The 56,890-nt window shown below is 74.3% G+C and carries 48 protein-coding genes and 2 pseudogenes (2 of these 50 cut by a window edge); 25 read left to right on the forward strand and 25 right to left on the reverse strand.

All coding sequences use genetic code 11. From position 1 onward, the window contains the following. Together E0F75_RS19110 and E0F75_RS19115 are read right to left on the reverse strand one after the other, a co-directional pair. Positions 1–499, reverse strand: the 5' end (the start) of a protein-coding gene (locus E0F75_RS19110) for a PaaX family transcriptional regulator C-terminal domain-containing protein (RefSeq protein ID WP_187623725.1). 500 nt of this gene lie to the left of the window's left edge; 499 of the gene's 999 nt are visible here — the first part of the coding sequence; its start codon is at positions 497–499; its stop codon lies beyond the left edge, outside the window. After that, the gene (locus E0F75_RS19115; RefSeq protein ID WP_187623726.1) at positions 496–1,134 is read right to left on the reverse strand and encodes a GNAT family N-acetyltransferase; all 639 of its coding nucleotides are present in this window, start codon (positions 1,132–1,134) and stop codon (positions 496–498) included. The genes E0F75_RS19110 and E0F75_RS19115 overlap by 4 nt, the downstream gene beginning before the upstream one ends. Before the next feature lie 103 nt (positions 1,135–1,237). Between E0F75_RS19115 and E0F75_RS19120 the strand changes: the two genes are divergently transcribed. From E0F75_RS19120 to E0F75_RS19140, 5 genes are all read left to right on the forward strand, one after another. Beyond that, a complete protein-coding gene (locus E0F75_RS19120; RefSeq protein ID WP_187623727.1) occupies positions 1,238–2,494 on the forward strand; it encodes a DUF418 domain-containing protein in 1,257 nt (418 codons plus the stop codon). Positions 2,495–2,596: 102 nt separating this feature from the next. Next, the gene (locus E0F75_RS19125; protein WP_187623728.1) at positions 2,597–3,022 is read left to right on the forward strand and encodes a nuclear transport factor 2 family protein; all 426 of its coding nucleotides are present in this window, start codon (positions 2,597–2,599) and stop codon (positions 3,020–3,022) included. Beyond that, on the forward strand, positions 3,019–4,509 hold the full coding sequence (locus E0F75_RS19130; protein WP_187623729.1) for an NAD(P)/FAD-dependent oxidoreductase: 1,491 nt from the start codon (positions 3,019–3,021) through the stop codon (positions 4,507–4,509). Before E0F75_RS19125 ends, E0F75_RS19130 begins: the two co-directional genes overlap by 4 nt. A 19-nt stretch (positions 4,510–4,528) precedes the next feature. Next, a complete protein-coding gene (locus tag E0F75_RS19135; protein WP_187623730.1) occupies positions 4,529–5,671 on the forward strand; it encodes an FAD-binding oxidoreductase in 1,143 nt (380 codons plus the stop codon). 175 nt (positions 5,672–5,846) lie between these two features. Further along, the gene (locus E0F75_RS19140; RefSeq protein ID WP_229312732.1) at positions 5,847–6,362 is read left to right on the forward strand and encodes an STAS domain-containing protein; all 516 of its coding nucleotides are present in this window, start codon (positions 5,847–5,849) and stop codon (positions 6,360–6,362) included. Here E0F75_RS19140 and E0F75_RS19145 read toward each other — a convergent pair. Together E0F75_RS19145 and E0F75_RS19150 are read right to left on the reverse strand one after the other, a co-directional pair. Next, positions 6,302–7,039 carry a response regulator transcription factor gene (locus tag E0F75_RS19145; protein WP_229312733.1) on the reverse strand — a complete coding sequence of 246 codons (738 nt, stop codon included), beginning with the start codon at positions 7,037–7,039 and terminating at the stop codon, positions 6,302–6,304. The two genes, E0F75_RS19140 and E0F75_RS19145, sit on opposite strands and share 61 nt — an antisense overlap. Then, positions 7,036–8,457, reverse strand: coding sequence for a histidine kinase (locus E0F75_RS19150; RefSeq protein ID WP_229312734.1), 1,422 nt, complete (start codon positions 8,455–8,457; stop codon positions 7,036–7,038). The genes E0F75_RS19145 and E0F75_RS19150 overlap by 4 nt, the downstream gene beginning before the upstream one ends. A gap of 277 nt (positions 8,458–8,734) precedes the next feature. On the opposite strand from E0F75_RS19150, the gene E0F75_RS19155 reads away from it, so the two are divergent. The 5 genes from E0F75_RS19155 to E0F75_RS19175 all read left to right on the forward strand — a co-directional run bounded on the left by E0F75_RS19155 (position 8,735) and on the right by E0F75_RS19175 (position 14,854). Continuing rightward, on the forward strand, positions 8,735–9,430 hold the full coding sequence (locus E0F75_RS19155) for an ABC transporter ATP-binding protein (protein WP_187623733.1): 696 nt from the start codon (positions 8,735–8,737) through the stop codon (positions 9,428–9,430). After that, positions 9,427–11,874 carry an ABC transporter permease gene (locus tag E0F75_RS19160; RefSeq protein ID WP_187623734.1) on the forward strand — a complete coding sequence of 816 codons (2,448 nt, stop codon included), beginning with the start codon at positions 9,427–9,429 and terminating at the stop codon, positions 11,872–11,874. The genes E0F75_RS19155 and E0F75_RS19160 overlap by 4 nt, the downstream gene beginning before the upstream one ends. A 49-nt stretch (positions 11,875–11,923) precedes the next feature. Further along, positions 11,924–12,439 (forward strand): PadR family transcriptional regulator, encoded by a 516-nt coding sequence (locus E0F75_RS19165; protein ID WP_187623735.1) that lies wholly within the window; start codon positions 11,924–11,926, stop codon positions 12,437–12,439. 241 nt (positions 12,440–12,680) lie between these two features. Next, the gene (locus E0F75_RS19170; protein ID WP_229312735.1) at positions 12,681–13,874 is read left to right on the forward strand and encodes a DUF2306 domain-containing protein; all 1,194 of its coding nucleotides are present in this window, start codon (positions 12,681–12,683) and stop codon (positions 13,872–13,874) included. Next, on the forward strand, positions 13,874–14,854 hold the full coding sequence (locus tag E0F75_RS19175) for a hypothetical protein (RefSeq protein ID WP_187623736.1): 981 nt from the start codon (positions 13,874–13,876) through the stop codon (positions 14,852–14,854). The genes E0F75_RS19170 and E0F75_RS19175 overlap by 1 nt, the downstream gene beginning before the upstream one ends. Here E0F75_RS19175 and E0F75_RS19180 read toward each other — a convergent pair. Both E0F75_RS19180 and E0F75_RS19185 read right to left on the reverse strand, forming a co-directional pair. Then, the gene (locus tag E0F75_RS19180; RefSeq protein ID WP_187623737.1) at positions 14,851–15,960 is read right to left on the reverse strand and encodes a HAMP domain-containing sensor histidine kinase; all 1,110 of its coding nucleotides are present in this window, start codon (positions 15,958–15,960) and stop codon (positions 14,851–14,853) included. The genes E0F75_RS19175 and E0F75_RS19180 overlap by 4 nt on opposite strands. After that, a complete protein-coding gene (locus tag E0F75_RS19185) occupies positions 15,953–16,648 on the reverse strand; it encodes a response regulator transcription factor (protein WP_187623738.1) in 696 nt (231 codons plus the stop codon). Before E0F75_RS19185 ends, E0F75_RS19180 begins: the two co-directional genes overlap by 8 nt. 122 nt (positions 16,649–16,770) lie before the next feature. Between E0F75_RS19185 and E0F75_RS19190 the strand changes: the two genes are divergently transcribed. Further along, positions 16,771–17,154, forward strand: coding sequence for a histidine phosphatase family protein (locus E0F75_RS19190; RefSeq protein WP_187623856.1), 384 nt, complete (start codon positions 16,771–16,773; stop codon positions 17,152–17,154). Here E0F75_RS19190 and E0F75_RS19195 read toward each other — a convergent pair. Then, on the reverse strand, positions 17,129–17,866 hold the full coding sequence (locus tag E0F75_RS19195) for a VanZ family protein (protein ID WP_187623739.1): 738 nt from the start codon (positions 17,864–17,866) through the stop codon (positions 17,129–17,131). The two genes, E0F75_RS19190 and E0F75_RS19195, sit on opposite strands and share 26 nt — an antisense overlap. 188 nt (positions 17,867–18,054) lie before the next feature. On the opposite strand from E0F75_RS19195, the gene E0F75_RS19200 reads away from it, so the two are divergent. Beyond that, a complete protein-coding gene (locus E0F75_RS19200; protein WP_187623740.1) occupies positions 18,055–18,669 on the forward strand; it encodes an isochorismatase family protein in 615 nt (204 codons plus the stop codon). A gap of 17 nt (positions 18,670–18,686) precedes the next feature. Here the strand turns inward: E0F75_RS19200 and E0F75_RS19205 are convergent, their stop codons facing one another. Together E0F75_RS19205 and E0F75_RS19210 are read right to left on the reverse strand one after the other, a co-directional pair. Continuing rightward, a complete protein-coding gene (locus E0F75_RS19205; RefSeq protein WP_187623741.1) occupies positions 18,687–19,283 on the reverse strand; it encodes a TetR/AcrR family transcriptional regulator in 597 nt (198 codons plus the stop codon). 185 nt (positions 19,284–19,468) lie between these two features. After that, positions 19,469–20,155, reverse strand: a pseudogene (locus tag E0F75_RS19210) (NADPH-dependent F420 reductase); the annotation flags it as partial. Positions 20,156–20,381: 226 nt separating this feature from the next. On the opposite strand from E0F75_RS19210, the gene E0F75_RS19215 reads away from it, so the two are divergent. From E0F75_RS19215 to E0F75_RS19225, 3 genes are all read left to right on the forward strand, one after another. After that, a complete protein-coding gene (locus E0F75_RS19215) occupies positions 20,382–20,723 on the forward strand; it encodes a helix-turn-helix transcriptional regulator (RefSeq protein WP_187623743.1) in 342 nt (113 codons plus the stop codon). A gap of 28 nt (positions 20,724–20,751) precedes the next feature. Next, positions 20,752–21,138, forward strand: coding sequence for an anti-sigma factor antagonist (locus tag E0F75_RS19220; protein WP_187623744.1), 387 nt, complete (start codon positions 20,752–20,754; stop codon positions 21,136–21,138). A 194-nt stretch (positions 21,139–21,332) separates the two neighbouring features. Further along, positions 21,333–21,680, forward strand: coding sequence for a metalloregulator ArsR/SmtB family transcription factor (locus tag E0F75_RS19225; protein ID WP_187623745.1), 348 nt, complete (start codon positions 21,333–21,335; stop codon positions 21,678–21,680). A gap of 168 nt (positions 21,681–21,848) precedes the next feature. On the opposite strand, the pseudogene E0F75_RS40735 reads toward E0F75_RS19225, so the two are convergent. Next, positions 21,849–21,893: pseudogene (locus tag E0F75_RS40735) on the reverse strand (hypothetical protein); the annotation flags it as partial. 152 nt (positions 21,894–22,045) lie between these two features. Here E0F75_RS40735 and E0F75_RS19235 point away from each other — a divergent pair. Next, entirely contained in the window at positions 22,046–22,429 is a 384-nt protein-coding gene (locus E0F75_RS19235; protein ID WP_187623746.1) for a VOC family protein, read from the forward strand. Positions 22,430–22,559: 130 nt separating this feature from the next. On the opposite strand, the gene E0F75_RS19240 is transcribed toward E0F75_RS19235, so the two are convergent. The 7 genes from E0F75_RS19240 to E0F75_RS19270 form a co-directional block, all read right to left on the reverse strand. Further along, entirely contained in the window at positions 22,560–23,090 is a 531-nt protein-coding gene (locus tag E0F75_RS19240; protein ID WP_187623747.1) for a carboxymuconolactone decarboxylase family protein, read from the reverse strand. A gap of 99 nt (positions 23,091–23,189) precedes the next feature. Further along, positions 23,190–24,449 carry a cytochrome P450 gene (locus E0F75_RS19245; protein WP_187623748.1) on the reverse strand — a complete coding sequence of 420 codons (1,260 nt, stop codon included), beginning with the start codon at positions 24,447–24,449 and terminating at the stop codon, positions 23,190–23,192. Beyond that, positions 24,446–26,143: an FAD-dependent monooxygenase gene (locus tag E0F75_RS19250; RefSeq protein WP_187623749.1), complete on the reverse strand. Its 1,698-nt coding sequence runs from the start codon at positions 26,141–26,143 to the stop codon at positions 24,446–24,448. Before E0F75_RS19250 ends, E0F75_RS19245 begins: the two co-directional genes overlap by 4 nt. A 3-nt stretch (positions 26,144–26,146) precedes the next feature. Then, positions 26,147–29,452 (reverse strand): ferritin-like domain-containing protein, encoded by a 3,306-nt coding sequence (locus E0F75_RS19255; RefSeq protein WP_187623750.1) that lies wholly within the window; start codon positions 29,450–29,452, stop codon positions 26,147–26,149. After that, a complete protein-coding gene (locus E0F75_RS19260) occupies positions 29,449–30,969 on the reverse strand; it encodes an NAD(P)/FAD-dependent oxidoreductase (protein WP_187623751.1) in 1,521 nt (506 codons plus the stop codon). Before E0F75_RS19260 ends, E0F75_RS19255 begins: the two co-directional genes overlap by 4 nt. Positions 30,970–30,991: 22 nt before the next feature. Next, positions 30,992–32,719, reverse strand: coding sequence for an FAD-dependent monooxygenase (locus E0F75_RS19265; protein ID WP_187623752.1), 1,728 nt, complete (start codon positions 32,717–32,719; stop codon positions 30,992–30,994). A 305-nt stretch (positions 32,720–33,024) separates the two neighbouring features. Next, on the reverse strand, positions 33,025–33,840 hold the full coding sequence (locus E0F75_RS19270) for an AraC family transcriptional regulator (protein WP_187623753.1): 816 nt from the start codon (positions 33,838–33,840) through the stop codon (positions 33,025–33,027). A gap of 49 nt (positions 33,841–33,889) precedes the next feature. Between E0F75_RS19270 and E0F75_RS19275 the strand changes: the two genes are divergently transcribed. Further along, a complete protein-coding gene (locus E0F75_RS19275; RefSeq protein ID WP_187623754.1) occupies positions 33,890–34,324 on the forward strand; it encodes a DUF2000 domain-containing protein in 435 nt (144 codons plus the stop codon). A 29-nt stretch (positions 34,325–34,353) separates the two neighbouring features. Here the strand turns inward: E0F75_RS19275 and E0F75_RS19280 are convergent, their stop codons facing one another. Next, complete coding sequence (locus tag E0F75_RS19280; RefSeq protein ID WP_187623755.1) at positions 34,354–35,805, reverse strand: PLP-dependent aminotransferase family protein; 1,452 nt, start codon at positions 35,803–35,805, stop codon at positions 34,354–34,356. A gap of 169 nt (positions 35,806–35,974) precedes the next feature. On the opposite strand from E0F75_RS19280, the gene E0F75_RS19285 reads away from it, so the two are divergent. The 3 genes from E0F75_RS19285 to E0F75_RS40060 all read left to right on the forward strand — a co-directional run bounded on the left by E0F75_RS19285 (position 35,975) and on the right by E0F75_RS40060 (position 41,242). Next, a complete protein-coding gene (locus E0F75_RS19285; RefSeq protein WP_187623756.1) occupies positions 35,975–37,225 on the forward strand; it encodes a Tm-1-like ATP-binding domain-containing protein in 1,251 nt (416 codons plus the stop codon). A gap of 36 nt (positions 37,226–37,261) precedes the next feature. Then, positions 37,262–38,095 carry a phosphoenolpyruvate hydrolase family protein gene (locus tag E0F75_RS19290; protein WP_229312736.1) on the forward strand — a complete coding sequence of 278 codons (834 nt, stop codon included), beginning with the start codon at positions 37,262–37,264 and terminating at the stop codon, positions 38,093–38,095. A gap of 69 nt (positions 38,096–38,164) precedes the next feature. Beyond that, positions 38,165–41,242, forward strand: coding sequence for an AAA family ATPase (locus tag E0F75_RS40060; RefSeq protein ID WP_187623757.1), 3,078 nt, complete (start codon positions 38,165–38,167; stop codon positions 41,240–41,242). Here the strand turns inward: E0F75_RS40060 and E0F75_RS19305 are convergent. Beyond that, the gene (locus E0F75_RS19305) at positions 41,224–43,080 is read right to left on the reverse strand and encodes a serine/threonine-protein kinase (RefSeq protein ID WP_187623758.1); all 1,857 of its coding nucleotides are present in this window, start codon (positions 43,078–43,080) and stop codon (positions 41,224–41,226) included. The two genes, E0F75_RS40060 and E0F75_RS19305, sit on opposite strands and share 19 nt — an antisense overlap. Further along, positions 43,077–44,657 (reverse strand): hypothetical protein, encoded by a 1,581-nt coding sequence (locus E0F75_RS19310; RefSeq protein WP_187623759.1) that lies wholly within the window; start codon positions 44,655–44,657, stop codon positions 43,077–43,079. Before E0F75_RS19310 ends, E0F75_RS19305 begins: the two co-directional genes overlap by 4 nt. Positions 44,658–44,985: 328 nt before the next feature. On the opposite strand from E0F75_RS19310, the gene E0F75_RS19315 reads away from it, so the two are divergent. After that, a complete protein-coding gene (locus tag E0F75_RS19315; protein WP_187623760.1) occupies positions 44,986–47,046 on the forward strand; it encodes a SpoIIE family protein phosphatase in 2,061 nt (686 codons plus the stop codon). A gap of 84 nt (positions 47,047–47,130) precedes the next feature. Here the strand turns inward: E0F75_RS19315 and E0F75_RS19320 are convergent, their stop codons facing one another. The 3 genes from E0F75_RS19320 to E0F75_RS19330 form a co-directional block, all read right to left on the reverse strand. Continuing rightward, positions 47,131–47,763 carry a DinB family protein gene (locus E0F75_RS19320; protein WP_187623761.1) on the reverse strand — a complete coding sequence of 211 codons (633 nt, stop codon included), beginning with the start codon at positions 47,761–47,763 and terminating at the stop codon, positions 47,131–47,133. 161 nt (positions 47,764–47,924) lie between these two features. Next, the gene (locus E0F75_RS19325) at positions 47,925–48,320 is read right to left on the reverse strand and encodes a molybdopterin-binding protein (protein ID WP_187623762.1); all 396 of its coding nucleotides are present in this window, start codon (positions 48,318–48,320) and stop codon (positions 47,925–47,927) included. A gap of 79 nt (positions 48,321–48,399) precedes the next feature. Continuing rightward, complete coding sequence (locus E0F75_RS19330) at positions 48,400–48,879, reverse strand: Lrp/AsnC family transcriptional regulator (protein ID WP_187623763.1); 480 nt, start codon at positions 48,877–48,879, stop codon at positions 48,400–48,402. A 226-nt stretch (positions 48,880–49,105) separates the two neighbouring features. On the opposite strand from E0F75_RS19330, the gene E0F75_RS19335 reads away from it, so the two are divergent. From E0F75_RS19335 to E0F75_RS19350, 4 genes are all read left to right on the forward strand, one after another. Further along, positions 49,106–50,518, forward strand: a complete 1,413-nt coding sequence (locus E0F75_RS19335; RefSeq protein WP_187623764.1) for an FAD-dependent oxidoreductase — start codon at positions 49,106–49,108, stop codon at positions 50,516–50,518. A 213-nt stretch (positions 50,519–50,731) separates the two neighbouring features. Continuing rightward, complete coding sequence (locus tag E0F75_RS19340) at positions 50,732–51,712, forward strand: hypothetical protein (protein WP_187623765.1); 981 nt, start codon at positions 50,732–50,734, stop codon at positions 51,710–51,712. A gap of 382 nt (positions 51,713–52,094) precedes the next feature. Then, entirely contained in the window at positions 52,095–53,597 is a 1,503-nt protein-coding gene (locus E0F75_RS19345) for an FUSC family protein (RefSeq protein WP_187623858.1), read from the forward strand. Positions 53,598–53,885: 288 nt separating this feature from the next. After that, positions 53,886–54,941, forward strand: coding sequence for a lactonase family protein (locus E0F75_RS19350; RefSeq protein ID WP_187623766.1), 1,056 nt, complete (start codon positions 53,886–53,888; stop codon positions 54,939–54,941). Between the two features lie 116 nt (positions 54,942–55,057). Here the strand turns inward: E0F75_RS19350 and E0F75_RS19355 are convergent, their stop codons facing one another. Next, positions 55,058–55,981, reverse strand: a complete 924-nt coding sequence (locus E0F75_RS19355; protein ID WP_187623767.1) for a sirohydrochlorin chelatase — start codon at positions 55,979–55,981, stop codon at positions 55,058–55,060. Positions 55,982–56,061: 80 nt separating this feature from the next. After that, positions 56,062–56,890: the 3' portion of a BadF/BadG/BcrA/BcrD ATPase family protein gene (locus E0F75_RS19360; protein ID WP_229312741.1), read on the reverse strand. 245 nt of this gene lie beyond the right edge of the window; the window shows 829 of its 1,074 coding nt (coding positions 246–1,074); the start codon falls outside the window, past its right edge — the gene reads right to left on this strand; it ends in the stop codon at positions 56,062–56,064.

Here is a 56,890-nt window from a genome sequence, read left to right on the forward strand (position 1 = left end):
GCGCGGCGCCGAGGTGGAGCAGGGTGTCGCGGAGCGCGTCGCGGGCGGCCCGCGCCGACTCCGGCACGGCGAAGGCGAAGAGGTGCCACCTGCCGTCCCAGGGGGCGAGGCCGTGGTCCTGGCGGTAGGCGTGACCGACATGGGCGGCGTCGGGAGCGATCGCGCCGGTGGCGTCGGCGACCGCGCGGAGGACGGCCTTGCGCCCCCGTCCCTCGTGGGTGAAACGGCCCTCCGCGACAAGGCGCTTGACGCAGAGCCGGACCTGCTGGTCGGTCATGGAGAGGAGCCCGGCGACGGCGTAGAGCTCCCCGGCGTCGACGGTGCCGTCGGTGCGGACGAGGGCGTGGACGAGCGTGCGGGTGGGGACGGGGTTCCACGCGGAGTCCTCCGCAGGGGAGGCGGGTTCGGCGGATTCGGTGCGTCCGGCATGTTCGGCGCGTCCGGATTCCTCGGCGGCTTCCGCCGTCCCTGCCCCCGTCGGGGTGATGCGGCGCTTCATCGGGCCTCCTGGCCGTGCGGGAAGTCGGCGGCCGTGACCGGCCGGTGCATGGTCGTGGCGGAGCCGAAGCCCATCAGATCGCGCAGATAGGGGGTCTTCTCCGTGTGGACGGAGACGAAGCCGTGCCGCTCGTACAGCGCGCGGGCGCGGGGATTGACGTCGATGACGTCCAACCGGATGCGGCGGCAGCCTGCTTCGGCGGCCACGGCCGCGATCTCGCGCAGGAGGAGGCCGCCGATGCCCGTGCCCCGGTGCTCCGGGGCGACCGCGATGCCGTCCATCACCAGCTCACGGTCGGCGGGCCGGCGTTCGAAGAGCGCGAGGAGGGCGAGGCGGGGCAGCCCGCGCAGTAGCCCGTACGCCGCGAGGACGTCCGCCGCGCCGCCACCGGTGAGCCCGCGCCCGTCGAGCTGGTAGCCCGCCACGCCCGCCACCTCGCCGTCGACGAGCGCGGTGACGCCCCGGTCGAGGTGGAGGTGGGCCGCGAGGAAGGCGCGGGCCTTGTCGGGGGGATTCAGGGCGGCGCCGAGCTTGCGCCCGAACGCCTCCCAGTACAACGCGGCGACCCTGGCCTCGCTGCCCTCGGGCACGCCACGGTGCACCACCGGCCCCGTGTCCGCCGGCCCTGTGTCCATCGGTCCTCCTCCGTCGGGCTCTGCCTTCGAGCTTGCGCTATCGATAGTAATACGTTCATTCTCGATACGAACGTTTTTGAATCGATAGATACGGGGGAAGGGCATGACACTGCAAGCGACGGCGGCAGAGCGAGGCGCCGGGGATCCGGGACCCGGGGGCGGTGCGCGGCTCGCGCACGTCGACGCCCTGCGCGGGTTCGCCCTGTTCGGCATCCTCGTCGTCAACATCGGCTACCTGGCATCGGCCTACCACGGTGTGGGTCTGGCGGACCCCGGCTTCGACTCGCCGCTCGACAGCGCGGTCCGGTGGTTCGGCACGGTGTTCTTCGAGGCCAAGTTCTTCCTGCTGTTCTCGTTCCTCTTCGGGTACAGCTTCACCCTGCAGCTCGACTCGGCCGAGCGCGGCGGCGTCCGCTTCGCCCCGCGCTTCCTGCGGCGCCTCGCGGGCCTGTTCGTCCTCGGCGCGCTGCACGCGGTCCTGCTGTACCCCGGTGACATCCTCACCACGTACGCCGTCCTCGGTCTGATCCTGCTCGCCGCCCGCCGTGTGCGGCCCCGCGCCGCAGTGCGTACCGCCGTGATCCTGCTCGCCGTCACCGCCGCCCTGTACCTCCTGCTCGCGTGGGGCGTGCATCTGGCCGGCGACGCGGGGGCCGATCCGGGTGCCGCCGCCGAGGCCGAGCGGGCCATGCGGGAGCTGCGGGGCGGCCCCGGCGCGGTGATCGGGGAGCATCTGGGGCAGCTGTCCGAGTTCGTGTTCGTGCTGATCCTCTTCCAGGCTCCGGCCGCACTGGCCGCCTTCTTCCTCGGATTCGCCGCCGGGCGGGCCCGGGCACTCGGGGACCTCGCCCGTCATCGCGGGACCCTGATCCGGCTCCAGTGGGCGGGTTTCACGGTCGGGCTGCTCGGCGCGGTGATCTACGCGCACGCGAACCTGGTGGCGTCGGACAGTGCCTACCAGGCCCTCGCCGTCGCGGTCGACGTCCTGACCGCGCCGCTGCTCGCCGCCGCGTACGCCGCCACCGTGCTCCGGCTCGCCCAGGGGCGGTTCGGGAAGCGGACGGTGGCCGTGCTCGGGCCGGTGGGCAGCATGACGCTGACCTGCTATCTCGCTCAATCGCTGGTCTGTGCACTGCTGTTCACCGGGTACGGGGCGGGCCTGGTGGGGCGGGTGCCGCCGTCCGGGGTCCTCGCGATCGCGGTCGCGCTCTTCGCCGCACAGGCCGTCGCGAGTCGGTGGTGGCTGCGGCGCCACCGGTACGGCCCGGTCGAATGGCTGCTGCGGGCCTGGACCGCGCTGACGTGGCCGCCCCTGCGGCGCGCGGGGGCGTCGCAGGCCTCGGAGGCGGCGCAGGGGTGAGGGGGCGGGGGTAGGGGCGGGGCCGGCCGACCCCTGGACGTCTCCCGGGCGATGCGGTTAGCTGCACTTGCACCTAATCAATAAGTTGCATAAGGAGCTGTCATGCATCCGTTCCGTACCGCCGTCGAGAACCGGGACCACGCCGCCATCGAGGCCCTGCTCGCCGAGGACGTGGTCTTCACCAGCCCGGTGGCCTTCCGTCCGTACCCCGGCAAGGCCATCACCGCCGCGATCCTGCGCGGAGTGATGCGCGTCTTCACCGACTTCACGTACGTCCGGGAGATCGGGAGCGACGACGGCCGGGACCACGCCCTCGTCTTCACCGCGAAGGTCGGCGACATGGAGATCAACGGCTGCGACTTCCTCCACTTCGACGAGGAGGGAAGGATCGACGACTTCATGGTCATGGTCCGGCCGCTCTCCGCCGCGCAGGCGCTCTCCGCCGCCATGGGCGCCCAGTTCGACCGCATCAAGGAGGAGGCCTTCGCCGCGTCCGCCGCGGGTACGGCCCCCGAGGGCGAGCGGTGAGCGGCGCGGACTTCGACGCCGTCGTCATCGGCGCGGGCAACGCCGGGCTCACCGCAGCCGCCACCCTCCAGCGGGCCGGCGCCCGCACGCTGCTCGTCGAGCGCCACAGCGTGCCCGGCGGCTGCGCGACCTCCTTCCGCCGGGGCCGGTTCGAGTTCGAGGTGGCGCTGCACCAGCTCTCCGGCATCGGCGCCGAGGGCCAGGCGTTCACGCTGCGGCCCCTCTTCGACGAACTGGGCATCGGCGACCGGCTGACCTGGGTCGGGGAACCCGACCTCTACCGCACGGTCGTGCCCGGCTCCTTCGACGTGACCCTGCCGGCGGACTGGGAGGGCGCGACCGCGACCCTGGAGGCGCACTTCCCCGGCAACCGCGCCCGCATCGAACGGTTCTTCGCCCTCGTGCGGGACCTCACCTTCTGGCAGATCGCCGCGATGCGCGGCACCCCCGCCGACCAGGTGGACGAGCTCCTCTTCCGGCACGGCCTGCGGCCCGCGCGGGACGTCCTCGACGAGCACTTCGAGGACGAGCGCCTCAAGGCGGTCCTCGCCTCCTACTGGGGCTACCTCGGCCAGCCGCCGTCCCGGCTGCCCTTCCAGGACCTGGCCCTTGTCCTCTTCGCGTACCTGGAGTTCAAGCCCTGGCACCTCCGCGGCGGATCGCAGGCGATGTCCAGCGCGATCCTCGACGCGTTCCTGGAGGCCGGCGGCGACGTGCGGTTCCACACCGCGGTCGACGCGATCCTGACGCGGGGCGGGAAGGTCGCCGGCGTCCGCCTCGACGACGGCCAGGAGGTGAGCGCGACCGATGTCGTCTCCAACGCCTCCCTGCCCCTCACGTACGGCATGCTCGACGGCCTCGACATCCCCGGCGCCGTCCGCGCCGACCTCGCCTCCCGTCGGATCGGGGTCTCCGGCTTCGTCCTGCACATGGGCCTCGACGCCGGCCCGGCGGAACTCGGCTTCACCACGAGCACCACCTTCGTCAACACCGACCTGGACGCCGACCGCACGTCCGCCTCCTGGCGTACCCGCGAACCGGCCCGGGGCATCTGCGTCACCTCGTACGACGTGGAGCCGATCGGCTTCGCGCCCCGCGGGGCCACCCACGTCAGCCTCATGACCCTCCAGTACGGCTCCGCCTGGGACGGCGTCGAACCCGCCGCGTACGCCCGGGAGAAGTTCGCCTACGCCGAGACACTGCTCGACCTCGTCGAGACCGTCACCCCCGGCATCCGGGGCGTCATCGAGGAGGTCGACGTCGCCACCCCGCTCACCATGAGCCGCTACCTGGGCCACCCGGGCGGGGCGATCTACGGCTACGACCAGGACGCCACCGAGAGCTGGCAGTTCCGCGACAGCGAACTCCGCCCGCACGTGCCGGGCCTCCACCTCGCCGGATCCTGGTCCGGCATGGGCGGCTTCCAGCCCACCCTCGAAGCGGGCGCGCGCGTGGCCCGGCGCCTGCTGCGGTCCAAGGCCGCCTGAAGTGACCCGGGAGACACCTGTGACGCCTCATCACCTCACCGCGCGCTTCGCCGGCGCGGACCGCATCCGGGACGAGATCGCGGCCCGCCCGGCCGACGCCGCCGACCACGCCGCGCGGACCCGCCGCACCATCGACGCCTACCACCCGCGCCGGCTCGACCTGCGGGTCGACCGCGTCGTCGACGAGACGCCGAGCACCCGCACCTTCCGGCTCCGCCGCCCCGACGGCACCGACCTGCCGCCCTTCCTCGCCGGGCAGTACGTCGGAGTGTTCGCGGACGGGACGAACCGGCCGTACGCGATCTCCTCCAGCCCGGCCGACCTGAGCCACTACGACCTGACCGTGCGCCGCGTGCCCGGCGGGCGGATCAGCAACCACCTGCTCGACACCCTCGCCACCGGTCACACCCTGACGACCACCGGTCCCCAGGGCACCTTCCACCACAACCCGCTCTTCCACGGCGAGGACGTCGTCTTTCTCGCGGGCGGCTCCGGTGTCGCACCCGCGATGAGCATGGCCAGGGAGATCGCCGACCGGGGCCTCGACCGGCGCTTCCATCTCCTCTACGGCTCCCGGTCCCTCGACGACGTCCTGTTCCGCACGGAGCTCGACGCGCTCGCCGCCGACCGTCCCGGCATCCGCGTCCACCACGTCCTCCAGGAACGGGACCCGCGTTGGCAGGGCCCCACCGGACTGCTGACCGCCGCACTCGTCACGGAGCTCGCCGGGCCCCTCGACGGGCGGATGGTGTACGTGTGCGGGCCCCAGGCCCTCTACCCGTACGCCCTCGGTCAGCTCACCGAGCGGCTCGGACACCCGCGCCGCCGGATCCGCTTCGAGGCCAACGGCGCCCCCGCCGATCCCACCCGGCAGCCGCACTGGCCGGCCGGTGCCGACCCTGCGGAGCAGGTCACGGTCGCCGCCCGCGGCACGGCCTTCCGCACCCCGAGGGGCCGCCCCCTCCTGGACGCCCTGGAGGACGCCGGCGTCCGCCCCGAGTCCGCCTGCCGCTCGGGCGAGTGCGGCCTGTGCCGGGTCCGCGTCCTCAAGGGCGAGGTCCACCACGCGGACGAGGCCCGACTCCGGCTCTCCGACCCGGACTCGGGGTACGCGCACGCGTGCGTCGCGTATCCCCTGACGGACGTGGAGCTGGACGTGTGAGGCGGAGAGGAATCCGGCGGGCGTGGCCGTACGTACGCACATCGGTCGTCCGTACGAGGGGAAGTGGCTCGAACATTCACCGATTCAGGTGACAGCGGCCGAGGCGAAACGTCCCTCCCGGAAGGCGGACGTCCACGCTCGAAGCGACACATGGAGCCACCCTGTGGAGCGCCCGATGCAGCTGATCCCCCGTCATGACCCCTACATGGCCGTCCGCTCGACCGGCGGCGCCACCGTCGCCGCCCTCCGGGGTGAACTCGACCTCGTCCTCGTACGGCACCTGCGGCCCGAGCTCGACGCCCTCGTGCGGGAGTCCGACGCCCTGACCGTAGACATCCGGCGCCTCACCTTCTGCGATGCCACCGGGCTCGGCCTCCTCGCCCACTGCGCCGTGCGCACCCGGCAGCGGGGGGCGCGCTGGCGGCTCGTCTGCGACCAGCCGTGGATCCTCCGGCTCATCCGCCTGACGGAGCTCGACGACGTCCTGAGCCCGGAAGGGCCGTCGGAAAGGGATCCGGAAAGGGATCCGGAGGGGGAGCCGGAGGGCGAGACGCCGTGGGTGTTCCCGGAAGGGTGGGACGTGGGGGCGTCGGGCGGGCTGCCGGGCGGGCTGCCGGAGATGGCGGCCCCTCACTGGGATCCGGCGGGCCCCCTGCTGTCCGAACCCGGTGTGACGAGACCCGTCTCGTAGGCCGCGATCACGGCCTGTGCCCGGTCGCGCAGCCGGAGCTTCGACAGGATGCGGGCGACATGCGTCTTCACCGTCGCCTCGCTCAGCCGGAACCGCTCGGCCAGTTCGGCGTTGCTGTGACCGCGCGCAAGGGCCTCGAAGACCTCCAGCTCGCGCGGGGTCAGCGTGGCGAGTTCGCGGTGCGGGGCGGCCGATCGTCCGTCGGACGTGGCGAAGCGCTCCACCAGACGACGGGTGATCGCCGGGGCGAGGAGCGCGTCGCCGGACCGGACGAGCCGCACCGCCGCCGTCAGATGCTCGGGAGTCACGTCCTTGAGCAGGAAGCCGCTCGCGCCCGCGCCGAGCGCCGCGTACACGTACCGGTCGAGGTCGTAGGTGGTGAGGACGACGATCCTGGGCGCCTCCGGCTCGTCCGCCCCGCCCGCCTGCCCGGCCCTGTCCGCGAGGATGCGGCGCGTGGCCTCCAGGCCGTCCGTTCCGGGCATCCGGATGTCCATCAGGACCACGTCCGGCCGGGTCCGCCGCACCGCGGCCACCGCCGCGTCACCGTCGGCGGCCTCCGCGACCACGTCGATGCCGTCGGCGGCGAGGATCATCCGGAAACCGGTCCGGACCAGGGCCTGGTCGTCGACGATCACCACCCGCGGAGCGTCGGTCCTGCGCGGAGCGTCGGTCACGGAGCCTCCCACGGAATCACCGCCCGGACCTCGAACCCACCGTCCGGGCCCCTGCCCGCCCGCAGCGTACCGCCGTAGACCGCGAGCCGTTCCCGCAGTCCGAGCAGGCCGTGACCACCGCCCGGGAGCGGGGCCCGCCGCTCGGGACCCCGTTCCCGGGAGGTGCCGGGGCCGGGAGCGCCCGTGTCGGAGACCTCCACGCGGAGCAGCTTCGGCTCGTACGCCACGGTGACCGAGACCCGCGCGCCCGGCGCGTGCTTCACCACGTTCGTCAGCGCCTCCTGCACCACCCGGTAGGCGGCGAGGTCCACCCCGGCCGTCAGCGCGACCGGTTCGCCCTCCACCGTCACCTCCACCGGCACCCCGGAGGCCCGCACCCGGTCCGTCAGCTCCGTCAGCCGGTCCAGGCCCGGCTGCGGGGCGAGGTCCACATCGGCGGCCGGGTCGGGGCCGTCCGCGGCCATCGTGAGCAGCCCCATCACGTGCCGCAGCTCCGACATCGCCGTCCGCCCCGCCGCCTCCACCGCGAGCATCGCCTCGCGGGCCAGGTCGGGGGAGGCGGCGAGGACCGTGCGCGCGGCGCCGGCCTGGATCGTCATCATGCTCACGTTGTGGGTGACCACGTCGTGCAGCTCCCGAGCGATCCGGGACCGCTCCGCCTCCACCGCCCGCCGCAGCTCGGCCTCCCGCTCGGCACGCAGCGCCCGCTCCCGCTGGCGCCACAGGTGGACGCCGTGCGAGGCGAGGGCGATGGGCAGCAGGACGAGCAGGGGTACGAAGCCTTCGTCCACGTCCGGTACCAGGGGAAAGACCGCGTACAGCACCACGCCCGCGACGAGGGAGACCATCACCGCCGTGCGGTGCGGGCTGTACATCGCCGCGCTGTACGCCGCGACCAGACCCGACGCGAAGGTGACCGTGGTCGCGTCGGCGGCGACCTGGCCCTGGTGCAGGAGCACCGTCGCGCCCATCACCACCCAGTAGACGGTCAGCGGGAAGCGGCGGCGCAGCACCAGTGGCAGCGCCGTCAGCGCGGCCGCGAGCAACTCCCAGGCCTCGGCCGGGGGAAGCAGATACTCCACGGCCCCGGGGCGGGGAACCGCCGGGATCTCCGGGGGGAGGGGCGGCACGGGCGCCGGGATCGACGGCGGCACCGGGATCGTCGACGGGATCTCCGGCGGTGACGGGACCACCGGCGGTACCGGCATCACCGGAGGCACCGGGAGGAGGAGCGGAGTGTCGCTCGGATCCGGATGGACGTCCACGTACGAGCGGTTCAGATCACCCACGATCGTCGTGATCGCGAGCGCCAGGGCGAGCAGCCCGTCGGTCACCCACGTCCAGCGGGACAGCGGGGGCGGCGCACCGGAGGTCCGGGGGCCGCGCACCCGGTCGACGAGTTCCTCGTACCAGCTCACCGGGGCAGTCTGCCAAGGCGGGGGAGCGGGCGGATCAGCCCGGGGGACCAGGGCGCCGCTCCCGGGGAGTACATCGCACGGATGACGTGACCGCGCCTCCACCGCGGACGGTACGGAGCTTCGGCACCGCGACCGACGCGCCCGTGACGGGGCCGCTCCTAGCGTCGGTACGGCGTGGGCACGGCCGACGGGATCCCCGCCGGGAGCCGGCCGGCCGCGCTCCCTTCGTCGCCGTTTCCCGCACCCCGCACCCCGCACCCCGAGCCCTGGAGGGCCCATGACCGGACCCGAGCCCCTGATCGAGCTGATGGACGTCGGGAGGACGTACGACGACGACCGGGCCGCACTGTCCGGGCTGACCCTGCGTGTCGCACGGGGCGAGGCGCTCGCCGTCCTCGGTCCCTCCGGCAGCGGCAAGTCGACCCTGCTCAACCTCCTCGCCGGCCTCGACCGGCCCACCACCGGGCAGGTGACGGTGGACGGACTGCGCGTCGACCGGCTGAACGAGACCGCCTCCGCCACCTACCGGCGCAGCCGGATCGGGATGGTGTTCCAGTTCTTCAACCTCCTCGACGACCTCACCGTGACCGACAACGTGCTGCTCCCGGCCCAGCTCGCCGGGATGCCACGGGCCCGGGCGGCGGCGCGGGCCGCCGAACTCCTGGAGCGGCTCGGCGTCGCCCGGCACGCGCGCGTGCACCCCGGCCGTCTCTCCGGGGGCGAACGGCAACGCGTCGCCGTCGCGCGGGCCCTGATGAACCGGCCGCCGCTGCTCCTCGCCGACGAGCCGACCGGAGCGCTGGACACCGCGTCCGGCGCGGACGTCCGCGATCTCCTCCGGGAGCTGAACTCCGAGGGGCAGACCATCGTCCTGGTCACCCACGACCTGGCGCTCGCCGAGGCCTGCGCGACCCGCACGATCGAACTCGTCGACGGCCGCGTCGCCCGGGACGTCGTGGCGGTGACCCGATGAGCGGCGGCGGCCCGGGAGAGCGCGCGCCGCGCGGCGGCGCGCGGGGCCGGTCGTCCGGTGGCGCGCTCGGCCGGGTCGTGCGCGCGGGCGTCGGGCGGCGGCGTACCCAGACCGTGGTGATGGTGTTGACCACGCTGCTGTCCGTCGCCTCCGCCGTCCTCGCGGTCGGCCTCCTCGTCGCCTCGGGCGCCCCGTTCGACCGGGCCTTCTCCCAGCAGCGCGGGGCGCATCTGACCGTGCGGTACGCCGGTTCGGCCGGGAGCACCGAGGACTGGCCGGCCGCGACGGCGCGCGCGCCCGGAGTCGCCGCGGCCGCCGGCCCGTTCGCCCTCGTCTCCGTACGCCTCCGTACGGAGGGTGTGGAGGCGCCGCCCGGTTTCGAACCGCCGCCCCTGACGGTGGTCGGCCGGGCGTCCGCCGACGGGCCCGTGGACGCGGTGGCCCTGGTGGAGGGCCGGTGGGCGGCGGCTCCCGGTGAGGTCGTCCTGGAGCGGGGGTCCCGCCCGCCGGGCGCCGGCGTGGGGACGCGCCTGACCGCCGGGGGTGCGGTCCTCACCGTGGTCGGCATCGCCGGGTCCGCCGGGGAGAGCGCCGACGCCTGGGTCGTACCGGCGCAGCTCACGATGCTCGTGGGGGAGCGGCCGCCCGCGTTCCAGATGCTCTACCGGCTCACCGCCGCCGGCACGCGCGCGGAGGTCGCGGCGGGCCGCGACGCGATCGTCGCCGCCGCCCCGGCGGGTGCGGTCGTCGGAGCCCGGTCGTATCTCGACGTCCGTGAGACCGCCCAGGAGAACACGGCGGCCTTCGTGCCCTTCGTGACCGCCTTCGCCCTCCTCGGACTCGCGATGTCGGTCCTGGTGATCGGCATCGTCGTGAGCGGCGCCGTGGGCGCCGCGACCCGCCGGATCGGCGTCCTCAAGGCACTCGGCTTCACCCCCCTCCAGGTCGGACGGGCGTACGTGGCGCAGGCCCTGATCCCGGGTTCCGTGGGGGCCCTGCTCGGCGTCGCCCTCGGCAATGTGCTCGCCGTTCCCCTCATGGCCGAGGTGGCGGAGACGTACGGGACGACGGCGGTCCTCATCCCGCTCTGGGTGGACGTCGTGGTCCCCGCGGGCGCCCTCGCGGTGGTGGCCGCGGCCGCCTTCGGCCCCGCGCTGCGTGCCGCCCGGATGCCGACCGCGGCGGTGCTCCGCCTCGGCGCGTCCGCCGCGGGCGGGCGTGGGCTGCGGATCCGCGGCCTGTTCGGGCGGTTGCCGCTGCCGCGCCCCGTGACCCTCGGCCTCGCCGCGCCCTTCGCGCGCCCGGCGCGCGCGGCGAGTACGGCCGCAGCGGTGGCCTTCGGGGCCCTCGCGGTGACGTTCGCGATGGGACTCGGGAGCACGCTGGTCGCGGTGAAGACCGACGGGGATCCGGACAAGGGCGGCGACGTCACCGTCCGCACCGTGGCACGGCCGGACGACACCGCGCCGGATCAGCCGGGTGCCGGGGACGGCGGACCGGGAGGGCCTCTGCCGGGAAAGCCGGCCGACCCGGCCGCGGTGGCTGCGGCGATCGCCGCGCTCCCGGGGACCGACTCCGTGTACCGGACCGCGCAGACCCAGGTGGAGGTGGCGGGGCTCAAGGGCGGCGCGCCGCTCGTCGCGTACGAGGGGAACACCGCCGGCAGCCCGCACACGATGGTCTCCGGACGATGGTTCGGAGCCGCGGGCGAGGCGGTGGCCCCGACACGGTTCCTCCGGGCGACGGGGGTCCGCGTGGGGGACACGGTCACCCTGTCCGAGCAGGGGCGCACCGCCCGGGTGCGGATCGTGGGCGAGGTCTTCGACCTGGGCGGCGACGGCATGACCCTGCGCAGCGGCACCACGTCCATCGCCGCGCTGCAACCTCCCTACATGCCGCCGGACTTCGCCGTCACCCTCGCCCCCGGCACGGACCCCGCCGACTACGCCGAGCGGCTTGACGCCGCCGTCTCCCCGCTCGGCGCGGAGGCCGCGGTCACGGAGGCGGGGAAGTCGAGCGTCATCCGGGCGATGCAGGCCCTGATCGCCATGCTCACGCTGATGCTGGTCGTCGTCGCCTGCCTCGGGGTGCTCAACACGGTGGTCCTCGACACCCGCGACCGCGTCCGGGACCTGGGCGTGTACAAGGCGCTCGGGATGACCCCGCGGCAGACCGTCGCGCAGGTCCTCACCTCCGTCGGAGCCATCGGCCTGGTGGCGGGCGCGGTCGGGGTGCCGCTCGGCGTGGCACTCCACCGCCAGGTCATGCCGGCCATGGGCCGCGCGGTCGGCACCACGATTCCGTCCGCCGACATCGACGTCTACGGCGCGCCCCTGCTGGCGCTTCTCGCGACCGCCGGCGTGCTGATCGCGACGGCCGGCGCCCTGCTCCCGGCCGGCTGGGCGGCCAGGGCCGCGACGGCGCGGGCCCTGCGGGCGGAGTAGCGGAGCAGCGGAGGGGGTGGGGCCGGGCCCTCGCGGTACCGTCGGACGCATGTCTGACGTCCGGTTGACCACGCCCTCCTTCCTCGTGCTGGGCATCATCGACAAGCTGGGTGAGGCCAGCCCGTACGACGTGAAGGTCGAGGCCGCGCGGACCGTGGCGCCGTTCTGGTCCATGCCGCACGCCCAGGTCTACGCCCAGTGCGACCGGCTCCTGGAGGCGGGGCTGCTCTCGGAGGTCAGGCAGTCCGGCGGCCGGAACCGGCGCCTGATGAAGCTCACCGACGAGGGCACGGAGGCACTCCGCGGCTGGTTGGCCGATCCCGCCTTCGTCCCGGTCGAGGCGCGCGAACGCGGCATCCTCAAGCTGTGGTTCGGGGCGAGCCCGCGCGTCCACTCCCCAGTGCAGATCGAGGAGCACCGGCGGACCCTGGACGAGTACGAGGAACTCGCGGGCGAGGTGGGTGAGTTGCTGACGCGCGGGCAGCGCGAGGCCTTGGAGTTCGGTATCCGGTACGAGCGGATGATGGTCGATTTCTGGCACTGGGTCGAGAGCCGCGAATCCTGATTCCGTCCGCGAGTCCCGATTCTTGTTACTGACCGGTTGACCCCGGCGGTGCCCCGCCCTACCTTCCTCCATAGTCCAGAAAGGACTATCGCGGCGGTCCGGCGCCGTGGACGGTGGAGGGGGATGCGCCGTGGGACGTTCGACGAGCACGGATACGAGCACGGATACGAGCACGGATACGGGCGGGGGTACGGGCGGGGGTACGGACACCGGCACCGGTACGGGCATCAGGTGGGGGCAGGTGTCCGCCGTCGCCGTGACGGTGGTCTGCCTCGTGTACGCGCCGATCGCCATGACCGAACTCTGGCCGTACGCCACACCCGGAGCGCCCGCCATCGGCGAGTGGCTCCTCGGCCGGTCCGTGTCCGCGGAGTTCGTGGCCGACGCCGTCCGCGACCGGATGGGGCCGTACACCCGCAGCCTGGTCCCGCTGATCGTCCACTCGGTCCTCGGCGGCCTCCTGATGCTGCTCGGCCCGGTGCAGCTGCTCTCGGCGGTACGCCGCCGCATCCGGCTGCACCGCGTCCTCGGAACCGTCTTCGCCGGCACGGTGTACGTGTCGATGGCCGGCGCGGCGCTCTACCTCCTGCGCACCCCGCCGGCGGAGGCCTTCAGCGGCGCCGCGTTCTGGATCGTCCTCGCGACGATCCTGGTGGGCACGGTGGGCAGCGTGACCTCCGGAGTCCTCGCCGCGGTGCGCGGCTTCCCGGACCTGCACCAGCGCTGGTTGCTGCTCTGCTACGGCTTCCTGATGACCGCTCCGCTGCTGCGGCTCGAATGGGGCGCGCTGCCCGCGCTGTACCCCGGCCTCTCCCTCCAGGACGTCAACCGCGTCGCGATCATGCACCTCGGCGCCCTCGTCGCGTTCGGCGCGCTCCTGGCCTCCCGGGCCCTCGACCGACGGGCCGAGGTGCCCGGCCTGGCCGGCACATGGGCCCCCGGCCCGGTCCTCGTCGCCGCCCACGTCCTCGGCGCCGCGGGCCTGGGCTGGATCACGTACGCCCTGCTCGACCAGGGGACGCAGGGGCGACGGCTGTTCGTCGCGTACCTCGTCCCGTACGTGCTGACGTACGCCGTCATCGCGGTCCGCGCGACGCGCGCCCGCGGGCGGGGAGCGGTCTGGGCGCGCGAGGAGTGGCGGCTGCACCTGGCGGCCCAGTGCCTGGCGCCCGCCTTCTCGGCGGTCACCGTGCCCGTACTGGAGCGGACGATGGGCCTGGACCGGCTCACGTCCTTGATCGCGGGAGTCGGCATCGGCGCGGGAATGCTGTCGTACGCGGCGGTCACGGTGGTGAGTCTGCGGATCCTGCACGGCCGCGAAGTTCTCAGAAGACAGGGGGAGTTCACAGGTGATCCGCTGGTCCCACCCGGTCCGGCGACCGCGAATCCGGTCGGTGCCGGTGCCGGCGGTGTCGGAGCGGAGGGGAGTAACTGATGGCCGTCCAGAAGGAACTGTCGCCCGGCATCGTCGTCCTGAGCGCCGTCGTGGGCGGCATCAGCGTCACCAGCGGCGCCCTGCTCACCGTGACGAGCCTGTTCGGGTACGCGGCGGGCGCCTGGGTGTCCCCGGAGGCGCTGAGCCCCGGGCTCATCGGAGCCGCGATGGCCGGAGTGGCCCCCGCGCTGTTCACGATCGGGCGGGCGCGCCTCTGGGAGGACGTGCGGAGCCTGGTGCTGCCGCTGGTGATCGTGCTGGCAGGCCTGTTCACGGTGAGCCTGCTGAACGGCGGCTCGCTCCAGGCGGCCGAGGGCGGGCCGCTGTTCCTCGCCCTCTTCAGCCTCGGCTGGGTCGCCGTTCTCGGACTGCTCGCCCTCGGAGCGGTGGGCTGCCTGGTCGCGCAGTACCGGAGACCCGCGGGGCCCGCGGGCGCGGCGCCGCGGCAGCCGGTCGTACCGCTGCCCGCCTGGTCGAAGCCGCCGCTCGCCGTCGTCGGCTCGGGATGGTTCGGCATCGGCGGGGGGCTGCTCGCCTTCCCCGACTTCTGGGGCGCGCTCGTGCCCTGGACGGTGAACCGTGCGGACGCGCAGGGCCTCGGTGTGTGGGCGCTCGCGCTGGGCGTCGGTGTCCTCGGCGCGCTGGCCGAGGACGACCTGACCCGCATCCGACCGGCGCTGCGGGCCGTCCCGCTGGTCGCGCTCGCCACGGCGGTCGTCCTCGCGGTCCACTTCCGGTCCGTCGACTGGACCTCGGGTCCGGGCGTCTCACTTCTCGCGCTCGTCACCGGGCTCTTCACGACGGGAGTCTCGGGCCGGTGGCTGCTCTCGCGAGCCGACCGCCGAAGCGCTGCCCTGCCCGACACCCCGCTCGCTGCGGTGCCCGACTCCGCGCGCGCTGCCGTGCCCGACTCCGTGCCCGAACCCCCGCTCGCTGCCGCGCCCGACGCCCGGCCCTCGCGGGCGGACGACGACGCCTAGGGCACGCCGGGAAGCCGGACCGTGACGAGGAGGCCGCCGGTGGGGCGGGGGTCGAGGTCGAGGGAGCCGTCGTGGGCGCGGACGACGCTGTGCACGATGGCCAGGCCGAGGCCGACGCCGGCGTGTTCGTCGGTGCGCACGCGGTCCGCGCCCCGCCGGAACGGTTCGGTGAGGGTCGGTACCAGGTCCGGTGGGAGCGCAGGGCCCGTGTTCTCGACCCGCAGCACGCTCGTGGCGCCGTCCGTCCCGCCGCCGTCCGTCCCGGTGTGGACCGTCTCGGTGTGGACCGTCACGGTGCCGCCGGCGGGGACGTTGTGGACGACGGCGTTCTGGACGAGGTTCGTCACCATCCGCAGCAGGAGCTCAGAGGAGCCGCTGGTCCGGGCCGCGCCGCCGGTGACGCCGAGCGTGATCCGGCGCTGCTCGGCGAGGGGGAGCAGCGTTTCGGCGGCCTCCTCGGCGAGGAGGGAGAGGTCGACGTTCTCCCGGGTGAAGGCGCCGGTGTCGCCGCGGCTGAGCAGCAGGAGGGCCTCGGTGAGGTCGATCGCCCGCGTGTTGACCGCCTGCAGGCGTGCGACGAGCTCCTCCCGGTCGCGGGTGGGGTCCTTGCGGGCGACGTCGAGGAGTGTCCGCGAGATCGCCAGCGGGGTGCGCAGTTCGTGGGAGGCGTTCGCGGCGAACCTGCGCTGTTCGTCGACGTGCGACTCCAGTTTCTGGAGCATCGAGTCGAACGCGTCGGAGAGTTCACGGAACTCGTCCTGGCGGCCCTTCATCCGGATCCGGTGCGACAGCGACCCGTCCCCGGCCCTCCGTGCCGCGTCCCTGATCTGGCTGAGCGGTGCGAGCATCCGGCCGGCGAGGAACCACCCCCCGACGAGGCCGAACACGAGGAGGCAGGCCATCGCCACGGCGGCAGCGGGGAAGAAGGTGCGCACCAGGAGCCAGCGGTTGGGCGAGACCCCGAGCAGGCCCTGCGGGTTGTCCGGCACGTAGCGCAGCAGGAATCCCCACACCACGGCCAGTAGCAGCGCGCCGGCGACGGCGAGGAATCCGGCGTAGCTGAGGGTGAGTCTCAGTCGGGCGCTGAGTCCCCGGCGTCTATCCATGCGCAGTGCCGGGGCGGATGGTGTCGGGGCCGGTCCCGATGCGGTAGCCGACACCCGGCACGGTGGCGATGATCCATGGTTCGCCGAGCCGTTTGCGCAGCGCGGAGACGGTGATGCGTACGGCGTTGGTGAGGGGGTCGACGTTCTCGTCCCAGGCCCGTTCGAGCAGTTCCTCGGCACTGACGACCCCGCCCTCGGCTGCGACGAGGACTTCGAGGACGGCGAACTGTTTGCGGGTGAGCGCGACGTACCGCCCGTCCCGGAAGACCTCCCGGCGGAAGGGGTCGACCCGCAGGCCCGCGAGCTCGCGGACCGGGGGCCGGGCGTACGCGCGTCTGCGGTCGAGCGCCCTCAGCCGCAGGACGAGCTCCCGCAGTTCGAACGGTTTGGTGAGGTAGTCGTCGGCGCCGAGCCCGAAACCGGAGGCCTTGTCGTCGATCCGGTCGGCTGCCGTGAGCATGAGGATCGGGATGCCGCTCCCGGAGGCGACGATGCGCCGGGCGACCTCGTCGCCGGAGGGGCCGGGGATGTCGCGGTCGAGGACCGCGAGGTCGTAGGAGTGGACGCTGAGCAGTTCCAGGGCGGAGTCGCCGTCGCCGGCGATGTCGGCGGCGATCGCCTCGAGCCGTAGCCCGTCACGGACGGCTTCGGCCAGGTAGGGCTCGTCCTCCACGATCAGTACGCGCATGGCTGAAGCCTAAGAGGTCGTCTCATTCGGTGAGTCGACAGCGGATGGTGGGGGGCAGGTGACGGTGGAGAAGGCGAGGAGACCGTCTCGGCATGCCACAAGATCAGATGGCGTGCGCGGCCATGGGTGAGCTGATAGTGATCCGGCACGGTCAGACCGAGTGGAGCCTGTCGGGACAGCACGCGGGCCGGACCGACCGCGAGTCAAGGCCGGATGGGGACCTGTGGCGCGACGGTGTCGTTCCCGGCGACGCCGACCACCCGGGTGAGCACCTCGCGCAGGTGGCCGCGCGCACGGACGCGGTGTTGGACCGCATCCGTCCGCTGCTGAACGACGGCGACGTCGCCGTCGTCGCGCACGGCCACCTGGCCCGCGTGCTCACCGCGCGGTGGCTCGGCCTGGACGCGTCCGCGAGCCGACTGCTCGGCCGCCCGCATCCAGGCACTCTCAGCTTCCTGGCCGCTGAGGACGGGCAGCCCTTCATCTCCGCCTGGAACGTCCCGTAGCCGGAACCCGCAGAGTCACATCCGACACGAGGCGGGGCGGGTCCGACGGCGCGCCGGCCGTGGTGCGCCACCAGCGCCGCGAGGCCAGTGCGGCCAGTGCGGCGCCGGTGGCGTTGACCAGGACGTCGTCCACGGAGGACACCCGGTCGAGCCGGAAGACGTATTGGGCGCTCTCGACCAGGATCGAACAGCCCGCGCCGAGCGCCAGGATCCGGGGCACGGACGCCAGCGCCGCGAACCGCATCGGGGCGAAGAATCCCAGCGAGGCGAAGACCAGGAGATTGCCGACGATCCCGAGCGTCCCCATCGTGGCCAGGTCCCTCAGCGGTACCAGGCTGACCCGGGCGGGAGCGATGCCCGGCGCGGCGCCCGGCATCAAGGTCAGCCACAGGAACGGCACCGTCCCGTGGACCGTGCCCACCTCGGCCAGCGACATCCGCCACGCCGACGTGACACCGGCGGCGCGCCGCCGGAGCGCCAGCGCCCCCACCACGAGCAGGGACAACGGCACCGCGACCAGCGTCATGAGCACCACACCGTTGAACGTGTCGAAGCAGCCGTGCCAGCGCCCGGCCATGCACCGCGGAGCGGACATCATGAGCGGCCCCCGCACGACGTACAGCGCGCCCGCCAGACCGAGGACCGCCAGGCCGATGAACACGGTCCTTCGGGTGCGGCGGGGCGGGGTGGGCAGGGGTGCGCTGTGTGTCATGCCCCCATTGAAGAGGGAGGGCGGTTGCGGGGGCGTATGCGCTTTTCGATACACCCGCGATACAAGGACTCACGCCGGCACGAAGGGGAGTGCGTGAAGGGGAGTGCGTGAACCAGAGGGCGTGAACCGGCGGCGAGACGGTCCGAAATCCCCTGGCAGCGGGGTCGCGTGGGCGGGATCATGGTCGGATGAGCCAGCACGCCGAGACCGCCCCGCCCGCCGCGAACACCCCGAACCTCCCGCCCGTGGACGCGCTGATCGTCGTGGACGTGCAGTCGGCCTTCGTCACCGGTGACGGCGCCGTGCCCGCGGCCGTGCGGCTCGTCGACCGTACGACGGATCTCCTCGCGCGGGCCCGGCGGGACGGTGCGCTCGTCGTGCACCTCCAGAACGACGGACCGCCCGGGGCGGAGGACGAACCCCACACGCCGGGCTGGGAGCTCCACCACCCCGTCGAGCACGGGCCGCGGGAGCTCGTCATCCGCAAGCCGCACGACGACGGTTTCGAGGAGACCCGGCTCGGCGGCGTGCTCACCGACGCGGGTGTGCAGGCGGTCGCCGTCTGCGGCGTGATGTCCGAGATGTGCGTGCAGGCGACGGCTCGTACGGCCCTGGCGCGCGGCTATCGCGTCGTCGTACCGCACGACGCCCACGCCACCCAGGACGTTCCGGCGGCGCCCGGAATCAGCGAGGCCGTTCCGGCCGCGACGGTCTCCCGGGTCGCGGCGTACGCCCTGGGGAGCGACGCGGAGGTCACCGTACGAGCCTCCGAGGTCACGTTCACGGGCCCGGCCGCCGGCTGAGGCCCCGGGTCGCGCCGTCACTCCGGCCGGAGGGAACGCCAGATGCGGTCCGGCAGGATCCGGGCCGCCTGCCCGAGGTCCACGTCGTACGCGCCGGAGAGCCAGCGGCGCGCGGTCTCGGCGGTCGGTCCGATGACCAGCGCCTCGATCAGCGGCTCGGGAGTCGGCGCGATCTCGCCCGCCTCGACGAACGGCCGCAGCCACGCACCGATCGCGGAGAGCAGCGGCTCCTCGGCCGCCCGGATCCGCTCGGCGTGGGCGACGAGACGGCCCGAGTACGCCGAGGCGTGGATGAACAGCGCGGCGTCCGGGTGCTCCTCGGTGAACCGGAGGTACGCGGTCACCGCCGCCCGCACCCCCGTCCGGGCGGTCCTGGCACGGCCCAGGGCGGCGACGACCTCGCCGCACAACCGCTCCGTGCACCGGATGTACAGAGCGGCGGCGAGGCCGTCGAAACTGCCGAAGTGGTGGTACAGGCTGCCGAGGCTGACACCGCCGGCCGCCGTCACCGCGTTCACGGTGAACCCCTCCTGGCCGGAGTCCACGTACACCTTCAGTGCCGTGGTCAGCAGGCGCTCGACGGTGGCCTCGCCACGCTGCTGCTTAGGAGACATGGCGCACACCCTAGGGGGTATCTTGCCGATCAGGCCGGGCTCGCGACGGCCTGATCGACAAGACACCCCCTAGGGCAGCCGCAACGAGAACTTTGTTCTAGTGGCGCGGCTGCGGAGCGCCCGGGTCCGGCAGGGTCCGAAGCGGGTCGGGGGAGGGTGCGACCGGGTGCCGGAAGGGTGCGCGGTCAGCCCCGGAAGCCCTCGGGACGCTCGGGGGAGGCCGCGCCCAGCGCGTTGGTCACGGCCTCCACGCCCTCCCGGAGGCCGTAGACCGGGGTGTCCGGCTGCTGGCGCCAGGACTCGTCGATCCCGCCCGCGTCCACGGAGTCGAAGCCCAGCTCGTCGATGAGGAGCCGCACCTTCTTCTTCGCCACCGTGTCGTCGCCCGCCACGGGCAGGGCGAGCCGCTCCGGGTCGCCCGCCGGGAGCGGCCGATCCAGGATGTCCTGTGCGTAGGTGCCGTTGAAGGCCTTGATCACCGGGTGGCCGATCCGGAGCTCGGTCCAGCGGCTCTCCGTCAGGCCCTCGTCCTCGATGGCGGCGATCCGGCCGTCGCGCTCGCGGGGGTAGTAGTTGCCGGTGTCGATGACGGCGAAACCGTCCGCCGCGCCGTCGAGGAACCCGGCCGGAAGGTCGGGGACGTTCTTCAGTGGAACCGTCACGACGACGATCTCCGCGCCCCGCGCGGCCTCCGAGGCGGTGACGGCGGTGGCGCCGGTCTCCTCCACGAGCGCGGTGAGGGTCTCCGGGCCGCGGGAGTTGGCCACGGACACGTCGTGACCGAGGGCGGTGAGGCGGCGGGTCAGATTGCCGCCGATGTTGCCGGCGCCGATGATGCCGATCTTCATGGTGCTTCCTTCTGTCCGTTCCGGCTGTCTCTTCGAGCTGTCTGTTCCAGCCGCCGGAACCCGGAGTCTGTTCCCGCCGTCCGGAACCGGTCTCGAAACCCACCCCCGTGTCGCGCGCGAGCCGTCTCAGAACGTGAAAGGCAAATTGCAAATTTCTGCAATTCGATACATCCTGGTCGGGCCGTGCCCGTGGGTATCCGCCGGGCTGCGGCGACCCGCCCCGCGCACCCGCGCCCCCGGAGGACAGACCGTGCCGGTCCCGCTGTACCAGGCCAAGGCCGAGTTCTTCCGCATGCTGGGCCATCCCGTACGCGTCCGGGTCCTGGAGCTCCTCCAGGACGGGCCGATGCCGGTACGGGAACTGCTCGCGCGGATCGAGATCGAGCCGGCGGCGCTCTCGCAGCAGCTCGCCGTGCTCCGCCGCTCCGGGATCGTGACCGCGGCCCGCGAGGGATCCACCGTCGTGTACACGCTCGCCGGCGGAGACGTGACCCAGCTGATGCAGTCCGCCCGGCGGATCCTCACCGAGATCGCCCCCGGCCCGCAGACCTGCCTCCCACCCGCGCTTCCGCAGCCCGCGCTTCCGCAGTGATCGCCGTACGAGAAGGATGACGACGCACATGACGATCGAATGGCGTTACACCGTCCAGCAGGACCTGGGCGTACTGTCCCTGGCCGGGTTCCTCGGAGCCGACGCCGTGGGGCGGTTCACCGGGGCCGTGGGGTGGGCGGTGGCGCGGGGCACGGGGCCGGTCGTCCTGGACCTGACCCGGCTGCGGGGCTGGTCGGTCGGCGGGCAGCTCGCCGTCGCGGAGGCGGCGCTCCGGCTGCGGGCGGCGGGCCGCGCCCTCGAACTGGCCGCGATCCCCGCCGACGGCTCCCTCGTCCCGGCGGGCGAGGGCCCTCCGGTCCCGGTCCACCGCGACCTGGCCGCGGCGCTCGCCGCACACTGCGACGCGGGCGCGGAACAGCGGGCCTGGCGCAGCGACGCCTGGCCGACCACCTGATCGCCCGCCGGCGCCAGTACCGCTCACATACCGCCCACGTACGGTCCGTGCACCGCCCAAGTGCCGGATCGTCCTGGCAGGTTCCGGCCATGATCGGCCGCTGACCCGTCCCCGGTGCGATTCCGTCCCGGCAGGCGCGAGGATGGGGGCATGCTGCAGAGTGCCGGGTCGATGCGACGCGCGGGGTGGGTGCGATGAGTACGCCGCTCTACCAATTGAAGGCCGAGTTCTTCAAGACACTGGGACACCCCGTCCGCATCCGCGTCCTGGAGCTGCTGAGCGAGCGCGAGCACGGGGTCGCCGAGATGCTCCGCGACACCGGAGTCGAACCGGCGTACCTCTCCCAGCAGTTGGCGGTCCTGCGCCGGGCGAACATGGTCGTCGCCCGGCGCGAAGGCACGGCCGTGTACTACGCGCTGACGAGTCCTCAGGTGGCTGACCTGCTGATGACCGCCCGCACGATCCTCTCCGGCGTCCTCGCGGGCCAGGCGGAACTGCTGGCCGACCTCCGGGCGCCGGTACCCCGGGAGAAGACCCCCTGAGGTGTGCCCCCTTGTGCCGCGGCCTCCCATTACTGGTGCGAGGGGTGGACGCGCTGAGCACGGTGAGCGCGAGATGGTCGCCGCCCGGGCCGTCGGGATCCTCGGCCTCCCCCTGTACGCCGGCCTGGTGGAGGTGACGTCGTAGCCGAGGGCTGTCAGGAGCGCGGCGAAGGCGCCGTTGAGGTGGAAGCAGTAGCCGCCGCGCCCACGCATGATCCGGGCCACGGATTCCTCGGCGCCGATGCCCGTCGACGTCGATCATGTTCCCCTCGCTGCCCGGGCGAACGGTCAGCACGGGTCGGGCCCCGCCTCGTCGCCGCGATTCTTGGTGGCGGGCCGCCCGCATCTCAGGCAGGCTGAGCAGCATGTATTCGGTGGTGCAGAACGTGGCGATCGACTGTGCGGATGCCTATGGGATGGCGCGGTTCTGGAGCGGGGTGACCGGTTGCCCGGTGGACCCGGAGAGCGGACCGGGCGACCCGGAGACCCAGGTGATGCTCAAGGACGGCCCGGTGCTGTACTTCAACCAGGTACCGGAACCGAAGACCCTCAAGAACCGCCTCCACCTGTGCCTGCGTCCGACGACCTCGCGCGAGGAGGAGGTCGAGCGCCTCCTGGCCCTCGGAGCCGCCCTGGCCGGCGACCACCGAAACCCCGACGGCTCGGGCTGGGCGGTCCTCACCGACCCCGAGGGCAACGAATTCTGCGTCCTGCGAAGCGACTCCGACCGCGCGAAGACGCCCTGCTGAAACGGGGACGCGTTCCTGAAACGGGGACGCCTTCCAGGAACGGGGACGCGTTCCTGAAACGGGGATGCCTTCCAGGAACGGAGACACCCGGACGCCCGGTGCGGCGATGTCGCTCCGTCTGGGCGCCCCCTCAAGCCTTGCGGTCCGGCTGGATGCCCGCCAGGAGGTTGAACGCGCCCGTCAGCAGGTTGAGGGTGACCACGCCGACCACCTCCGCGATCACCCGGTCGCTCCAGCCGTGTGCCCGTACCTCGGCGACGTCCCCGTCCGACAGGGACCCCGGTTCGGCCAGGACCCGTAGCGCCAGGCCGATCAGGGCGGCCTCGCGCGGGTCGGTGGACGTGCCCTGGCGGGCCAGTTCGATGTCCGTCTCGCTCAGGCCCGCCGCGCGACCGGCCGCGCGGTGCGCCTCGGCGCAGGTGCCGCAGCCGATCCACTCCTGGACGGCGAGGGACAGCTTCTCGCTCAGGGCGCGGGGGATCTTCACCCGCTTCATCGCCCGGGAGAGGTTCAGATAGCCGTCGAGCAGGGCCGGTGAGTGCGCCATCGTCGACACCATCTCACCGACGGACCCATGTCGTTGCGCGATGTCGGCCAGCAGCTCGCCCGCCCGGCCCGGTGCCTGCTCGGGGGTGAGCGCGGTCAGTCTTCTCGTGGTCATCAAGCCTCCTCGTTATACCCGTGGGGGGTATAACGAGGAGTGGAGTCGAGACGTTCCCGTCAGCCCGTCAGCCCGTCAGCCCGTCAGCCCGTCAGCCCGTCAGCCCGTCAGCGCCAGGCGCGACGGGCCGTGGAACACCCAGTCCGGCGCGTACTCCACCTCCACCCGCGGACGCGCGCCGGGACGCAGGGCGGGCAGCCGGTCGAGCAGCATCCCGAGTCCGATCTCCGCCTCCGCGCGCGCGAGCGCCGCGCCCACGCAGTAGTGGATGCCCAGGCCGAACGCGACGTGCCGGCCGCTGTCCCGGTGGATGTCCAGCCTCTCGGGGTCGGGGAAACGCGCCGGATCCCGAAGGGCCGAGCCGAGGACCAGCTGGACGCGGTCGCCCCGCCGGACCGACCGTCCGGCAAGCGCGGCGTCCCGGTGCGCCCATCGCGTGATCATCTGGACGGGTGGGTCGTGGCGCAGGAACTCGTCCACCGCCTTCGGCAACAGGCCCGGGTCCGCGCGCAGTTCCTCCGCGACCTCCGGACGCGCGAGCAGCGCGAGCACCGCCTTTCCTATCAGCCCGGTCGTCGTCTCGTGCCCGGCCGTCAGCAGATGTACGCAGGTCGACGTCAGCGCCGTCGTCTCCAGGGGCGGATCCTCGACCGCGGCCGCCGCGAGCGCGGACAGCAGGTCGCCCCGGTCCTCCGTGCACCGCGCCGCCAGCTCCTCGCGGAAGTACGCGTCCAGCTCCGCCGCCGCACGGTCGGCCCGTGCGAGCGCGGCCGGTGAACGGTCACCCCTGGTCCCGCCCGCCTGCTGGAGCGCGAGCGCCTCCGCCCGGAACCACGGCCACCGCCCCGCCTCCACCCCGAGCAGTCCCGCCACGACGAGCAGCGGGAACGGCGCCGCGAAGCCCTCGACCAGCTCCACCTCGGTCCGCCGCGCCAGGGGCCGTACGAGCTCCTCCGCTATGTCCCGTACGCGCGGCCGCAGAGCCCGTACGGCGGGGGCGGCGAGCGGCGGGGCCACGTGGGCGCGGAGCCGTGTGTGCCGTGGCGGGTCCAGGAAGACCAGCCAGTTCTCCACGATCCGGCGGAGCGTCACGTACCCCTCGGGGATCGGTACCGCACCACCCGTCGACGGGGACGCCCGCCCGAAACCCCGGTCGGTGAGGACCCGCGCCACCTCTGCGTGGCCGAACAGGTACCAGGTCGTCGGCCCCGTCCGGCCCTCGGCGCGTGACGGGCGTACGGCGTGCACCGGGTCCGTCTCGCGGTAGTGGCGGTAGACGGGGTAGGGGTCGGCCAGATCGAGCCGCGCCGGGTCGAACGGCTCCGCGCGGCCGCCCCTCGACGCCCGGGGCGCGTTCATCCGCCCGCCCCGCCGACTCCGCCTGCCCCGCCGACTCCGCCCGCTCCGTCCGCCCCGAGGCCGGAGCCGGCGCGGGCCGTCCCCGCTCCTCGTACCAGATCCGCCAGCCGCCCCGGGTCCGCCGGTGGGGCGGTCCCTCGCCAGGCCACATGACCGTCCGGCCGTACGAGCACGAGCGGCCGCCCGTACCGCCTCGCCACCTCCTCGTCCTCGCGGCGCACCACCCGCAGCGGGACCCGGCGGTCGGCGAAGGCGCGGACCAGGCCCTCCGGGTCGCCCGGGCCGAGCGAGAGGAGGACGAACCCCGGGCCGAAGAGGTCGAGCGTCGACCGGCCGGGCCCCAGCCACACGTGCGGAGCCCGGGCCCCGGGCACGGCCGTCCGGTTCCACCAGGGATCGATGCCCGATGCGGAGGTGCCCATCGCCTCCGCCTCCGCCTCCGACTTCTCGTCCGGCACCAGCTTCTCCTCCGCGACCACCGGCGACGCGTAGCGGTGCGCGAAGTGGGCGTCGGGTGCGTCGAATTCACGTATCGGATCGGACGCCGCGATCTCCCGGCCGAGCGCGGCCCGTGCCCGCTCCCCGTCGGCCGTCGCGTCGCACAGCGCGGCGGAGAGACGCCGGTCGAGGGTCCGCCGCAGGTTGCGGTGGCTCTCCTCCAGGCTGCGCAGTGCCACCGGCCGCCGCTCGCTCTCGTACGAGTCGAGCAGACCGGGCCCGGCCCAACCCGCGAGCTCCGCCGTCAGCTTCCAGCCCAGGTCCGCCGCGTCACCCACGCCCGTGGCGAGCCCGAACCCGCCCGAGGGCGACAGCGTGTGCGCCGCGTCCCCCGCGAGCAGGACCCGCCCGGCGCGGTACCGCGACGCCACCCGGTGGGTCAGGTGCCAGGTGCAGTCCGACACCACCTCGACCGGCACGTCCGGGGCGACGGCCCGCCGGACGGCCTTCACCGCGTCGGCGGGACCGGCCGGACAGGTCAGCCGGTACAGGTCCCGCCCGTCGACCGCCCTCAACGGGTAGCGCATACCGCCCGGTTCGGTCACGAAGTAGACCAGGGCCGTGCGCCTGCCGAGGAGGGCGCCGAGCCCGGGGGCCCGGAAGAGGATGTTGCGCAGGACGCGGGTCCGGTGCCGCTCGGGCGCGTCGATCCCGCACGCCTTCCGCACCAGGGACGAGGCCCCGTCGCAGCCCACCAGGAACCGGGCGTGCACCGTCGTCCGTACCCCCGCCCCGTCCACGAGCCCGGCGCTCACCCGGTCCGGGAGCCGGGTGAACCCAAGGAGTCGGGTACCGAGCCGCACCGGCCCCGCCGGGTGGACGCCGAGCCGGGCGGTGAGCAGCGGCGCGAGCCAGTGCTGCGGGCAGATCGCCTCGGGTTCCGGGGTGTACGGGGGCGGCGGCCGCTCCCCGGCCGTGCCGAGGCTCAGCCGGTGCAGCTCATGGCCTCCGACGGCGGTCACCCAGGCGATGTCCAGGGTGTGGTCGGCCGGCCAGCCCGCACCCCGGATCGCGTCGGCGACGCCCCAGCGGCGGAACGCCTCCATCGCCCGGGGCCCGACGGTCGAGACCTTGGGGTGGGTGACCTGCCCGTTCCCCGCCTCCGCGAGCACGAAGTCCACGCCCCGGCGGGTCAGATCGAGTGCGAGCGCGAGCCCGACGGGCCCGCCGCCCACGATCAACACATCTGTCTCCACGACTCAGTTGCTCCCCTCGCCCCGAAATCCCTCGCCCCGAAAACCCTCGCCCCGAAAACCCTCGCCCCGAAATCCCTCGCCCCGAAATCCCTCGTGCTGGTGCCCCTCGTGCGCGAAGCGCTCCGCATACCAGGCCATCAGCTCCGGCACCCGGTCCGGCACGCCCTCGCACTCCCGGGCCATCGCCGCGAGGTGCCGGAACCGCATCGCGAACCCGCGCCGCGCCACATCGGGGCGCGCGATGTACGCCGGCGGCTCCTCCAGTTCGAACGAGGGGCCGGCCGTCCGCCCACGCCACCCCGACTCCAGTGGCATCAGCTGCTCGGCGAGCGGGCGCATCATCCCCGTCATCACGTCGATGGCGGCGTTCATCAGCTTCGAGCGGCGCAGACTCGCGTCCGGGCTCTCCCCGAAGTGCTGGACGATCAGCTGGAGCATCATGAAGTAACAGCGGTTGAACAGACGCATCACCTGCCGCGCGTGCGGATCGCTCACCGCCGCCCGTCCGGGGTGCCCGGGATCGAGCGTCGGATTGCGCAGCGAGGGGTACGCGGGGTGCCACGGCGTCCCCTCCCCGTGCGGGCCGTCGGCGCGCTCCGTCATCAGCAGCTCCGCGAGCCGCACGAAGGTGTCGTGATGGGACTCCGAGCCCTCCTTCTCGGTGTCCAGGACGCCGCCCTCGCCCTGCTCGGTGACGAAGTCCACGGCGAACAGCGCGCTCGACAGGTCGTCCACCTCCAACTGGTAGTCGGGGTGGACGGCGTTGACCGTCTCGCCGATGAAGAGGTGGTGCTCGCCCCCGCCCCGCCCCCGGTCGACCATGAAGAGGTCCGGGACGCGCGTCAGGCCCTCACGGATGCCCGCGTACAACTCGCTCGGCGAACCGAACGGGTTGGGCCCGTCCATCGCCCCCGTGCCGCCCGCGAGCCGCTCGGGCCGCTCGATGGCGATGAACCGCTGGAGACTTCCCAGGTGCAGCGGCTCCAGGGCGAAGTCGAGCGGCAGCGGCAGCCGGCCCGGCGTACCGAAGTCGATCTCCGGGACGTGGAAGGGCTCGCCCATCGCCATCAGGATGTTGTTGACGACCAGGAAGTGCATCATCTCCTCGCGGGCCACGTCGAAGAGACTGTCCCGCACTCCCTTGGCCAGGGTCTCCCCGCCGTCGCCGCAGGCCAGCCGGAGCTGACGCGGTGTCCACACCCCACTGCGCACGTACTCGAACCCGGTGCCGTGGGTGGGGACCGAGTAGCCCGCGTACAGGTACTGCAGGGAACTGGCGAGCTCCACCGCCACCGCCTGCCACAGTGCCGACCGCAGTTGCGCCCGTGTGGTGATCTGCGGATACGCGCGGACCGGCGAGGGCACGGTTGCCGGTGGGACCGCCGCCGCCGTGCTCTGCGCCCTCAGGTACTTGAGCAGCAGCCGCGCCTTCGGCAGGGACAGATCGCGGGTCGGCGGCATGTAGTACGTCCTGTCCTTGTTCGCCGGATCGCACATCTGCCAGATGAGCTTCGCGTAGGTCTCGACCTTGCAGCGCTCCGCGAGGCTGAACACCTCGTCGCGCATGAACGGGAACAGCTGCTCGTAGTACGCGAACACCTCGCGGTGCAGCAGCTCGAAGGTCACGTCCTGCTGGAGCACGGCGTCCAGCGGCCAGTCGTCCGGCAGCACCCGCACCGCGGCAGAGCCGGCCCACGGCCAGAAGTCCAGGGCGTCGTCGTGGTCGTAGCAGGCTTCGGCCGAGCCGGGCGCCGCCGGGTCGGTGGGCGGTTGTTCCGCGGGCTCCGCGGCGAGGAGCAGCCGCGCCGTACCGGCCCGCGCGCCGGAGACCGTGAACCAGCCGCGTCCGCACGCGTCCGTGGCGAGGCGGCAGCTCGCACCCTCCGCCGTTTCCGGAGGGTCCGTCGTGGGCTTCTCGCCGGCGGTACGGCCGGACCGGATCCGTACGATCTCCACGTCCCCGCACCGGGCGTACGGCCCCGAGGCCGCCGGGTCGAGCGGCAGGGCCCGCGGGTTGGGGTACTGGCGGACCACGACCGTGTCGAGGGGCGCCGGGCGGCCCCGCAGAAACGTCCGCACCGGCACCTCGACGGCGTGCTCTTCGCCCCGCTCGGGGTCCGGGTGCTCCAGGATCAGACATGCCTCGTCGGTCAGGACCACCTCCTCGCGCTCCCGCAGCAACACCGCGCGCGGGGTCCCGCCGCCGTCAGCCCGCACCAGGACGAGCCCCTCCGCCTCCGCGTGCTCGACGGCCTCCGGTGAGGCCGCCGGAACGGTCACCACGGAACCGCCCTCGGGCGCGCCCCCGGGCAGGAGGGCGACCAGCCGGTCGGAGTGCGCCGTCCTCAGCTCGACGGCGCCCCCGTGTCGCACGGCAGCACGGCCGGCGGAGTCGTGAGTCCGCTTCTCGAAAGGCCGGTTGAAGGAGACTCCCGCCGGGGAGATCCGTACGGTGCACGGCGCCGGTACGCCGTCCTCGTGGCTCCTGTGCGGGACGAGCAGCCGGCCCGCCGGGTACGTGCGCGGCTCGTCCGGATGCCAGGGCGCGACCGTGCCCCGCAGCCGCCACCGCCCCGGAGCGCCCCCGGTCTCCAAGTCTCGTTCCGAGGCGCCCTGTTCGAGGGTGAACTGGACGAGGATTCCGCCGCCGTCCCGTGCCTCGGCGGCGGCCTTGAGGGCCCGTACGGCGGGGGAGTCCGCCGACCCGTTCGGCCAGTCGAGTCCCTCCCCCGCCGCGATCGCGAACTGGTGGAGGGTGCGGCGCACCGGCGCGAAGCCGTGCCACCGGGGCGGCATGAAACCGGTCACCTCGCCGACGCACAGATAGCCCGCGTCGTGCGACCGTCCGTCACGCCCGAAGGCGAACTGGCCGCCCATCAGCGTCGTCGTCCACGCGGACGCGGGGTCGACGTCGAAGACCCTGGCCCGGTTCACCGTGGTGCCCAGGTACGGGTTGTAGTGCCCCCACAGGTCGACGGCGCGTCCGACCACCGGGTCCGCCGTGTCCACGGCGCCGCCGTCCTGCCGCTGCACCCCGGTCACGCGGGCGTCCATGAGGAAGTGGCCGTTCCCGGAGAAGTCGCTCCCGCGCGCCCCGCGTCCGGCCAGGTGCTCGTGGTAGGCCTCGGCGGGCTGGTCGACGTCGAACGGGCCGACGGCGGGCGGCTGTCCGGGACTCGCGTCCCCGGTGCCCGCACCCCGCAGGGCGGTATTGCGTGCCAGGTCCACCAGGCCGCAGCGGGGACCCGTCGGCAGCCGGGTCAGCGCCGTCCCGCCGAAGTACAGCCGGGGCAGGTCGAACACGCTCATGCCGCCTCCAGTCCGGCCGGCTCCACGACACCCCTGCCCGGCGCGTGCCGGGCGATCAGCGTCACGGCTTCGAGGGCCGACTCCACCGCACCCTCGATCCACGCCGGCTCGCTCGCGCAGTGCTCCCCGGCGAAGAACATCCGGTGCTGCGGCCGCACCGCCCGCCGCCGCTGCTCCTCGCACGCGGCCGCGTCCTGCCCCCAGCGGATCGTGCACCCGCCGGCCGTCCACGGATGCCTGCCCCAGGCGAGACTCGCGACTCCCCGCACCATGCCGCGGCGCAGCAACTGCGGGTGCATCCGCCCCAGTTCCTCCACCACCGTCCGGTGCCGCTGAGCGGGCGGCATCGCGCCGAGATGATCGGCGTCCTCCCCGATCGTGTAGCTGGCGAGCAGCGCCGCGCCCTGAGCGGGGTCCGTGCCTCCGTCGGTCTCGGACGGCGGGTAGTACGTCTGCCGGATGCGGCCCCCGCTGAACGAGGCACCGCCCCGGATGCCCTCCCGCTCCCAGAACGGCTCGCGGCAGTGGACGGCGACCTTCGTCGCCGGGCAGTAGTCGACCTCGCGCACGACCGCGAGCTTGTCCTCGTCGAACCCGGTGAGCGTCAGAGTCCGCAGCACGGAGAACGGCACCGTGCACAGCACGTAGTCGCAGCGCCGGACCGCCGCCGACGGCCCGCCCCCGAGGCGTACGAAGACATGGTCGGCGGCCACTTCGAAGCCGGACACGGGCTGGCCGAGCCAGATGGGCCCCCGGATCCGGGCGGCGAGCCGCTGTGCGAGCTGGTCCATCCCGCAGGCGAGCCGCACCAGTTCGGGACTGGTCTCGGTGAGGATGTCGTCGAGGAAGCTGTTCAGCCGGTCGCCGCAGCCCGCCCGGATCCCGGGGTGGGCCGCGAACAGACCGTGCACGTCTATCCGGTCCTTGGCATGGCCGAGGAGATGCGGCGACAGGTCGACGTCCTCCACCAGATCGAGGAGGTTGCGCGCCAGGTCGGCGCGGAGCCCGGCGCGCAGCCCGGGGGGTGCGACGGCGTCGACGACCGCCGCCAGCCAGGCCCCGAACACGACGGTCTCCTCGCGGTACGGGGCACCCGGCAGCGAGGCGCGGACATCGGCGATCAGGGTCCGGGGCGCGTCCCGGAGCCGTACGTGACCGGTGCTGGTCGCAAGGAAGGCGTTCTCGTCGGACAGCAGGGTGGTGAACGGCCGGACCTGGTCGGCGAGGCCCAGACGCTCCACGTAGTGCATGGTGCGGTGGTGCGCGGTGGGGATGCGCATGGCACCGAGCTCCACGAAGGGGGCGCCCTCGGACGCGCCGAAGCGGTGCGTGTGGACGCGGCCGCCGAGCCGGTGGCTGCCCTCGATGATCTCGACCCGGAACCCGAGCCGCTCCAGCTCGTAGGCGGCGACCAGGCCGGCCATCCCGGCTCCCACGACACTGACCGTGCTGTTGGCGCGGGTCCGCCGCCGGGCGCGCGGCACGTGGCGGGACTGCATGACGGTGGTGGTGTGCATGACGGTCCGACTCCCGATCGATTCAGTGCGCGGGGTGTGGGCGGGTCGGCCGGGACTCCCGTACGGCCCCGGGGTCGTCGGCGGCGATTGCAGCCAGGTAGTCGCGGAGCAGGGCGGTGCGGGCGAGCGGGGCGACCAGGCCCACGTATCCGTCGGGCCGCACCAGACGCAGGTCGTCGGGGTGCCCGAGACGGCCTGCCCCGGCGCCGTCCCACGGAGTCACGGGCAGGATCCGGACCGGGGCGGGGAACCACGCGCACGTGTCCCGGAGTTCGTCGAGGACGCCCGGGTGGGCGCGGGCGGCGTGCAGGACCAGGGTCCATCGCTCGTACCCGAGCAGCGTGTGCAGCCGGGTCGCGGCAGGACGGGTGGGGTCCGTCGGGCAGGTGGTGACCGTGACGTCCGGCATCCGCTCGCCCGCGCGCGGGCCCGAACGGCGGTGCCGGCCGGGGCGGTGCCAAGACAGGGCGCTGTCCGTGTGGTTCCGGCCCAGGTCGCTCAGCCGCAGGTCGAGCCGCCGCTGGAAGCCGCGCCGGGCCAGGGCGGCCGGCACCGTGGCCGTGAACGCCCGGAAGCCCAGCGGTGGCAGCGGCAGCTCCATGAAGTTGAACCGCATCTCGCGGATGTACCGCACGGCCAGCTGCCGTTGCTCGTCGCTGTACGTGTCGAGGAGTTCCTCGCCCGCCTGCCCGTGGTGCACGGCGGCGAGCTTCCAGGCGAGGTTGTGGGCGCCGAGGATGCCGACGTTCATGCCGTGCCCGCCGACCGGCGCCCAGGCGTGCGCCGCGTCCCCGGCGAGCAGCCCGCGCCCGCAGCGGAGCGTGGCGGCGACCCGGTCGCTGAAGCGGGCCCGGTTCAGCCAGGGGATCTCCGTGGGCCCGAGGCGCAGGTCCGGCATCCCGGCGGTCTCCGCGACCAGGTCCCGCAGTTCGCCGAGGGTGGGGGCGGCGGACAGCGAGGGATCGGGGTCGTCCCGGAAACAGAAGAAGCGGTAGCCCCCGCCGGGCAGCGGGAACACGAGCAGGGAACGGTGCGGGGCAAGGAAGATGTGGCCCCTGCCGGGCTCCTCGCCGAGCCTCCAGGTGGGGTGGGCGTTGCCCTGGACGACCTGGAGCCCGGTGCGGCGCCGGCCCTCGAACGGGATGCCGAGGCGGTCCCTGACCACGCTGGCGGTGCCCTCGCAGCCGACGATCCAGGGGGCGGCGGCCGACTCGACGGTGCCGTCCTCGTGCCGCAGGGTGAACTCCGCCCGGTCGTCGTGGACCTTGACGTCCGTCGCCTCGGTGTTCCACTCGACGCGGGTGCCGAGCCGGGCCAGTTCCTCGCAGAGGAGCCGCTCGATGTCGTGCTGCTCGATGTTGAGCGGGCGGGCGTGGGCCGACCGCGCCCAGCCGGTGGTGAGTTCTCCGAGCTGTCGGCCGCGGGCGTGGATCGTCACCACGCCCAGCTCGACGCCGTGCCGCGCGAGCGTCTCACCGACGCCCAGGGCGTCCAGCGCCTCCCGGGCCCGTGCCCAGAGCACCAGGGCTCGGGCCTCGTGCTTGGTCGCGGGTGCCTTGTCGACGATCCGGACCCGCAGCGCGAGTCGGCGCAGACCGATCGCGAGCGTGAGTCCGACCGGTCCCGCCCCCACCACGCACACGTCCACGTCTCCGGCTCCGACGCCGTGGTCCGGACCGGCCGCGTTCGACGCGTCGTCGTCGGCCCGCTCCCCGTCCCGGGCCCCGTCCGTGCCCCTGCCTGTCTCCACCCGTGTCACCCGCTCTCCGCTCGATCTCCCTGTCTTCAGCGTGCGGGCCGAAGATCACCTTCAACAGGGCGTGCGGCGGGGCGCGGGGATCATGGCGACCAGGGAGGATGACTACCTGTGCGTCATCTGGTCCGTTTGCGTGAGGTCGGCGGAATTCGGCCGTCTGTTGTACGGAGAGTCATCACCTCTGGCCGGATCATTACGCTCGGGAGTCGAGTTGTCCCCAGGTGGCGCCTATTCCGCTCCGGACCGTTCCCTCCGGGAGCACCTCTCGCGGCTCGCTCACGCCACGGAGCGTGGCCAGTTCACGACAGGGGAGGCGCTTCCTCGCGCCTCCGGGCGAAGCGCCCCGGCGTCGTGCCGACGAGCCGCTTGAACGAGCGGTTCAGATGCGACTGGTCGTAGAAGCCGGTCGCCGTCGCCACCTCCCCGGGCGGCTGCCCGTCCAGGAGCAGCCGACGGGCCCGGTCGAGCCGGCGGGCGGTCAGGTACTGGTGCGGGGCGATACCGAAAGCACCGCTGAACGCCCGTACCAGATGGGTGGGATGGGCGTGCAGGAGCAGCGCGGCCTCGTCCAGGGTCACCCCTTCGAGCAGCCGGGCGTCGAGGAGCTCGCGGAGCCGGTGGGCCACCCCGGGGTCGGCGGGCCGCGCGCGGGCGGCCGTCTGGGGCCGCAGACGGGTGCGGAGCCGCTCGCGGATGAGGGCGAGCCGGCTCTGCGCCTCCAGCTCGCCGCCCCGGCCCGCGAGGGCCGCATGCAGCTGACCGACGCGGTGGCGCAGCAGCGGATCGACGAGATCGGGCCCGTCCACCGCCGCGCCGATGAAGCTCTCGTCCAGCTGGGTCAGATCCAGATAGAGCACCCGCTTGCGGAAGCCGTGCGGGGTCGCCGGCGAGCCGTTGTGCGGCACCTGCGGCGGGAGCAGCGACACCGTGTCGCCCGGGGTGCCGTGCTCACGCCGGTCGAGGTCGTAGCGGACGGCCCCGTCGTCGACGATGAGCAGGGTCCACACGTCGTGGACGTGCATCGGGTACGCGTGCGCGGTGAAGTGGGCGTGGAAGACCTCCACGACTCCCGGCACGTGCGGGCGCCATGCCGAAACCTGCTGACCGGCCACCATGCAAGGAATGTACAAGACGGCACGCCGGGCCGGTCGGCAGTCTCGGACCATGACGACCACCGACACCGCACCCGTCCGCTTCGACACCAAGATCGCCGTAATCCTGCGGGAGGACCTGGAGACCTGGCAGCGCCTGAACGTCACCGCGTTCCTGGTCAGCGGACTCGGCACGGAGCTGCCCGAGGTGATCGGCGAACCGTACGCGGACGCCGACGGCACCCGATACCTGCCGATGTTCCGACAGCCCGTGCTCGTCTTCGAGGGGACGAAGGAGACGCTGACGGCGGCGCACGCCCGCGCACTCTCCCGCGCGCTCCCGCGGGCGGTGTTCACGACCGAGCTGTTCACCACCGGCAACGACCGCGACAACCGCGCGGCCGTACGGGCCGTGGGGACCGACGGGCTGGATCTGGCGGGCCTCGCCGTGTACGGGCCGCGCAACGCGGTCGACAAGGTGCTCAAGGGTGCCCGGATGCATCCCTGAGGAACCCGGAGCTCCCGGGGAGGCGACGGTCAGCCGGCCGCGCGCTCCGCGCACTCCAGAAGGGTCGGGAGTGCGGCCGCCAGGGCGTCCGTCCCGTGCCCGTACGGCAGCCGGAGCCGGTCCCGGAAACCGTCCACCGGCGAGAAGGCCGACCCCGGGACGACGGACACGCCGTGACGCCGCGCCAGCTGGGCGAGGGCCTCCGTGTCGGCACCCGGGACCCGCACCCAGAGCGCGGGGCCGCCCGCGGGCCGGGTCCACTCCCAGTGCGGCGCCCCGGCGCGCAGCAGCGCCTCCGCCGCGTCCCGCCGGCCGCGCAGCTCGGCCCTGCGACGCGCGCGTGCCTCCGGCAGCCGGTCGAGCAGACGGACGGCGACGAGCTGGTCCACGACGGAGGAGGACAGGTCCACCAAGGTCTTGATCTTCGCGAGCCGGGCCACCACCTGCGGCGAGGAACGGACCCACCCCACGCGCAGACCGCCCCAGAACAGCTTCGAGAGCGTGCCGACCGTCACCGACGAGCCCATGGGCAACCCGGCGACGAGCGGCACCGGGGCGGCCTCGTCGGGCACGTCGCCCAGGCTGAGTTCCGCGCACGCCGTGTCCTCCACCGCGAACAACTCCTGCTCCGCGAGCACCCGCTGCCACTCCCGGCGCGCCGCGCCGTCCAGGCTGCGCCCCGTCGGGTTGTGCGCCGTCGGCTGGAGGTACACGAGCCGGGGCCGCACATGGGCGCACAACCGTCGCAGAGCGGCTGCGTCGGCGCCGTCCCCGCCGCCGTCGGGGCCGTCACCGCCCACCGGCACCAACCGGGCACCACGCGCGCGTAGCGCCTCAAGGGCACCCCGATAGGTGGGGTTCTCCACGACCACCGTGTCACCCGGCTCGACCAGTGCCTGCGCCACCAGCCACACCGCCTGCTGGGAACCCGAGGTCACCAGGATCTGACCCGCCTCCGTCGGTACCCCCGCCGCCCGGTAGTACGCGGCGATGCCCTCCCGCAACGCCGGAATGCCGTACGGGTGGTAGCCGTCGGCCCCGAGAAGCGCGCCGAGGTCCCCGCAGGTCAGCGCGCCCACCGCCTCGCCCACCGCGCCGAGCCCCGGCAGCGCCCCGCTCGACAGGTCCGCGCCGCCGGCCGAGGCGGCCGTACGCGACCGGGCGTCGAAGCTCATGAGCCGCCCCTCCGTGACGTACCCGTCGACCGTCCCCGACCCCCGCAGCCGCGAGCCGCTGCCCCGTACGCTCTCCAGCCGGCCCTCGCTCTCCAGGAGCCCGTACGCGGCCGTCACCGTGGACCGGCTCACGCCGAGCACCAGGGCCAGTTCGCGCTGAGAGGGCAGGACCGTGCCACCCGCGACGTCGCCCCGCGCGGCCAGCTCCCGCAGCGCGTCCGCGAGCCGCCGTGGCAGCGGCCCCGGCCCCTCCGACGACCAGCCGGTGAGGAGTCGGGACAAACGGGTCGAAGCAATCCGGGCCATGGCACCCATCTTGCGCCACCACGCAGGCCAATCCGGCCAGAGTGGTCGTTGTCGCCGCAGGTCACACGACGGAGGATCGACAACGGCGGGCCCCGGGCGACGGGGCCCGGAGGCGGGAACGGGCTGGGGACCGGCCGGGATCGGGCCGGATCGGGAGAAGGGTGAGCGCATGGCGACCGTCGTGCTGGTCGGCACACTGGACACCAAGGGGGAGGAGTACGCCTGGCTGCGCGAGCGGCTCAGGGAGTACGGCGCCGACGTCCTCCTCGTCGACACCGGGACCATGCCCGCACCCGCCCACGCGCCCGTGGCCGACGTCACCGCCGACGTCGTCGCGCGGGCCGCCGGCCACGACCTGGCGAGGCTGCGGGCCGACGGGGACCGCGCGGCGGCCGTCGCCGCGATGGCCCAGGGGCTCACCCGGGTCGTCGTCGACCTCTACCGCAAGGGGAGGTTGCACGCCGTGCTCGCCGCCGCCGGGAGCGGCGGCTCCGCCATCGCCGCCCAGGCCATGCGGGCCCTTCCCATCGGCGTACCGAAGGTGCTCGTCAGCACCATGGCGGGCGGCGACGTCTCCCCGTACGTCGACAGCAGCGACCTCACCCTGATGTACAGCGTCGTCGACATCTCCGGGCTCAACTCCGTCTCCTGCCAGGTCCTCGGCAACGCCGCGGCCGCCGCCGCCGGCATGGCCCGCCGCCACGAGCGCAACCACGACGATCAGGCGGGCCGCGGACGGCCGGTCGTCGCGGCCACGATGTTCGGCGTGACGACCCCGGCCGTCGACGTGGCCCGCGCGCGCCTCGCCGAACTCGGCTACGAGGTCCTCGTCTTCCACGCCACCGGCGCGGGCGGCCGGGCCGTCGAGAAACTCGCCAGGGACGGCATGCTCGACGGCGTCCTCGACCTCACCACCACCGAACTCGCCGACGAACTCGTCGGCGGGGTGCTCAGCGCGGGCCCGTCCCGGCTCACCGCCGCCGGCGCCATGGGCATCCCGCAGGTCGTCGCCCCCGGCGCGCTCGACATGGTCAACTTCGGTCCTGCCGCCACCGTCCCCGAGCGTTTCGTCGAACGGCGGCTGCTCATCCACAACGCGACGGTCACCCTGATGCGGACCACCGCGCGCGAGATGGCCGACCTCGGCGCCGTCCTGGGCCGCAAGCTCCGCACCGCGCGCGGACCGGCCGAGGTCTTCTGGCCGCTGCGCGGCGTCTCGGCCGTGGACGTCGCCGACGGACCCTTCGCGGACCCCGAGGCGGACCGGTCGGGCCTCGACGCGCTGCGCGCCGCCGTACGGGGCGGCGAGGTCCGCGTCCACGAACTGGACGCCCACATCAACGACCCGTCGTTCGCGGTCGCCATGGCGGACCGCCTCCACCAGCTGATCACCGAGCACGCCCGCCGCGCCGCCCACTGAGGCACATGACACGGACACCGAGGAGTGAACACCACCGTGAACACCATCAGCCGTCAGGACGTGCTCGACCGGCTGCGCGCCCAGGTCGCCGCCGGCCGCCCGATCGTCGGCGCCGGCGCCGGTACGGGACTCTCCGCCAAGTGCGCCGAGGACGGCGGGGTCGACCTGCTGATCATCTACAACTCCGGCCGCTACCGGATGGCCGGGCGCGGCTCCCTCGCCGGACTCCTGCCGTACGGCGACGCCAACGCCATCGTCCAGGACATGGCGCGCGAGGTACTGCCCGTGGTCCGCGACACCCCCGTCCTCGCCGGCGTCTGCGGTACGGACCCGTTCCGCCGCATGGACCTCTTCCTGGACCAGCTCAAGGCCATGGGCTTCGCTGGCGTGCAGAACTTCCCCACGGTCGGCCTCTACGACGGCACCTTCCGCGTCAACCTGGAGGAGACCGGCATGGGGTACGGCCTGGAGGTCGACATGGTCCGCGCCGCCCACGAACGGGACCTGCTCACCGCCCCGTACGTCTTCGACCCCGGGCAGGCGGCCGACATGGCACGGGCCGGCGCCGACGTCCTGGTGCCCCACGTCGGGCTCACGACCAAGGGGGCCGTCGGGGCGGGGACGGCGATGACGCTCGACCAGGCCGCGGCGGCGGTCCAGGAGATGCACGACGCCGCCAAGCGCGTGAACCCCGGCATCCTGGTGCTCTGTCACGGCGGTCCCATCGCCGAGCCGGAGGACGCGCGCCACGTTCTGGAGCGCACCACGGGCGTCGTCGGCTTCTTCGGAGCCTCGTCGATCGAGCGCCTGCCGACGGAGCGGGCCATCACGGAACAGACCCGCGCCTTCAAGGCCCTGACGACCGGCTGACGCCGTTGTCGGTGGCGTGCCGTACAACTGAGAGCGGGGAAGAGAACGACCGCACGAGGGGGACGGCACGTGGACACTTTCGCGGATCCGGGGGGTGTCGGGCCTGCGCCCTTCGTCGGGCGGGCACGGGAACTCGACCGGCTCGACGTGCCCCTGCGCCACCGCGCCGAAGGCAGGGGCCCGGCGGTCGTGGAGGTCGTGGGCGAGCCGGGCATCGGCAAGTCCCGGCTCCTCGCCGAGTTCGCGGCACGGGCGAGGCGGCGCGGAGCGACGGTCCTGCGCGGCCGCGCGGGACCCGCCGTCCCGGCCGGCTCTGCCGTCCTTGTCGGCTCTTCCGTCCTGGCAGGCCGGGACCCGAGCCCACCTTTCCAAGCGTTCGCGGACGCCTTCGCGGACCTGGACCACCACGACCGCGCGCTCTCCCCGGCGCTGTCGGCCCTCGCGGAACTCGTCGAGTCGCCCCCGACGGCGCCCCGCGCGGACCACGGGGCCGATCCTCCGGCCGAGACGGGATCCACGGCGGGGGCCGTGCGGTCCGGTGGCACTGACGCCGGCCAGGTGCGGCGTATCGCGGCGGCGCTCGGGCGGGTTCCGGCGGACGGGCCCGTCCTCGTCCTCACACTCGACGACTTCCACGCCGCCGACCCCGCCTCCGTCGCGCTCGTCGACCATCTCCTCCGGCATCCGCTCCGGGCGCCCGTCCTGCTCGTGCTCGCCCGCCGCGAGCGGCAGACCACGCCCGCGCTCGCCTCCGTCCTCGCCCGTGCCGCCGACTCGGGAGACCTCGCCCAGCTCGCCCTCGGGCCCTTGGCAGCGGACGACTGCGCCGAGGGGCTCGCCCCCGGGCTGCCGGCCGGCCTCGGCCGGGAGATCCACGCCGTCAGCCACGGCAACCCGCTCTACCATCGCGCCCTCGCCCACGCGCGCACCCACGGGGGAGGGGTGCCCGGGACCGGACCCGTGGCGGTGCTCCTCGACGAGCTCGCCCCGCTCGACGGGGCGCAGCGGGCGGTCGTCGAGGCGCTCGCCGTGCTCGACGGGCGCGCCACGGCCGAACTGCTCGCCGCCGCCGTGACCCCGCACCCGATCGGCCCGCCTCCGATCGACCCGCCCCCGATCCCCCCGCACCCGACGGACCTGCCGCAACCACCGTCCCCCTCGCACCCGTCGGGCCCGCCGGACCCCATGGCCCTGGACGACGTGCTCAGGGAGCTGACCCGCCGTGACCTCGTCCGGCCCGACGACGACGGGCGGATCCTCGTCCTGCGCCACCCCGCCCTGCCCGAGCTCGTCCGGGGCACGCTCGACCCGTGGCGGCGCCGTGAACTGCACCGGCGGGCGGCCGACGCGCTCGCCGCTGCCGGGGCGCCCGTGACCGAGCGTGCTCCGCACCTGGTCCGCGCCGTGACGGCCTGGCACCCGGACGTCGCCGCCGAGCTGGTCGAGGCCGCCGAGCGGATCGGCGCGGCCGACCCCGCGCGCGCCGCCCACTGGCTGGGGGCCGTCCTCGCCCTGCTTCCCGACACCCCCGAGCACCGTGCCACCTGGCGCGATCTGACGCTCCGACGGGCCCAGGCCCTCGGATCCGCCGGCCGGGTGGCGGAGAGCCGGGACCTCCTCCACCACCTCGTCGACACCTGCCGTGCGCCGGACACGGCCGAGCTGCGGACCTCCGCCGTCCTGCTCTGCGCCTTCATGGAGCGCCACCTCGGCCGCTACCCGGAGGCGGACGCACTGCTCCGCCGCGAGCTGGAGCGCACCCCCGGCCCCCGCCCCGACCTGCGGACCTGGCTCGTCGTCGAGTGGGGCTGCCGGGCCCTGTTCGCCGCCCGGTACCCCGAGGTCCGGTCCGTCGTCGACCGAACCCTCGAAGAGGCCCGCCGGCGGCGCGACGAGGCGGGCACGGCGGAGGTGCTCACCCTGGCCGCGCTCGGCGAGGTGTACGAGGGCGAGACCGCCGCCGCCCGTGTCCACGCGGCGGAGGCCGCGGCCCTCACCGACACCTTCACCGACGGCGAACTGGCCGCCCACCCGGAGTCGTTGGTACGGCTCGGCTGGACCGAGGTCTTCCTGGAGGAGTACGGGCGGGCGGAGCGCCATGCCACCCGCGGCATCGGGATGGCCCGGCGCGCCGGACGCCCCTTCGCGCTCTCGCAGTTGCTGCTCTGCTCGGCGTACGTCCACTTCCTGACCGGCAGGGTCGGTGCGGCGCTCGACCTGGCCGAGGAGTCGCTCGCCGTCGCCCGCGCCCTGGGCGGTGCCGAACTCGTCGGCTTCAGCGGGGCGATCCGGGCCGTGGTCCTCCTCCACGCCCGGCCCCTGGGCGACCCCGAGCCGTCGGCAGCCGCCGCGGAGGCCGCGGCCACGGTGGGGACCGCCGAGGGCTGGTGGGCCACCCAGACCCGCTCCCTGCTCGGCTACGCCGTGCCGCTCCACAGGGACCCGCACCGGGTGCGCGAGGTGCTCGTGCGCGCGGGCGGCGACCGGAACCTCTCCCGGCTCCAGCCCTCGCTGCGCCCCGGATACCTCGAACTGCTCGCGGGCGCGGCCCTCGCCACCGGAGACCCGGCGGAGGCCGAGCGGGTCGCCCGCCGGGCCCTCGCGGAGGCGGAGCCGCTCGGGCTGCCCGTACAGCGCGCCGCCGCACTGCGCGCCTGGGGACAGGTCCTGGCCCGGCGCGGCGAATCGGCTTCCGCCGCACGGGCGTTCTCCGACGCGGCACGGGAGAGCGCACGCTCGGGGGCCGTCCTGCGGGAGGCCCACAGCCTGCTCCTCGCCGCGCCGCAGACACATGCGGCGGGCGACGGGAAACGGGCCGCCGCCCAGTGGCGCAGAGGCAGGCGACTGGCCTTCGAGGGAGGCGCCCGCATGCTGGTCGATCTGGCCGACCGCACCCGCCCTGCCCCTCCGGAGGGCGCGGCCGGGGGCCGGCTCGCCGGCCTCACCCCGAGGGAACGGGAGATCTCGGTCCTGGTCGCCGAGGGACTCACCAACCAGGCCGTGGCCGACCGGCTCTGTCTCAGCCCGCGCACGGTCGAGAGCCATGTCGCCCGGGTCTACCGCAAGACGGGAGTGGAGAGCCGGGCGGCCCTCGCCTCCCTCGTGGTCAGGGACGGCGTCGGCGAGGGTCAGTTCTCGCGGGGATAGGTCGCCGTCACCCGGCCCTTCGCGTCCGCCTGGAGATACGCGGAGCCGTACGTGTCGGACAGGTAGACGCTCATGCCCGCCTTGGTCCCGAAGATCGACGAGGGCGGGTTCATGACGAGGTAGCGGCTGGTCGGCTCGGCGACGCCCAGTTCCTTGTCCGCGCGCTTCATCAGTGCCGGCAGGGCGTCCCAGTCGAAGTCGTTGAGGTCGGTCGGGACCGAGCCGGGGAAGGCCGTGCCGGATCCCTGGCGGACGGCGGCGTCCTCGCCCCGGTACATGTACCGGTCGTACCGCTTCGTGCTGCCCTTGACGAGTGACTCGGCGATCGCGTAGTCCGGGTACACGACGAAGCTGGTCACCATGGTCCCGCCCGCGGCCTCCTTGATCGCGGCGATGGCGGACCGGACCCCGGCGGGGGTCAGCAGACTGCCCTTCACCGGGGCGACGTCCTTCGACGACGACGGCGAAGGCGTCGACGCCGACGTCGGTTCGTCCGACGCGTCGGGCCGCTGGGCGACCGGGCCCTGCTGCGACGGAGGCGCGCTGCTCGGCCCGCTTCCCGGGTCGCCGGGCCGCCAGTCCCACGTCATCGCGGCGACGGGAATCCCCACGGCGAGCACCACGACGGCGGCGGAACCCAGGAAACGGGCGGTACGACTCCGCAGTCGGCCGGCGGCACGGGCCGGGGAGGCGGACGAGGGAGCCGTCGCGGGGGAGACCCCGGGGGGCGCGAACACGGCCGCAGCCGCGGGGGGAGCGGCCCACGGGGGAGCGGCTGCGGGCGAGCCGCCCTGCGACGCCGTCGCGGCGGCTGCCGAACCCGCGCCCGAGGTCGCCGGAGGTGCCGGTTGGCTCGCCGGAGGTGCCAGGTGGAACGAGGTCGCCTCGCCCCCGCCGGTGCCTGCCGCACCCGGCTCGCCGAAGGCCTCCGGGCCCGCCCCGTGCGCGGGAGCCGCCGCCAGGTCCCGTACCGCGCCGGCGTCCTGACGGAGTGCCGGTCGGGCGCTCGGGTCCGGTGACGCGACGGTGGCGAGCGCGCGGTCGAGTTCCTCCGCGTCCGGGCGGGCGGACGGCTCCCTCACCAGCAGCCTGTTCAGCAGGCCGGTGAGCTCGCCGGCGCGCCGCGGGGGCGGTACGTCGTCGGAGAGGACGGCCGCCAGCGTCGCGAGCGTGTTCTCCCGGCGCAACGGGTGGTGGCCCTCGACCGCCACGTACAGCACCATGCCGAGCGACCACAGGTCGGCGGCCGGGCCGCTGCCGCCACCGCCGCGGATCCGCTCGGGCGCCATGTAGTCGGGCGAGCCGATGATCGAGCCCGAGGCCGTCAGGACGGTGGACTCGCGGATCGCGGCGATGCCGAAGTCCGTGAGCACCGGCCGCCCGTCGGGGCGCAGCAGGACGTTGGCGGGCTTGACGTCGCGGTGCTCGATGTCCCGCTCGTGTGCGGCCCGCAGGGCCGAGAGCAGCTCGCGGCCGAGCGCGGCGGCCTCGACCGGGGTCATCGAGCCCCGGTCGAGCCGGTCCTGGAGGGAGCCGCCGGTGACCAGCTCCATCACGAGCCACGGGTAGGTGCCCTCGCCGGCGTCGACGATGTGATGGATGGTCACCACGTTGGGGTGGTCGATCCGGGCGAGGGCGCGCGCCTCGCGCAGGACACGCTCGCGCAGGGTCCGGGCGCCCTCGACGTCGTGCTCGGCGTGCGCGGGGTCCGGCGGGCGCACCTCCTTGACCGCCACGTCACGGTGGAGGACCAGGTCGCGGGCGCGCCAGACCGTTCCCATCCCACCGCCGCCCAGCCGCTCCACCAGCTCGAAACGGCCGTCGATCACTCTGTTCACTCGCACCCCTGTACTCGGGTCCCCGGGGCGGTGGCGGCCTGCGGCCCGGCCCCGCCCACTTCGCCGTACACGTCGACCTGGTAGCGCCCCGGCGGTCCGAACGGCTCCGGGAGTTCACGCAAGCCCGGCCACGGCCCCTGCGTGGTCCCGTCCGGGGCACCACCCTCCGCCGCGGCCTCGGTCTCGGCCTTCGCGTCGGCGTAGACCGTACCGCCCGTGCCGCGGATCTCCGGCACCGGGCGGTGGGTCCCCGCCAGGCACAGCGCGTGCGCCGCCCGGTGGCTCAGGGCCGCGCCATGACGTCGGTCGCCCCACGACCGGGCCTCTGCCGCGGCGAGCTCGTACTCCCGCGCCGCCCGGCCGGGTTCGTCCAGGTGCAGCAGACACTCGGCGAGCCAGGCCCTGGCCCGTACCCGCGCCGCCGTGTCACCGTCCTCCGCGAACCCGGGCAGCGCCTGTCCGAGGAGGCCGAGGGCCTTGCCGTAGCGTCCGCGCTCCGCGTGCGCGACACCGAGCAGGAGCCGTGCGAAGGCACCCACGCGGACGTCCTGGGCAGGCCCGTCGGTGTGCCGGACGGCCTCGGCGAGCAGCGCCAGCCGCTCGCCGTCCTCCTCCACCGACTCCTCCGGCACCCCCTCCGCCACCTCCTTCGCGTCCCGGGCCGTACGCCCCTGCTCGCCGGACCCGGCGACCGCCCGGGCCAGGGCAAGACAGAGCCGGGCCCGGTCGGCGGCCCGCAGCGGCGCGTCCGTCACCTCGGAGGCGAGGGCGGCTCGGAGGAGTGCGGCCGCCTCCTCGTGCGCGCCGGTCGTACGCAGCACGGCGGCGAGCAGGAGTTGATGCCCGGTGGCAGGCCACAGCCGGCCCCCGGCCCGGTGGTCGTCGAGCGCCGTTCTCAGCTGGGCCTGTGCGGCCGCCGGGTCGTCGGGCGCCGTGATCCGGCCGAGCAGCGCGCGCGTGTCGGCGAGCACGCCGAGGACGGCGTGGTCCGCCCGGTGCGGCGCTGCGAAGGCGATCAGCCGGGTGAGTTCCTCGCGCAGGGCGGCTGCCTCGGCCGCCGGGTCGGGTGCGGTGTCGAGCAGATCGGCGCGGGCCCGGCCGTGCAGCAGACGCACCGTCGCGGTCTCGGTGACCCCGGCCCGCCCGACTCGGTGGAGGGCCGTGGCCCGCTCGCACAGCTCCGCGAGCCGGGCGCAGGCCGTCGCTCCGGTCCCGGGGCCCGCGAGGAGCGCACGCGCCCGCGAGACCAGGGCCTTGCCCCGCTGCCCGGCCTGCTCGTGCAGATCGGCGGCCCGGAAGAAGAGCGGCCCCGCGGCCGGGCGTGCGGCGCCCCGGCAGTCGAGCGCGGTCGCGTCCAGGGCGTCGGCGTGGTCCCCGGGGGTGAGGGCCCCGCCCGCGCGCTGAAGGGCCGTCGCGGCCCGCTCCCAGGCGCTTCCGGCCCAGGGGTGCCCATGGGCGGTGAGCCGCCGGGCCCGGTGGAGCAGCTCGTGCGGATCCTCCGGCTCGTCGCCGGTACCGGCCCCCCGGTCGTACGGACGCACATCGAGGCGGAACTCGTCGGGCGAGCGGCTGCTCATGTGGGGGGTGCTCCGGGGAGAGGGGACGGGAGGGAACTGCACACCCGGCAGAACCCGCGAACACAGAGGTCGGACCGACTTTCGCAGCCCCGAGCCGCCCGCACATCCGTAGAACTACGGAATCCGCCGTCCCGGTGTCCCCCTCCCCCTCTCCCACCGACTCTCACCCCGCCTCTCCCACCGACTCTCACCCCGCCCCCACCCCGTACCGCCCCTCCCCACCGCATCGATCGGCCGCACTGCGCAGAGCCCGCGCCCAGGTACTCGGCTAGGGTGATTCGATAGGGAATGCGCCCCCCGGGGCCGGGCCGATGCGTAGGTCGATGCGTTGGAGACTCACGAGTCGTCGAGCAGGGTTCCGCAGCCGCCCCGGGCGGCCGTCGGGGACGCGGGTGTGCTCCGCGAGCTGCTCCCGATCGCCCTGTGGCGTGAGGACGCCGAGGGTCGCATCGTCGAGTGGTCGCTCGCCGCGCAGGATCTGCTCGGCCACCGCCCCGAGCATGTGATCGGGCGGCTCGCCACGCCCCTCCTCGTCCCCGACGACAACCGTGAACTCGCCGAACGGCTCACTCATCGCGTCCAGGCCGGCGAGACCATGGTCGGCACCCTCCCCGTCCGGCACCGCGACGGGCACACGGTCGCCATGGAGATGTGGATCGTGCCGGCCGCCGACCCGGACGGCCGGCCGGGCGCGATGCTCATCGCGGTGGAGACCTCCGAGGTCCTGCGCATGCGGGAGAACCTCGCGGCGATGGAGAGCCTCTTCACCCAGTCGCCGATCGGTCTCGCCCTGCTCGGCCCCGACCTGCGGTTCCTCCGGGTGAACGACGCCCTGGCCCGGATGAACGGGGTGGCGGCCGCCGAGCACGTGGGTCACCGCCTCACCGAAGTGGTGCCCGGTGTCAACGCCGCCTCGCTCGAATCCCTGATGCGCCAGGTCATGGAGAGCGGGAACGCCGTCGTGGACGCCCGCCGGGTCGGCCGTACCCCCGCCGACCCCGATCGCGACCGCATCTGGTCCTGCTCGTACGCCCCGCTCATCGACCGCACCGACCGGCGGTCCCTGGGACTCATCGCGTCCCTGGTGGACATCACCGAGAGCCAGGAGGCGCACACCGAGGTCGAGCGGGCCCGCCACCGCTTCGCCCTGCTCGCCGAGGCCGGGGCGCGGATCGGCACGACCCTGGACCTGCAGCAGACGGCCGAGGAGACGGTACGTTTCCTCGTGCCGCAGCTGGCCGACTCGGCGGACGTCCAGATGCTGGAGTCCGTTCTGGAGCCGGACGACCCGGTGGCCTCCACGCGCGGGGTGCTACGGCGACTCGCGGCCCGCTTCCCGGACCCCACGGCCCCCACGTCCCTGCTCGTCCCGGGGCAGACCTTCCAGATCCCGCTGGACTCCGTGTACGAGGGGGTCGTCGCCCGCGGCAGGCCCACGAACCTCTTCACGTCCGACATCCCGCAACTCTTCACCGACCCGCGCACCGAGGCGCTCCGCACCTACTTCGCCACCCGCATCGGTTCGGCGCGGCTCGTCCCCATGGTGGCCCGCGGCCAGGTGCTCGGCTCGGTCACGGTGACCCGGCTGCGGACCCGTGAGCCCTTCGACGCGCAGGACTGCGTCCTCATCGACGAGGTCGTGGCCCGGGCCGCCCTCAACATCGACAACGCGCGCCTCTACACCACCCAACGGGAGGCCGCCCTCACCCTGCAGCGCAGCCTCACCAACAGCGCGCTGCCCGCCGTCACCGGGCTCGAACTCACCGGCCGCTACCTGCCCGCGAGCGCCCATGACGTCGGCGGCGACTGGTTCGACGTCATCGCCGTACCAGGCGGCAGGACCGGCCTCGTCATCGGTGACGTCATGGGGCACGGCATCCACGCGGCCGCGGTCATGGGCCAACTGCGCACGGCGGTACGGACCCTGGCCCGTCACGACATTCCGCCGGCCGAGATGCTCAGCTCCCTCGACGCCGTCGTCGCCGACCTCGGTGAGGACACGATGGCGACCTGCGTGTACGCAGTCCACGACCCGGCCACCGGCGGCTGGGTCATCGCGCGCGCCGGTCATCCACCGCCGGCCGTGGCCACCCCGGACGGGACGATCACCTTCCTCGACGGGCCGCCGGGAACCCCACTGGGCACCGGCGCCCACGACTTCGGCACCGAGGAGGTCGCCCTGCCCGAGGGCGGGCTGCTCGTCCTCTACACGGACGGCCTCATCGAGGCCCGCGACCGCGACCTCGACGAGGGGATGCGACAGCTCGCGGGGGCGCTCCGGCACCTCGACCGCCCTCTGGACGAGCTGTGCGACGACATCCTGAAGCAGCTGCTCGCGGCACCCGCGCAGGACGACGTGGCGATTCTGCTCGCCCGTACGACCAGCTGACATCCCGTACGGCGTTCAGCCGGTCGTACGGGAAAGGGGGATTCCCTTCGGCTTCGTTCGCGGAGGTCCGGGGGCGGGCCGGCTTCAGGATCCCGCGTGCCGGAGCCGGTGCAGGTCGCGGAGGAGGGCGATCTCCGCCCCGTGGTGGAGGAGTTCCTGGTTCACCCACCAGACGGTCTCCAGGAAGGGATCCTCCGGATCGCTGCCGTGCGGGTAGGTGCTGTACCCGACGGTGTCGAGCGCCGCGTCGTCGGCGGACAGCAGCGCGTCCCGCCAGGCCCCGGCGGCGGTGTCGAACGCGGCGACGGCCGTGGCGACGTCCCCGCTGATCGCGTAGTCGTCGCGGGTGAGGGTGTGGCTGCCGTTCGTGTGGTCGGCGCGGAGCGCGAGCAGCTCGCTGAGGTGACTCAGCCGCCAGGCGATCGTCGTGAACGGCGGCGGGGTCGGGTGCGGTGCCGGAGTCGCGTCCCGGCCCCAGTCGCCGGAGTCGCTGCCGGCCAGCACGGTGGCGCGTGGTCCGGGACCGTCGGTGCGGCGCCGGACGGACCAGCAGCCGGGCCCCGGCTCCCAGAGGTACTCCGCGTCGGTCATCGGACCGACTTCGATGTCCGTACCGTTCCCGCTGTCCATCACCGGCCCCGCCATGCGGTCGGTCAGCCGCCTGCGCGCGAAGTCGAACTGGTCGAGGAGGGGGACGAGTCGTGCGGGTATCGCCATCGGGGGGCTCCGGGTCGCAGAGGGGCCGGGCAGGTGGTCGGCAGGCGGAGGGGCAGGCGGGATCAGGTACGGCCGGTCGGCAGGCGAAGGGCAGGCGAAGGGCAGGCGAAGGGCCGGCGGGATCGGGCCCGGCCGGTCGGCAGGTGGAGCGACGGGCCGGATCAGATCCGGTCGATGTGCACGCTCGTCGACTTCACGCGGGCGGTGGCCTGCATGCCGACCTCGAGCCCCAGCTCCTCCACGGCCTCACGGGTGAGGAGCGAGACGAGCCGGTGCGGACCCGCCTGGATCTCCACCTGCGCGGCGATGTCGCCGAGTTTGACGGCCGTGACGATGCCGGGGAACGCGTTGCGCACCGACGTGTACGCCGTGTCGTCGTCGCCCTGGCCGCTCTGGGCGACCTCGACGGAGAAGGCGGCCAGGTCGCGGCCGTCGATGAGACGTCGGCCGTTCTCGTCGCGATGGGTGACGAACCGGCCGCCGTCGGCCCAGCGGCGGGCGGTGTCGGGGCTCACGCCCAGCAGGCGCGCCGCCTGCCCGATGGTGTAGGACTGCATATGCGAGAGATTACGCCCCCGAGGCTCGCATATGCAAGGAAAATGCGCATACCTCACCAGGTGGGGCAAGTTCCATGATTCAGGTGGAATCCGAGCGTCGTCCGACCGCCTCGACCAGCGGCAGCAGCCGGTGGGCCACCCGCTCCCGCAGCGCGATCTCGGTACGGGTGCGGACCACCCCGGGCAGCTGGATGAGCCGCTGGATGACGTCCTCCAGGTGCCCGGCGTCGCGGGCTACCACCCGGGTGAGCAGATCGCCGCCGCCGGTGATGGAGAAGGCCTCCACGATCTCCGGCACGGCCGCGAGCGCGTCGCCGACCTCGTCGAGGTGCCCCTGGGTCGCCTCGACATGGACGAAGGCGAGCACCGGGTGCCCCAGTGCGGCCGGAGAGAGGACCGGACCGGTCGCGGTGATCACCCCGTCGCGCTCCAGCCTGTCGATCCTGGCCTGAACGGTGCCCCGCGCCACGCCCAGGATCCGCGCGTACTCGCGCACGCTCGTCCGCGGCTGCTCGATGAGCAGCCGCAGGATCCGGGTGTCGAGCTCGTCCACGGCCATACTCGGCGGTCCTCCTCTGTTCCTTCGGCCCGGCACGGGGGTACCTGGGTTCGGAATCGTTTCATTCCGGTACGGAATCCGCTCCTCCAGGGCCCTCGGAGCGTCCCCCAGGGTCTTTCCGCGCGCGCGGAGGCGGCCGGAAGGCGACTGAGCTCGGCGGCTCCGGGTATCTCCCGAGGAGGAGTACCGCGTGCCGTCCGCCGGGCACCCGCGGAGAGGAGCGATCATGCGACGCGGATCCGGGAACTCGTACTGGATGGCGTCGGCGCCGTCGCCCGGCGTCGCGCACCCGCCCCTGGACGGTGATCGCTCCGCCGACGTGGTCGTCGTGGGGGCCGGTGTCGCCGGAGTGTGCACCGCCCGGGAGCTGGTCCGAGCGGGGGCCGACGTGGTCCTCCTGGAGGCCGACCGGATCGCGGCCGGCGTGACCGGGCACGCCGCCGGCGAACTGACCTCCCTGCACGGCCTCTGTTACGCCCACCTGCGCCGCCGCCGGGGCCCGGAGGCCGCCGCCCTGTACGCCGACGCCCAGGAGGGCGCCCTGCGTCAGGTGGAGCGGGACTGCGCGGAACTGGGTGTCGACGCGGAGATCGAACACCGGCCGGCGTTCACGTACACCGCCGACGAGGGCAGCACGGCGGAGATCCACGAGGAGGCGGATGCCGCTGAGGAGGCGGGCCTGCGCGCGACGACGGTGACGGACGCGGGGCTCCCCTACCCGGTCGTGGCCGCCGTGCGGGTGGAGGACCAGCTGCAGTTCCACCCGCGCCGGTACCTGCTCGGCCTGGCGGACGACTTCGTCGCGCAGGGCGGTCGCCTCCACGAGGGCACCCGCGTCACCGAGCTCCACGACGGCGCCGAATGCCGTCTCACGGTGGAGGGCGGAGCCGCGGTCCACGCCCGGGACGTCGTCCTCGCCACCCACTTCCCGCTCCGCTGCCACAGCAGCCTCCTGGTGCGCCTCTCGGTGCGCAGGGAGCTCGTCGTCGCCGCGTCCGTGGACGAACGCCATGCCCCGTACGGCATGTACGTGACGTTCGACGACGGCGCCCGGTCGGTGCGTACGGCTCCGCTGGGCGAGGGACGGCGATTGCTGATCGTGGCGGGCGAGGCGTTCGAGCCGGGCAGCGGGGGCGTGCCCGAGAGGTACGCCAGCCTGGAGGCCTGGGCGCGCGGACACCTGCCGGGCTTCGCCGAGGCGGCGGAGACCCACCGGTGGGCCGCTCAGGACGTCCACACACCGGACGGGATGCCCTGCGTGGGCCACGAACACCCGGACACCCAGCACGTCTACCTCGCCACCGGCTTCGGCGGATGGGGCCTCAGCAACGGCGTCGCCGCCGGCCGCCTGCTGGCCGCGCACATGACGGGCGCGCCGCGCCCGGCGTGGACGGAACTCGTCGACCCGCGCCGTCACCTGCCGGTGCGCGAGGTACCCGGGGTCGTACGGCAACAGTCCACGGTGGCCCGCCACTACGTGGCGGGTTGGCGGACGGCCCGACGCTGCACCCACATGGGCTGCGAACTGGGCTTCAACGAGGCCGAACAGACCTGGGAGTGCCCCTGCCACGGCTCCCGCTTCGTAGCCGACGGCAGCGTTCTCCAAGGCCCGGCCACGCGCGCGCTGGCGGAGGACTGAGCCGGCGGGCAGCGCGGGTGGTGCGCTGAGGCCGTCGGGGAGGGCGCGACGACGGCGGGGTGAAGGGCACGGAGGGGTGGCAGAGGAGGGCCGGCCGGGTGCAGGCCCCGGCCGTCCTCGCGAACCGCCCGAGTGGGTGATCGGACAGGGCATCCGGCGGAGGCGGCGAGCGGGATCCCGGCCCCCGCGCGCGGTCGGCGCAGAGTGGGCGGCGTGGATGTCGAGGAAGTCGCCGAGGAGTTGTACGGGCTGAGGCCGGCGGAGTTCGTGGCCGCGCGGGACACGTACGTCGCCCGGGCGCGTGCGGCGAAGGACGCGAGGGCGGCGAAGGCCGTCGCCGGCCTGCGGCGCCCGTCGCTCGCCGCGTGGGCGGCGAACCGGCTGGCCCGGCAGCGGCAGCAGGAGGCTCAGCAGTTCCTTGCCCTGGGGGAGACCCTGAGGGAGGCTCACCGGACGCTCGACGCCGAGCAGCTGCGGGCGGCGAGCGGGCAGCGGCAGCAGCTGATCGCCGCGCTCGCCCGTACGGCCGCCGCGCTCGCGGGAGAGGCGGGGCTGGCCGTGAGCGACACGGTGCTGCACGAGATCGAGCAGACCCTGCACGGCGTTCTCGCCGACCGGGACGTGGCCGAGCAGTGGTCGAGGGGCCGCCTCGTCAAGGCGCCCGAAGCGGTGGTCGGATTCCCCGCGGTCGCGCCGGAGGCCGTGCCCGCCCGCCGTGCCCCGGCCGCCGGAGCAGCGGAAGCCGCCGCGACCACTGCGACCGCCGAGACCGCCGCGACCACTGCGACCGCCGAGACTGCCGAAGGCGAGGAGGCGGCCGGAGCCGCCGAACGGCCGGCGCCGAAGAAGAAGCCGGCCCGCGGTGAGGAGGCGCGGCGCCTGCGCGAGCTCGCACGTGCCCGTACGGCGGTGGAGGAAGCCGACGGCGAGGTCGGCCGGCGCGAGCGGGAGCTCGTCGAGGCCCGTGACGCGCGGCAGACCGCGGCGGAGGCGGCCGAAGAGGCGGCCGAGCTCGTCGGTCGGCTGGAGCGCGAGCTGCACGACGGCCGGAAGGCCAGGCAGGAGGCGAGGGCGGCGGCCACGACGGCGGGCAAGGCGGTGACGACCGCGGAGCACGCCCTGCGGGAGGCCCGCCGTGCCGCCGCGCAGGCCGCCGGCGCTGTTCAGGACCTGGAGCGCCCGAGTCGGGGGTGATCGGGCCGGGCAGGGACCGCGCCGCGCCGGAGCCAGGGTGACCCGGTCGGGCGGGGACGGCAGCGCGTCGACGCCAGGGTGTCCGGGCCGGGACGGCGACACGTGCCCGCGCCGGGGTGGTCCGTTGGCCGCCGGGCGGTCAACGGAGACCGCCTCTCACTGGGCCAATGGCCCACTCGATGGCTCAGGAGTTGAGCCAGGGGCGCCCCGGATGGTTTCCTTGGCGTATCCAGGTACTTTCGGCGCCGCGCAGCGCCGGGGCGGCGACGAGGCCGGTCCGGACCGCGGCGCCTTCGTCATGTCCGCGAGCTCCCACCACCCCGGGACGCCGCGAGGCAGGGCGGAAGGCAAGACGAGGGGGCGGTTCACAGCCGTGAAGAGGATGTTCGTGGCACCGGATCCGGGGCACGTCAGGTTGAAGAACTCGCTGCGCGCCGTCATGGGCATCGCGCTCGCCGTCGCCCTCGCGGAGCTCGCCGGCCTCTCGCTGACCGCGTCGATCACCGGCGGTCTGGCCGCGCTGCTCGCGCTCTTCACCGTGATGGACTCCACCGTCCGCGCGCAGGCCGTCACCACCCTGCTCCTCCCGGCCGCGGGCTTCCCCGTCCTCGCGCTCGCCACAGCGCTGCACGACATCACGCTGCTGCGGGACGTCGCCTTCCTCGCCGTGGTCTTCTGCGGGGTCTACGCCCGGCGCTGGGGCCCGCGCGGGCATGCGCTGGGGATCTTCGCGTTCATGAACTTCTTCACCACCCAGTTCCTGCATGCCGTCCCCGGGCAGCTCCCCGAGCTGTGCGCGGCCGTCGGCATCGCCCTGGCCGCCGCCGGCGCGGTGCGCTTCCTCCTGTGGCCGCTGGAACGCCGTACGCCTCCGCCCGCCGCGCCGGCACCGCTGCCCGGCTCCGGGCTCTCGCGTGTGACCACCCGGCAGGCGATCCAGGCCGCGGCCGCGTGCGCCGTGGCGCTCGCGATCGGCCAGGTGCTCTCCGAGGACCGGTGGTACTGGGCCGTCGGCACGACGTGGTGGATCTTCGTCAACACCGTGTCGCGGGGCGAGACGCTGGTACGCGGCTTCCGCCGGGTCCTCGGCACGGTGATCGGGATCGCCGTCGGCATGGTCGTCGCCATCCCGCTCGACGGGGCCGTGGTCCCCACGGCCGCCCTGGTGGCCCTCTGCGTCTTCGGGATCTTCTACACCGCGCCCGTCTCGTACAGCTGGATGATGCTGGCCGTGACCGTGATGGCGGGTCTGCTCTACGGGCTCCTCGGCGTGCTCGACCCGGCGCTGCTGGTGCTCCGTCTCGAGGAGACCGCCGTGGGCGCGGTGTGCGCGGCGCTCGCCGTGCTGCTCATCCTCCCGGTCACCACGCACGCGATCAACGACGCCTGGATCCAGCGCGCGCTGCAGGGCGTACGGTCGGCGACCTCCGCCTCCCTGCGGCGCCTGTCGGGTGACGAGGACGCCGACCCGACCCCTCACGCCGCCGAGCTGGAGCTGCTGCTCGGACGCGTACGGCTCTCCCTCGCCCCGCTGGTCCACCCGCTGAGCCCGTTCCGCGGCCGGAAGGCCCGCGCGCGGCGGGTCCTTGCGCTGCTCGACGAGTGCGCCGACGAGGTGCGGGGGCTCGCCGCCGTGGCGGCCGACCCGGCCGCGAGCCACGACGCCCGCCTCGCCGCGGCCTGCTGGCGCGTCGAGGCCGCGGTGGAGCGGCTGACGTCACCCCGGGGTGGGCGCGAGACCGGGGAGCGAGTGGCGGCGGACGGTGCGGCCGCCCCGGCCACCGGTCAGGCGGCGCTCGGGCACGTCAGCGGTCTGGAGAAGCTCCTCGCCGCGCTCGACGAGCCGCTGCGCACGCCGCCGGGCTCGTTGCTCGTTCGCTCCTGACGATTCCGGCACGTCGCCGACACGTCTGCGGCACGCCCGGGGCACCCAGCCGGGCACGCCCCCTGGGGCGCGCGCCCCGGCACCTCCCGGGCACGCCCCCGGCGCGCCCCGGCACCTCCCGGGTACGCCCCCGGCATCGCCGGAGGACGCCGCCGACGCGCCCGCCGGTCCCGCGCGCCCGACCCGCCGCGTCGTCCCGCTCCTCTCTCTTTGGTCTAGACCGCCTGCTACCGTCGGCCGGACGCAGGCCGGTCGACCGCGACCGGCCACGGGGACAGGGGAGGCGCCGTGGGCGGCACAGAGACGGTTCGGGACCGGAGCGCGGTACGGGCGTACATCGGCTCCTTCACCTCGGCGGGCGGGCGGGGAGTCCTCGCCGCCGACGTGGACCCGGAGACGGGCGCGCTGACCGTCACCGGCGGCAGCGACGCTCTCGCCGACCCCTCGTTCCTCGCCCTCGCGAGCCCCGTGCTGCACGCCGTCTCCGAGACCGCGGCGGGGGCCGTCGCCGCCTTCGACGTCAGCGGGCCCGAACCCCGCCTCCTCGGCGCGCCCGTCCCCGTCGACGGCGCGGCACCCACCCACCTCGCCCTCGCCGCCGGGCACCTCCTCACCGCCAACTACACCTCCGGCAGCGTCACCGCCCTGCCGCTGGCCGGGGACGGCACCGCCCGCCCCGCCACGACCGTCCTCCGGCACGAGGGCAGCGGCCCCGTCACCTCCCGGCAGGCCGGCCCGCACGCCCACCAGGTGCTTCCCGACCCCAGCGGCCGCTGGATCGTCAGCGTGGATCTCGGCACCGACTCCGTGCGGATCTGCGCCCTGGACCCCGACACCGGGGCCCTCACCCTCCACGGCGAGACCGCGCTGCGCCCCGGCACCGGACCGCGTCATCTCGCGTTCCACCCGGCCGGCACGCACGCGTACGTCCTGAACGAGCTGGAACCCACCCTCACCGTCTGCCGCTGGGACGCCGACGCCGGTGTCCTCGAACCACTCGGCGAGACCTCCGTCGTCCCCGAGGGCGCCCCCGGTCCCAGCCATCCCTCCGAGGTCGTCGTCGCCCCCGACGGGCGCTTCCTCTGGGCCGCCGTGCGCGGGGACGACACCCTCGCGGTGCTCGCCCTCGACCCCGACGGGGCCAAGGCCGCCCTGGTCGCCACCGTGCCCTGCGGCGGCAGCTGGCCCCGCGACCTGACCCTCGCCCCGTCCGGCCGGCACCTGTACGCCGCCAACGAGCGCTCCGGCGACGTCACCTGGTTCGCCCTCGACCCCGAGACCGGGATCCCCGCGCGCGCGGGCTCCGTCGAGGCTCCCGCCGCCTCCTGCGTCGTCTTCGGCTGAGGCCGGGCCGTAGGGCCCGTCCGAGTCCGAGATCCGCGAGACCGTACGTCGGAACGCCGAAGGGCCCGCACCGGATCCGGTGCGGGCCCTTCGGCGTACGGGCGGGGTGGCGGGCCTCAGAGCGAGGGTGCGCCCTGCGGCTGCTGCGGCGGGATGCCGAGCGCGGCCGTGTACTGCGAGAGCACGAGCTTGCCGATCGCCGGGTAGGCCCCCAGCGGCTCGGCGGCGGCGCAGCCGGCCTCCTTCGAGGCCTCGTCGAGCAGACCGTCGGCCAGCTCCGGACCGATCAGGTACGGGGCGAGCGCGAGCTGCTCCGAACCGGAACCGCGCAGCTGCTCGGCGACGGAGGCGATCGAACCCTCCTGGTCGAGCGCGGCGGCGATGACGGGCACGGCGAGGCGCGCGGCCAGCAGCATGCCGGTGATCCCCGCGGCCTGCACGGCCTCCTCGCCGCCGACCGTGGCGAGGATGATGCCGTCGGCGGCCGTCGCGACCGTGAACAGCCGGGCGCGGTCGGCGCGGGCCAGACCCGCCTCGGAGAGACGCACGTGCAGCGCCTCGGCGAGCAGCGGGTGCGGGCCGAGGACATCGGTGAGCTCGGCGGTGTTGCCGGCGTCCATGACGGCCTGGCGGACCTGGCGCGTCTGGGCGCTGTCCGGACCCGCGAGCAGCGGCACGACGACCGAGGCGGGGCCGGTGGGGGCGCTGACCTCACGGCCGGCGGCCACGGCCAGCTCGTACCGCTCGGTGCGCAGCGTGGCGGCGACCGTCAGCACGGTCGCGAGCGAGGGGTACTCGCTGTCGTCGCCCTCGACGAAGCCGATCAGGGCGTCGAGGCCGGGCAGCTCGGAACGGGCGATGCTCACGACCTCTTCGGCCAGCGAGCGTATGGCGGCGGAAGGCGCGCCGGGCACAGCGAGAACCAGTGCGGGAGCGCCCTCGGGCGCCGCCGCGGGTTCGGGGCGACGGTGCCGCCCGGACTGACGGGGTCGAGGCATTCGTACAGGCAGGCCGGAAGCAGGCCCAGTGGGGGAGCTCATGGCGCCGCATGCTACTGGTTTCGTCCGGGGCGGCGTCGGCTGAGGTACGATCATGCGCCTTCTGCCCCTCTATGTCCCCCCTATGGTGCGTCCGGAATGCGGTCTCCGGCCTCGTCGGGCGTCGACGCACCGCCTCCCACCTGGGCGGATGAGGCTGCCTGCGGAGCGCCTTCCCCGAACAGGCGCAGCAGTGCGGGGTCCTCCGGCAGCCGCAGCGTGCCGGTGGCGAGCGCCGCCGCGAGCGCGACGGCCCCGGCCAGCGGATCCCCCGCGGGGTCCACCGTCCTGGCGTGCGGGACGAGTTCCCCGAGCGCCGCGCGCAGCGGTACGAGCAGGGGGTCGCCCATCTTGAACAGACCGCCCGTCAGCGCCACCAGCGCCCCCGGCCCGGCCGGGCACGCCGCCTCGGCGGCCTCTGCGATGTGCAGGGCGGCCCGCGCCAGGATGTCCGCCGCCACCGGGTCCTCGGCGGCGCACAGTCCCACCTCGGGGGCGAAGGAGGCGAGCACCGCGGGCCGGTCGGTACGGGGGTAGAGCGCGCCCGGCAGGCCGGCCGCCGGGCCGAACAGCTTCTCCGCCCGGGCCAGGAGCGCCGCCGAGCCGCCGCGCCGCCCGTCGTACGCGCGCATGGCCGCCTCCAGGCCCGTCCGGCCGATCCAGGCGCCGCTGCCGCAGTCGCCGAGGAGGTGGCCCCAGCCGTCGGCCCGCCGCCAGGACGTCAGATCCGTGCCGAGCGCGATCATCCCCGTACCGCCGGCGACGACGGCCCCCGGCCGCTGCCCGAGCGCACCGGCGTACGCGGTGACGGCGTCGGCCGCCAGCGCAAGCCGGCGTACGCCCCAGGCCTCGGCGAAGGCCCCCGGCAGCTCGGCCCGCAGTTCGTCCCCGAGGGTCGCCATCCCGGCGGCG

Origin of the sequence: Streptomyces sp. CB02980, assembly GCF_014451325.2 — a bacterium.
Taxonomy (GTDB): Bacteria; Actinomycetota; Actinomycetes; order Streptomycetales; family Streptomycetaceae; genus Streptomyces.

Coding starts and splice junctions, on each gene's coding strand:
- E0F75_RS19235 (WP_187623746.1), top strand. CDS start 22,046: ATGTATTCGGTGGTGCAGAACGTGGCGATCGACTGTGCGGATGCCTAT.
- E0F75_RS19260 (WP_187623751.1), bottom strand. CDS start 30,969: ATGCACACCACCACCGTCATGCAGTCCCGCCACGTGCCGCGCGCCCGG.
- E0F75_RS19160 (WP_187623734.1), top strand. CDS start 9,427: ATGAGCGGCGGCGGCCCGGGAGAGCGCGCGCCGCGCGGCGGCGCGCGG.
- E0F75_RS19255 (WP_187623750.1), bottom strand. CDS start 29,452: ATGAGCGTGTTCGACCTGCCCCGGCTGTACTTCGGCGGGACGGCGCTG.
- E0F75_RS19285 (WP_187623756.1), top strand. CDS start 35,975: ATGGCGACCGTCGTGCTGGTCGGCACACTGGACACCAAGGGGGAGGAG.
- E0F75_RS19125 (WP_187623728.1), top strand. CDS start 2,597: ATGCATCCGTTCCGTACCGCCGTCGAGAACCGGGACCACGCCGCCATC.
- E0F75_RS19185 (WP_187623738.1), bottom strand. CDS start 16,648: ATGCGCGTACTGATCGTGGAGGACGAGCCCTACCTGGCCGAAGCCGTC.
- E0F75_RS19355 (WP_187623767.1), bottom strand. CDS start 55,981: ATGAGCTCCCCCACTGGGCCTGCTTCCGGCCTGCCTGTACGAATGCCT.
- E0F75_RS19140 (WP_229312732.1), top strand. CDS start 5,847: ATGCAGCTGATCCCCCGTCATGACCCCTACATGGCCGTCCGCTCGACC.
- E0F75_RS19220 (WP_187623744.1), top strand. CDS start 20,752: ATGACGATCGAATGGCGTTACACCGTCCAGCAGGACCTGGGCGTACTG.
- E0F75_RS19280 (WP_187623755.1), bottom strand. CDS start 35,805: ATGGCCCGGATTGCTTCGACCCGTTTGTCCCGACTCCTCACCGGCTGG.
- E0F75_RS19180 (WP_187623737.1), bottom strand. CDS start 15,960: ATGGATAGACGCCGGGGACTCAGCGCCCGACTGAGACTCACCCTCAGC.
- E0F75_RS19335 (WP_187623764.1), top strand. CDS start 49,106: ATGCGACGCGGATCCGGGAACTCGTACTGGATGGCGTCGGCGCCGTCG.
- E0F75_RS19200 (WP_187623740.1), top strand. CDS start 18,055: ATGAGCCAGCACGCCGAGACCGCCCCGCCCGCCGCGAACACCCCGAAC.
- E0F75_RS19345 (WP_187623858.1), top strand. CDS start 52,095: ATGTTCGTGGCACCGGATCCGGGGCACGTCAGGTTGAAGAACTCGCTG.
- E0F75_RS19155 (WP_187623733.1), top strand. CDS start 8,735: ATGACCGGACCCGAGCCCCTGATCGAGCTGATGGACGTCGGGAGGACG.
- E0F75_RS19270 (WP_187623753.1), bottom strand. CDS start 33,840: ATGGTGGCCGGTCAGCAGGTTTCGGCATGGCGCCCGCACGTGCCGGGA.
- E0F75_RS19310 (WP_187623759.1), bottom strand. CDS start 44,657: ATGAGCAGCCGCTCGCCCGACGAGTTCCGCCTCGATGTGCGTCCGTAC.
- E0F75_RS19120 (WP_187623727.1), top strand. CDS start 1,238: ATGACACTGCAAGCGACGGCGGCAGAGCGAGGCGCCGGGGATCCGGGA.
- E0F75_RS19205 (WP_187623741.1), bottom strand. CDS start 19,283: ATGTCTCCTAAGCAGCAGCGTGGCGAGGCCACCGTCGAGCGCCTGCTG.
- E0F75_RS19225 (WP_187623745.1), top strand. CDS start 21,333: ATGAGTACGCCGCTCTACCAATTGAAGGCCGAGTTCTTCAAGACACTG.
- E0F75_RS19240 (WP_187623747.1), bottom strand. CDS start 23,090: ATGACCACGAGAAGACTGACCGCGCTCACCCCCGAGCAGGCACCGGGC.
- E0F75_RS19190 (WP_187623856.1), top strand. CDS start 16,771: ATGGGTGAGCTGATAGTGATCCGGCACGGTCAGACCGAGTGGAGCCTG.
- E0F75_RS19275 (WP_187623754.1), top strand. CDS start 33,890: ATGACGACCACCGACACCGCACCCGTCCGCTTCGACACCAAGATCGCC.
- E0F75_RS19245 (WP_187623748.1), bottom strand. CDS start 24,449: ATGAACGCGCCCCGGGCGTCGAGGGGCGGCCGCGCGGAGCCGTTCGAC.
- E0F75_RS19325 (WP_187623762.1), bottom strand. CDS start 48,320: ATGCAGTCCTACACCATCGGGCAGGCGGCGCGCCTGCTGGGCGTGAGC.
- E0F75_RS19175 (WP_187623736.1), top strand. CDS start 13,874: ATGGCCGTCCAGAAGGAACTGTCGCCCGGCATCGTCGTCCTGAGCGCC.
- E0F75_RS19320 (WP_187623761.1), bottom strand. CDS start 47,763: ATGGCGATACCCGCACGACTCGTCCCCCTCCTCGACCAGTTCGACTTC.
- E0F75_RS19330 (WP_187623763.1), bottom strand. CDS start 48,879: ATGGCCGTGGACGAGCTCGACACCCGGATCCTGCGGCTGCTCATCGAG.
- E0F75_RS19165 (WP_187623735.1), top strand. CDS start 11,924: ATGTCTGACGTCCGGTTGACCACGCCCTCCTTCCTCGTGCTGGGCATC.
- E0F75_RS19195 (WP_187623739.1), bottom strand. CDS start 17,866: ATGACACACAGCGCACCCCTGCCCACCCCGCCCCGCCGCACCCGAAGG.
- E0F75_RS19115 (WP_187623726.1), bottom strand. CDS start 1,134: ATGGACACAGGGCCGGCGGACACGGGGCCGGTGGTGCACCGTGGCGTG.